48 protein-coding genes, 1 tRNA gene, 2 rRNA genes and 7 pseudogenes (2 of these 58 only partly in view) are annotated in these 56,843 nt (G+C 70.5%); 35 read left to right on the top strand and 23 right to left on the bottom strand.

Translation table 11 applies throughout. From position 1 onward, the window contains the following. The 4 genes from ACZZ0J_RS10125 to ACZZ0J_RS10110 all read right to left on the bottom strand — a co-directional run. Window positions 1-586, bottom strand: the 5' portion of a protein-coding gene (locus tag ACZZ0J_RS10125) for an SDR family NAD(P)-dependent oxidoreductase (RefSeq protein ID WP_463436641.1). 236 nt of this gene lie to the left of the window's left edge; 586 of the gene's 822 nt are visible here — the first part of the coding sequence; its start codon is at window positions 584-586; its stop codon lies beyond the left edge, outside the window. Beyond that, entirely contained in the window at window positions 586-1,455 is an 870-nt protein-coding gene (locus ACZZ0J_RS10120) for a fumarylacetoacetate hydrolase family protein (RefSeq protein ID WP_463436639.1), read from the bottom strand. Before ACZZ0J_RS10120 ends, ACZZ0J_RS10125 begins: the two co-directional genes overlap by 1 nt. Before the next feature lie 41 nt (window positions 1,456-1,496). Continuing rightward, window positions 1,497-2,336 carry an amidohydrolase family protein gene (locus tag ACZZ0J_RS10115; protein WP_463436637.1) on the bottom strand — a complete coding sequence of 280 codons (840 nt, stop codon included), beginning with the start codon at window positions 2,334-2,336 and terminating at the stop codon, window positions 1,497-1,499. Window positions 2,337-2,499: 163 nt separating this feature from the next. Further along, window positions 2,500-2,775 carry a glutaredoxin family protein gene (locus ACZZ0J_RS10110; protein ID WP_123340820.1) on the bottom strand — a complete coding sequence of 92 codons (276 nt, stop codon included), beginning with the start codon at window positions 2,773-2,775 and terminating at the stop codon, window positions 2,500-2,502. Window positions 2,776-2,824: 49 nt separating this feature from the next. Here ACZZ0J_RS10110 and ACZZ0J_RS10105 point away from each other — a divergent pair, with 49 nt between their 5' ends. From ACZZ0J_RS10105 to ACZZ0J_RS10090, 4 genes and pseudogenes are all read left to right on the top strand, one after another. Next, on the top strand, window positions 2,825-4,513 hold the full coding sequence (locus ACZZ0J_RS10105) for an adenosylhomocysteinase (RefSeq protein WP_463436635.1): 1,689 nt from the start codon (window positions 2,825-2,827) through the stop codon (window positions 4,511-4,513). Between the two features lie 127 nt (window positions 4,514-4,640). Beyond that, window positions 4,641-5,756 (top strand): amidohydrolase family protein, encoded by a 1,116-nt coding sequence (locus ACZZ0J_RS10100; RefSeq protein WP_463436633.1) that lies wholly within the window; start codon window positions 4,641-4,643, stop codon window positions 5,754-5,756. 26 nt (window positions 5,757-5,782) lie between these two features. Next, window positions 5,783-5,944, top strand: a complete 162-nt coding sequence (locus ACZZ0J_RS10095; RefSeq protein ID WP_463436631.1) for a hypothetical protein — start codon at window positions 5,783-5,785, stop codon at window positions 5,942-5,944. 22 nt (window positions 5,945-5,966) lie between these two features. Next, a pseudogene (locus tag ACZZ0J_RS10090) lies at window positions 5,967-6,436 on the top strand (cupin domain-containing protein). Between the two features lie 42 nt (window positions 6,437-6,478). On the opposite strand, the gene ACZZ0J_RS10085 reads toward ACZZ0J_RS10090, so the two are convergent. From ACZZ0J_RS10085 to ACZZ0J_RS10075, 3 genes are all read right to left on the bottom strand, one after another. Next, window positions 6,479-7,054, bottom strand: coding sequence for a hypothetical protein (locus tag ACZZ0J_RS10085; protein WP_463436629.1), 576 nt, complete (start codon window positions 7,052-7,054; stop codon window positions 6,479-6,481). Continuing rightward, window positions 7,051-7,674: a hypothetical protein gene (locus ACZZ0J_RS10080; protein WP_463436627.1), complete on the bottom strand. Its 624-nt coding sequence runs from the start codon at window positions 7,672-7,674 to the stop codon at window positions 7,051-7,053. Before ACZZ0J_RS10080 ends, ACZZ0J_RS10085 begins: the two co-directional genes overlap by 4 nt. 152 nt (window positions 7,675-7,826) lie before the next feature. Then, window positions 7,827-8,318 carry a hypothetical protein gene (locus tag ACZZ0J_RS10075; RefSeq protein WP_463436625.1) on the bottom strand — a complete coding sequence of 164 codons (492 nt, stop codon included), beginning with the start codon at window positions 8,316-8,318 and terminating at the stop codon, window positions 7,827-7,829. Between the two features lie 331 nt (window positions 8,319-8,649). On the opposite strand from ACZZ0J_RS10075, the gene ACZZ0J_RS10070 reads away from it, so the two are divergent. Genes ACZZ0J_RS10070 through ACZZ0J_RS10060 form a run of 3 tightly spaced genes read left to right on the top strand, consistent with a single transcriptional unit; the run spans window position 8,650 to window position 11,127 of the window. After that, window positions 8,650-9,471: an ABC transporter substrate-binding protein gene (locus ACZZ0J_RS10070; protein ID WP_463436623.1), complete on the top strand. Its 822-nt coding sequence runs from the start codon at window positions 8,650-8,652 to the stop codon at window positions 9,469-9,471. Between the two features lie 4 nt (window positions 9,472-9,475). Beyond that, window positions 9,476-10,354 (top strand): amino acid ABC transporter permease, encoded by an 879-nt coding sequence (locus ACZZ0J_RS10065; RefSeq protein WP_463436621.1) that lies wholly within the window; start codon window positions 9,476-9,478, stop codon window positions 10,352-10,354. Next, complete coding sequence (locus tag ACZZ0J_RS10060) at window positions 10,351-11,127, top strand: amino acid ABC transporter ATP-binding protein (protein WP_463436619.1); 777 nt, start codon at window positions 10,351-10,353, stop codon at window positions 11,125-11,127. The genes ACZZ0J_RS10065 and ACZZ0J_RS10060 overlap by 4 nt, the downstream gene beginning before the upstream one ends. Before the next feature lie 147 nt (window positions 11,128-11,274). Here the strand turns inward: ACZZ0J_RS10060 and ACZZ0J_RS10055 are convergent, their stop codons facing one another. Next, window positions 11,275-12,240 carry an NAD(P)H-quinone oxidoreductase gene (locus ACZZ0J_RS10055; protein WP_194647563.1) on the bottom strand — a complete coding sequence of 322 codons (966 nt, stop codon included), beginning with the start codon at window positions 12,238-12,240 and terminating at the stop codon, window positions 11,275-11,277. A gap of 56 nt (window positions 12,241-12,296) precedes the next feature. On the opposite strand from ACZZ0J_RS10055, the gene ACZZ0J_RS10050 reads away from it, so the two are divergent. Beyond that, window positions 12,297-12,764, top strand: a complete 468-nt coding sequence (locus ACZZ0J_RS10050) for a hypothetical protein (protein ID WP_463436617.1) — start codon at window positions 12,297-12,299, stop codon at window positions 12,762-12,764. Further along, entirely contained in the window at window positions 12,764-13,249 is a 486-nt protein-coding gene (locus ACZZ0J_RS10045; RefSeq protein WP_194647564.1) for a hypothetical protein, read from the top strand. The genes ACZZ0J_RS10050 and ACZZ0J_RS10045 overlap by 1 nt, the downstream gene beginning before the upstream one ends. 77 nt (window positions 13,250-13,326) lie before the next feature. On the opposite strand, the pseudogene ACZZ0J_RS10040 reads toward ACZZ0J_RS10045, so the two are convergent. The 5 genes and pseudogenes from ACZZ0J_RS10040 to ACZZ0J_RS10020 all read right to left on the bottom strand — a co-directional run bounded on the left by ACZZ0J_RS10040 (window position 13,327) and on the right by ACZZ0J_RS10020 (window position 17,208). Next, window positions 13,327-14,204 (bottom strand): annotated as a pseudogene (locus ACZZ0J_RS10040) (aldo/keto reductase). A 158-nt stretch (window positions 14,205-14,362) separates the two neighbouring features. Continuing rightward, window positions 14,363-14,962, bottom strand: a complete 600-nt coding sequence (locus tag ACZZ0J_RS10035) for an FAD-dependent monooxygenase (RefSeq protein ID WP_463436614.1) — start codon at window positions 14,960-14,962, stop codon at window positions 14,363-14,365. Continuing rightward, window positions 14,953-15,609: an FAD-dependent monooxygenase gene (locus tag ACZZ0J_RS10030; RefSeq protein WP_463436612.1), complete on the bottom strand. Its 657-nt coding sequence runs from the start codon at window positions 15,607-15,609 to the stop codon at window positions 14,953-14,955. The genes ACZZ0J_RS10035 and ACZZ0J_RS10030 overlap by 10 nt, the downstream gene beginning before the upstream one ends. A 248-nt stretch (window positions 15,610-15,857) precedes the next feature. Continuing rightward, on the bottom strand, window positions 15,858-16,325 hold the full coding sequence (locus tag ACZZ0J_RS10025; protein WP_111086304.1) for a DUF6264 family protein: 468 nt from the start codon (window positions 16,323-16,325) through the stop codon (window positions 15,858-15,860). 10 nt (window positions 16,326-16,335) lie between these two features. Next, complete coding sequence (locus tag ACZZ0J_RS10020; protein WP_111086303.1) at window positions 16,336-17,208, bottom strand: HpcH/HpaI aldolase/citrate lyase family protein; 873 nt, start codon at window positions 17,206-17,208, stop codon at window positions 16,336-16,338. A 267-nt stretch (window positions 17,209-17,475) separates the two neighbouring features. Here ACZZ0J_RS10020 and ACZZ0J_RS10015 point away from each other — a divergent pair, with 267 nt between their 5' ends. Together ACZZ0J_RS10015 and ACZZ0J_RS10010 are read left to right on the top strand one after the other, a co-directional pair. Further along, a complete protein-coding gene (locus tag ACZZ0J_RS10015) occupies window positions 17,476-21,213 on the top strand; it encodes an AAA family ATPase (protein ID WP_463438173.1) in 3,738 nt (1,245 codons plus the stop codon). A gap of 367 nt (window positions 21,214-21,580) precedes the next feature. Next, the gene (locus ACZZ0J_RS10010; protein ID WP_123671537.1) at window positions 21,581-22,165 is read left to right on the top strand and encodes a CDP-alcohol phosphatidyltransferase family protein; all 585 of its coding nucleotides are present in this window, start codon (window positions 21,581-21,583) and stop codon (window positions 22,163-22,165) included. Between the two features lie 140 nt (window positions 22,166-22,305). On the opposite strand, the gene mscL is transcribed toward ACZZ0J_RS10010, so the two are convergent. The 3 genes and pseudogenes from mscL to ACZZ0J_RS09995 form a co-directional block, all read right to left on the bottom strand. After that, window positions 22,306-22,806, bottom strand: coding sequence for a large conductance mechanosensitive channel protein MscL (gene mscL / locus ACZZ0J_RS10005; protein WP_123293361.1), 501 nt, complete (start codon window positions 22,804-22,806; stop codon window positions 22,306-22,308). Between the two features lie 71 nt (window positions 22,807-22,877). Continuing rightward, on the bottom strand, window positions 22,878-23,162 hold the full coding sequence (locus ACZZ0J_RS10000) for an FmdB family zinc ribbon protein (RefSeq protein WP_123293362.1): 285 nt from the start codon (window positions 23,160-23,162) through the stop codon (window positions 22,878-22,880). A 1-nt stretch (window position 23,163) separates the two neighbouring features. Then, window positions 23,164-23,747 (bottom strand): annotated as a pseudogene (locus ACZZ0J_RS09995) (5-formyltetrahydrofolate cyclo-ligase). 115 nt (window positions 23,748-23,862) lie between these two features. Here ACZZ0J_RS09995 and galU point away from each other — a divergent pair. From galU to ACZZ0J_RS09975, 4 genes and pseudogenes are all read left to right on the top strand, one after another. Then, a complete protein-coding gene (gene galU / locus ACZZ0J_RS09990; protein WP_463436607.1) occupies window positions 23,863-24,753 on the top strand; it encodes a UTP--glucose-1-phosphate uridylyltransferase GalU in 891 nt (296 codons plus the stop codon). A gap of 87 nt (window positions 24,754-24,840) precedes the next feature. Next, window positions 24,841-25,499, top strand: a pseudogene (locus ACZZ0J_RS09985) (GNAT family N-acetyltransferase). A gap of 73 nt (window positions 25,500-25,572) precedes the next feature. Beyond that, the gene (locus ACZZ0J_RS09980) at window positions 25,573-26,664 is read left to right on the top strand and encodes a hypothetical protein (protein WP_463436605.1); all 1,092 of its coding nucleotides are present in this window, start codon (window positions 25,573-25,575) and stop codon (window positions 26,662-26,664) included. Window positions 26,665-26,754: 90 nt separating this feature from the next. After that, window positions 26,755-26,830 (top strand) — tRNA-Ala (locus ACZZ0J_RS09975). Window positions 26,831-27,323: 493 nt separating this feature from the next. Here the strand turns inward: ACZZ0J_RS09975 and ACZZ0J_RS09970 are convergent. Both ACZZ0J_RS09970 and ACZZ0J_RS09965 read right to left on the bottom strand, forming a co-directional pair. Further along, window positions 27,324-27,593 (bottom strand): hypothetical protein, encoded by a 270-nt coding sequence (locus ACZZ0J_RS09970; protein ID WP_463436604.1) that lies wholly within the window; start codon window positions 27,591-27,593, stop codon window positions 27,324-27,326. 305 nt (window positions 27,594-27,898) lie between these two features. Continuing rightward, the gene (locus tag ACZZ0J_RS09965; protein WP_463436602.1) at window positions 27,899-28,282 is read right to left on the bottom strand and encodes a hypothetical protein; all 384 of its coding nucleotides are present in this window, start codon (window positions 28,280-28,282) and stop codon (window positions 27,899-27,901) included. Between the two features lie 122 nt (window positions 28,283-28,404). Here ACZZ0J_RS09965 and ACZZ0J_RS09960 point away from each other — a divergent pair, with 122 nt between their 5' ends. Continuing rightward, the gene (locus tag ACZZ0J_RS09960; RefSeq protein WP_463436600.1) at window positions 28,405-28,944 is read left to right on the top strand and encodes an IPT/TIG domain-containing protein; all 540 of its coding nucleotides are present in this window, start codon (window positions 28,405-28,407) and stop codon (window positions 28,942-28,944) included. Next, the gene (locus ACZZ0J_RS09955; RefSeq protein WP_463436598.1) at window positions 28,890-29,435 is read left to right on the top strand and encodes an amidase domain-containing protein; all 546 of its coding nucleotides are present in this window, start codon (window positions 28,890-28,892) and stop codon (window positions 29,433-29,435) included. The genes ACZZ0J_RS09960 and ACZZ0J_RS09955 overlap by 55 nt, the downstream gene beginning before the upstream one ends. An 81-nt stretch (window positions 29,436-29,516) precedes the next feature. Here the strand turns inward: ACZZ0J_RS09955 and ACZZ0J_RS09950 are convergent, their stop codons facing one another. The 4 genes from ACZZ0J_RS09950 to ACZZ0J_RS09935 form a co-directional block, all read right to left on the bottom strand. Then, window positions 29,517-30,422, bottom strand: coding sequence for a hypothetical protein (locus ACZZ0J_RS09950; RefSeq protein ID WP_463436596.1), 906 nt, complete (start codon window positions 30,420-30,422; stop codon window positions 29,517-29,519). Window positions 30,423-30,895: 473 nt separating this feature from the next. Beyond that, window positions 30,896-32,758 (bottom strand): glycoside hydrolase family 2 TIM barrel-domain containing protein, encoded by a 1,863-nt coding sequence (locus ACZZ0J_RS09945; protein ID WP_463436594.1) that lies wholly within the window; start codon window positions 32,756-32,758, stop codon window positions 30,896-30,898. An 87-nt stretch (window positions 32,759-32,845) separates the two neighbouring features. Continuing rightward, window positions 32,846-34,810 (bottom strand): CHAD domain-containing protein, encoded by a 1,965-nt coding sequence (locus ACZZ0J_RS09940; protein ID WP_463436592.1) that lies wholly within the window; start codon window positions 34,808-34,810, stop codon window positions 32,846-32,848. A 406-nt stretch (window positions 34,811-35,216) separates the two neighbouring features. Next, window positions 35,217-35,393: a hypothetical protein gene (locus tag ACZZ0J_RS09935; RefSeq protein WP_463436590.1), complete on the bottom strand. Its 177-nt coding sequence runs from the start codon at window positions 35,391-35,393 to the stop codon at window positions 35,217-35,219. A gap of 297 nt (window positions 35,394-35,690) precedes the next feature. Between ACZZ0J_RS09935 and ACZZ0J_RS09930 the strand changes: the two genes are divergently transcribed. Continuing rightward, the gene (locus ACZZ0J_RS09930) at window positions 35,691-36,311 is read left to right on the top strand and encodes a hypothetical protein (protein ID WP_463436588.1); all 621 of its coding nucleotides are present in this window, start codon (window positions 35,691-35,693) and stop codon (window positions 36,309-36,311) included. Between the two features lie 102 nt (window positions 36,312-36,413). Here ACZZ0J_RS09930 and ACZZ0J_RS09925 read toward each other — a convergent pair whose 3' ends face one another. Beyond that, complete coding sequence (locus ACZZ0J_RS09925) at window positions 36,414-36,770, bottom strand: DUF1844 domain-containing protein (RefSeq protein ID WP_463436586.1); 357 nt, start codon at window positions 36,768-36,770, stop codon at window positions 36,414-36,416. A 288-nt stretch (window positions 36,771-37,058) separates the two neighbouring features. Between ACZZ0J_RS09925 and infC the strand changes: the two genes are divergently transcribed. From infC to ACZZ0J_RS09840, 17 genes and pseudogenes are all read left to right on the top strand, one after another. Continuing rightward, on the top strand, window positions 37,059-37,754 hold the full coding sequence (gene infC, locus ACZZ0J_RS09920; RefSeq protein ID WP_123293372.1) for a translation initiation factor IF-3: 696 nt from the start codon (window positions 37,059-37,061) through the stop codon (window positions 37,752-37,754). 60 nt (window positions 37,755-37,814) lie between these two features. Next, complete coding sequence (gene rpmI, locus ACZZ0J_RS09915) at window positions 37,815-38,009, top strand: 50S ribosomal protein L35 (RefSeq protein WP_111086286.1); 195 nt, start codon at window positions 37,815-37,817, stop codon at window positions 38,007-38,009. A gap of 26 nt (window positions 38,010-38,035) precedes the next feature. After that, a complete protein-coding gene (gene rplT / locus ACZZ0J_RS09910; RefSeq protein WP_111086285.1) occupies window positions 38,036-38,419 on the top strand; it encodes a 50S ribosomal protein L20 in 384 nt (127 codons plus the stop codon). Window positions 38,420-38,519: 100 nt separating this feature from the next. Further along, window positions 38,520-39,347 (top strand): TrmH family RNA methyltransferase, encoded by an 828-nt coding sequence (locus tag ACZZ0J_RS09905; RefSeq protein WP_463436578.1) that lies wholly within the window; start codon window positions 38,520-38,522, stop codon window positions 39,345-39,347. 92 nt (window positions 39,348-39,439) lie between these two features. Next, a complete protein-coding gene (pheS, locus tag ACZZ0J_RS09900; RefSeq protein ID WP_463436576.1) occupies window positions 39,440-40,480 on the top strand; it encodes a phenylalanine--tRNA ligase subunit alpha in 1,041 nt (346 codons plus the stop codon). After that, window positions 40,480-42,972 (top strand): phenylalanine--tRNA ligase subunit beta, encoded by a 2,493-nt coding sequence (gene pheT, locus ACZZ0J_RS09895; protein ID WP_463436574.1) that lies wholly within the window; start codon window positions 40,480-40,482, stop codon window positions 42,970-42,972. Before pheS ends, pheT begins: the two co-directional genes overlap by 1 nt. A gap of 78 nt (window positions 42,973-43,050) precedes the next feature. Next, complete coding sequence (locus ACZZ0J_RS09890) at window positions 43,051-44,148, top strand: N-acetyl-gamma-glutamyl-phosphate reductase (protein WP_159570165.1); 1,098 nt, start codon at window positions 43,051-43,053, stop codon at window positions 44,146-44,148. Next, on the top strand, window positions 44,145-45,353 hold the full coding sequence (argJ, locus tag ACZZ0J_RS09885) for a bifunctional glutamate N-acetyltransferase/amino-acid acetyltransferase ArgJ (protein ID WP_463436571.1): 1,209 nt from the start codon (window positions 44,145-44,147) through the stop codon (window positions 45,351-45,353). Before ACZZ0J_RS09890 ends, argJ begins: the two co-directional genes overlap by 4 nt. Window positions 45,354-45,432: 79 nt before the next feature. Further along, the gene (gene argB, locus ACZZ0J_RS09880; RefSeq protein WP_463438172.1) at window positions 45,433-46,404 is read left to right on the top strand and encodes an acetylglutamate kinase; all 972 of its coding nucleotides are present in this window, start codon (window positions 45,433-45,435) and stop codon (window positions 46,402-46,404) included. Between the two features lie 50 nt (window positions 46,405-46,454). Continuing rightward, window positions 46,455-47,623: pseudogene (locus ACZZ0J_RS09875) on the top strand (acetylornithine transaminase). Further along, a pseudogene (argF, locus tag ACZZ0J_RS09870) lies at window positions 47,620-48,545 on the top strand (ornithine carbamoyltransferase). Before ACZZ0J_RS09875 ends, argF begins: the two co-directional pseudogenes overlap by 4 nt. Window positions 48,546-48,550: 5 nt before the next feature. Further along, window positions 48,551-49,747 (top strand): argininosuccinate synthase, encoded by a 1,197-nt coding sequence (locus ACZZ0J_RS09865; RefSeq protein WP_194647579.1) that lies wholly within the window; start codon window positions 48,551-48,553, stop codon window positions 49,745-49,747. Between the two features lie 88 nt (window positions 49,748-49,835). Then, the gene (gene argH, locus ACZZ0J_RS09860; protein ID WP_463436568.1) at window positions 49,836-51,272 is read left to right on the top strand and encodes an argininosuccinate lyase; all 1,437 of its coding nucleotides are present in this window, start codon (window positions 49,836-49,838) and stop codon (window positions 51,270-51,272) included. Continuing rightward, complete coding sequence (locus tag ACZZ0J_RS09855; RefSeq protein WP_463436566.1) at window positions 51,269-51,964, top strand: DNA-3-methyladenine glycosylase; 696 nt, start codon at window positions 51,269-51,271, stop codon at window positions 51,962-51,964. Before argH ends, ACZZ0J_RS09855 begins: the two co-directional genes overlap by 4 nt. 154 nt (window positions 51,965-52,118) lie before the next feature. Continuing rightward, window positions 52,119-53,404, top strand: a pseudogene (gene tyrS, locus ACZZ0J_RS09850) (tyrosine--tRNA ligase). A 539-nt stretch (window positions 53,405-53,943) separates the two neighbouring features. Continuing rightward, window positions 53,944-55,464 (top strand): 16S ribosomal RNA (locus tag ACZZ0J_RS09845). 429 nt (window positions 55,465-55,893) lie between these two features. Then, window positions 55,894-56,843: ribosomal RNA gene (locus ACZZ0J_RS09840) — 23S ribosomal RNA — on the top strand; it runs 2,179 nt beyond the window's last position. Together the 16S and 23S rRNA genes form the textbook arrangement of a ribosomal RNA operon.

Raw genomic sequence — 56,843 nt, 5'->3', positions numbered from 1 at the left:
CGTTGACGCGGATGCCCTCGCGGATGTGGTCGGCGGCCATCGCGCGGGTCAGGGCGGCGATCGCACCCTTGGTCGCCGAGTAGAGCGCCCGCTGGGGCAGCTCTGCGGTGGCGGCGATCGAGCAGGTGTTCACGATGCTCGCGTTGCCCGATGCCCGCAGGTGGGGGAGCGCAGCCCGCGACAGCCGGACGGCCCCGAGGACGTTGACCTCGTACACGCGGCGCCACTCGTCGTCGTCGTTGTCCTCGACCGTGCCCTGTGCGCCGATGCCGGCGTTGTTGACCAGGACGTCGAGGCCGCCGAGCTGCTCGACGGCGGTGGCGACGGCGGTGCGGACCGAGGCGTCGTCGCTGACGTCGCACGTGACCGACAGGAACCCCTCGACGGTCGACGGCTGGAGGTCGAGCACGGCGACCGTCGCACCGCGGTCCTGCAGGGCGGCGGCGATCGCTGCGCCGATGCCGGACGCGCCCCCGGTGACGATGGCCCGGACGCCGTCGTGGCTGCCGGTGCGGCCGGTGCGGCCGGAGCGGCCGGAGCCGGTGCCGCCGGTGCTGCCGGTGCCGCCGGTGCTGCCGTCCGCCATCAGGCTGCTCCGACCGTCTGGCGCTGCGAGCCGAGCCCGTCAGCGGTGAGCTCGACGACGTCGCCGGGCTGCAGGTAGGGCGCGTGTCCGGCCAGCGCGACGCCCGCCGGAGTCCCCGTGCTGATGACGTCGCCGGGGTACAGCACCATGAACTGCGACAGGTACCGGACGATCTCCACAGGACGGAAGATCATGTCGGCGGTGGTGCCGTCCTGCCGGACCTCGCCGTTGACGGTCAGCCGGAGCGCGAGTGCCGCGGGGTCGAGGCCGGCGGCGGCGAGCGACCCGGGCGTCACCAGCCACGGCCCGAGCGGGTTGAAGGTCTCGCAGGACTTCCCCTTGTCCCACTGCCCACCGCGTTCGAGCTGGAACGCCCGCTCGGACACGTCGTTCGCGATCGCGTAGCCCGCGATGGACGCTTCGGCCTCGGCATCGGTCTCGCAGTACCGAGCCGTGCGGCCGATGACGATCGCGAGCTCGATCTCCCAGTCGGTCTTCGTGCTGTTCCGGGGGATCAGGACCTCGTCGTCGGGGCCGATCACCGTCATCGGGTCCTTCATGAACACGATCGGTTCGGTGGGGATGTCGGCGCCGGTCTCGGCGGCGTGGTCGCGGTAGTTCAGGCCGATGCAGACGACCTTGCCCGGGCGTGCGATCGGCGCTCCGCGCCGCATGCCGTCGGCCCGGTCCCGGCCGATGATCGTCAGGTCGCCGGCGCTGCGCGCGTGGTCGACGCGGCCGACCGGGTCCGAGGCCAGGAAGGCCCCGCTGATGTCACTGGTGATCGAGCGGAGGTCGAAGACCTCGCCGTCGGTGTCGATGGCCACGGGGATCTCGCTCCCCGCCGGGCCGAGTCGTGCGAACTGCATCGTTCCTCGCTCTCGGCTGCGCCAGTGCAGCCATAAACATCCTATGTCTGAGTGGTCCTCGGGACAAGGTAGATGCGCGCCGCGGTGCCGCCGAAGACGGCGTCGTGCTCGGTCGTCGACAGGTCGGCGAGGGCGTCCGTCGTCCGCTGCACGACCTCGGCGTACCCGGTCGCCAGGGTCGACACCGGCCAGTCCGAGCCGAACAGCGACCGCTCGGGACCGAACTGCTCCACCACCTCTCGCACGTACCGGTCGACCGGGCGGTCGCGCCAGTCCGGGCCGGCTTCGGTGAACAGGCCGGAGACCTTGCACGTCACGTTCGGGCGTGCGGCGAGGTCGGTCATCCGTCCGCGCCAGGCCGGGTCCCCGCCGTCGATGGACGGCTTGCCGGCGTGGTCCAGCACGAACGATGCGTCGGGGACGGCGTCGACCAGGGCCAGCGCAGCGGCGTGCTCCCGCGCTCGGACGAGGACGTCGAACACCAGGCCGGCACCGGCGAGGGCTCGGACCCCGCGGGCGACGTCCGGGCGGCCGAGCCAGTCCGGGTCCGGTTCGTCCTGCGCCAGGTGCCGGATACCGACCAGGCGATCGCCGCCCGGGAGCGCACGGACGGCGGCGATCCGGTCCGCCACGTCCGGCGCGGTCAGGTCCACCCAGCCGATGACGCCCGCGACGGGGGCGGGCTGCTCGAGGAGCCAGGCGGTCTCACCCGGATCGTGCACGGCCTGCACCACGACGGTCCGTGTCACGCCGGTGTCCTGCGTCGCTGCGCGGAGGTCGTCCACGTCGAACCGGCGGCGGATCGGGGCGACGGAGTCGTCCATCCAGGGGTACGGCCGGTCGGCGGGGTCCCAGAGGTGGTGGTGAGCGTCGATGATCACGCCCCCATGATGCCCGATTCATCCGATGTCCGCCCGGCGCGCAGGTGCAGCGTTCCCCGAGACTCGGGGTGGGCGACAGAACTCGGGCTCGGAGCCCCGAGATGAGTCGCTCAGCCCGAGTCTCGGGGCGCCCCGCCCGAGTCTCGGCCGAGCCAGCCGCAGCTCAGACGGCGCCGGAGGCCTCGAGCTCGGCGCGCAGCTCGGCATCGGACGGCTCGACGAAGTGCTTGCCGTTCGGCAGCACCACGACGGGGATGTTCTTCCGGCCGCTGATCGCCTCGGCTCGGTCGGCCGCCGACAGGTCCTGCTCGACGTCGACGTACTCGTAGTCGACGCCGAGGGTGTCGAGCAGCGCCTTGGACCGGCGGCAGTCGCGGCACCAGTCCGCACCGAACATCGTCACCTTGTCGAACACTTCGGTCGTGGATGCATCGCTCATGCCCAGAGAGTACGTCGGCGGACCCCCGCGCATTCCCTACGATTGGGGCATGCCGCCAGGACCCGACCCCGAGACGCGATCCTGGGCGTCGGCAGCAGTCCGACGCTTCGCCGCGGTCACGAACCTGCTCGTCGCAGCCCGCCGGTTCCGCATCGTCGGTGGCGACCGCCGCGACGCCGCGGCACTGCACGGCCTGCTCACCGGCCTCGGTGCTCGCCCGGCCGCGGAACACGAGCCGATCGACCAGCTCTGGTGTCTCGGTTCCCCCGACGACTCCACCCTCGTCATCGAGCGCGAGGCGGACCGCCCCCGCGGCGCCACGCTCATCGTGATCGACGCCGGCCGGCACCTGCCCGCGGTGGACGAGGACGCCTTCGGTCCCGTCGTCACCGCCCGCCCCGGCGTGCTCGGCGTCCCGATGCTCTCCGACGACGTCTTCCTCGTCTCCACCGGTCGCGACCCCGAGGACGACCCGGCCGCCGACGCCCGGCTGCGCTGGGCACGACGCTCGATGCCCGTCTCGCGCGCGGTCGCCGCCGAACTCCGCGACGGCGGACTGCTCCGCGGCACCCGCATCGGCGTCGCGATGTTCCTCGAGCCGAAGACGGCGGTGCTGAGCCTGCTCCTCCGCGACGCTGGTGCCGAGGTCGTCGTCTACGCGCACGCCGACGAGACCGACGACGCCGTGGCCGCGTCGCTCCGGGCAGCGGGGCTCACGGTGCACGCGAGCAGCACGGCCTCGCTGCCGGAGCAGAAGGCGCTCGCCCTCGCGATGCTCGACACCCGGCCGCACATCCTGCTCGACGACGGTTCCCACGTCATCCGGCTCGCCCACCAGGAGCGTCCGGACCTGCTGCCGACGATGCTCGGCGCGGCCGAGGAGACCACGAGCGGCCTCCGGCCCCTGCGCGTGATGGCGTCGCGGGGCGAGCTCGGCATCCCGGTGGTCGCCGTCAACGACGCCCGCACCAAGACGTTCTTCGACAACCGGTACGGCACCGGGCAGTCGACGGTGTTCGCCGTGCTCGACCTGGTCGACGGCCTCCCGTCCGGTACACACCGAGTGATCTCGGGAGGCGCGGCGGTCGTCGCCGGGTTCGGGCACGTCGGCGAGGGGGTCGCGTTGGTGCTCGCCGCCCTCGGTTTCCGGGTCACGGTCGCCGAGACCGACCCGGTGCGCGCCCTGCAGGCGCTGTTCGCCGGCCACGCCGTCGCGCCGCTCGCCGAGGCCGTGCAGGCCGCCGACCTCGTGGTGAGCGCCACCGGGGTCGCCGACACCATCGACCTGCGCGTGCTGCGCTCGTGCGCGCACGGGGCCGTCGTCGCCGTCGCGGGTGGGGTCGACCACGAGGTCGCGCTCGACGACGCCCGCGCCGCCGGAGCCGGACTGCGGCCAGTGGGTCCGAAGGCCGAGCGCCTCGTGTTCCCCGACGCCGAGGGCGGACCGATCGTGCTCGATCGCGGCGGCTGCATCAACATCACGGCGGCCGAGGGCAACCCGATCGAGATCATGGACCTGTCCTTCGCCGCGCAGCTCGGGGCCGTCCGCATGCTGCTGGAGCGCGGCGACGAACTGGAGCGAGCCGTCGTGCCCATCGATCCCGCGGTCGACGACGCGACCGCCCGCGCGGCGCTCGCCGCGTTCGGAGCGCGCCCCGTTCCTCCCGTCCGCCTTGCCGAACACCCGGCGGACCGCGACCCGGACGTCCGGACGCGTCGTTTCGGAGACTCCGCATGAGCGAGTCGCGCCCGAGCACCGCGCGCCCGACCGCCGCGCACCCGCGTGCCGACCACTCCGTCGTCGTGCACTCGGCGCGCGTCGTCGTGCCGATGACCGCCCCCCGATCGCCGACGGCGCGGTCGCCGTGCAGGACGGCCGCATCCTGCACGTCGGCGACCGGTCCTGGGTCGTCGACCAGCTCGCCGGCTCGGGTGCGACGTTCACCGAACGGCAGTGGCGCGGAGCTCTCCTGCCGGGCCTCGTCAACGCGCACTCGCACCTGCAGTACACCGGCATGGCCAGTGTCGGCCGACGCCAGTACGACGATTTCGAGGACTGGGCGTCCGCGTTCAACCAGGACTACGCCGAACCGCACGACTGGCGGGCCGAAGCAGCCGCTGGTGCCGCCGCCTCGATCCGCGCGGGCGTCACGAGCATCGCGGACATCGTCACCGACATCGAGGCCTCCACCGCGCTCGAGGACGCCGGCCTCGGCGGCATCGCCTACTGGGAGGTCATGGACTGGGAGAACGACGCCTGGCAGTCGCACGGCCGCGACCAGGTGCTCGATGAACTCGCCCGGATCCCGACGAACCCCGGCGCCGGTCTGTCGCCGCATGCGCCGTACTCGCTCGAGGTCGCGCCCCTCCTCGAACTCCCCGACATCGTCCGGCAGCGTGGGCTCCGGCTGCACCTGCACCTCGGCGAGGCCGCCTTCGAGGGGGAGCGCATCGCCCTCGGACCGGTCCCCGGACTCGACGGCGTCGACGGCGTCGGCCACGGCAACGACTGGCACCTGGCGAACGTGCCCTCGTTCCGGGCGCTCCGGGCACTCGGGTTCGGGGCGAGCGCCACCGCGTTCGTCGACCGGCTCGGAGTGCTCGGCCCGGACTGCCACATCGCGCACGGCGTCTACATGACCGCTGCCGACCGGGCGCTCCTGCGCGCTCGCGGCACCGCAGTCGCACTGTGCCCGCGCTCGAACGCCGTCATCGGCCTCGATCCGCCACCGGTCGCCGACTACCTGCGCGAGGGCAGCCCGATCGCCATCGGCACCGACTCGCTGTCGTCGTCGCCGTCCCTCGACCTGATGGCCGACGTCACGGCGTTGCACCGGATCGCCCGTGCCCAGGGGTACGGCCACCGCGACCTGCACGAGCGGCTCCTGTCGGCGGCCACCCTCGGTGGTGCGCACGCCATGGGACTCGCCGTCGGCCCGGACCGCATCGGCCACCTCGCCGTGGGGCCCGCGCCGACCTAGCCGTCTTCGACGTCGACGCCCGGACCGTGCCCGACGCACTCGCCGAGCTCGTCGAGGACGGTGCCGGGCGTGCGTCCGCGACCGTCATCCGTGGGGTCGTCCGCGCCGTCGACGGAGCACTGACCGGCGTGCCCACGTCATCGCCCGACCGCCCTGCCCGCCCCGTCATCCCTGTGGAGGAATCATGACCGAGACCGCACCCGCCCCGGCATGGCCGCCCGTCGCACCGTCGACGGCGAACTGATCGAGTGGCTCGACGTGCCGAAGCGTGCCATCGCCCTCGGCATGGAGCCGCACCCCGAGGGCGGTTGGTACGTCCGCACCTGGACCTCGCCGGCCACGGTGACGACGCCCGCGGGGACCGCCCCGCCGCGACGCTGATCCACTTCCTGCTGCCCCCGGGCGAGGCCTCGGCCTGGCACCGGGTGACGAGCGACGAGATCTGGATGTGGCACGGTCCGGACACCGTCGAGCTCGAACTCGGCGGCTCCGGCGATGCTCCCGAGCCCGGCGCGCGGATCACCCTCGGGCCGGACGCCGGACGTGACCGGGTGAACGACGCGCAGGCCTTCGTGCGCGGTGGTGTGTGGCAGCGGACGATCCCGAACGACGGCGAGGTGCTGCTGAGCTGCCTCGTGTCGCCGGGGTTCTCGTTCGAGGACTTCACGATGGCCGACTGACCCACCACATCTGTGACCGCGGCGTCGAGTGGCGAGGGTTGGTCAGCGGATTGCTGCGTTGTCCCAGACGTTCCGCACGAATCCAGCAACACATGGAAGCAACGGGCCAGCCATGAGGGCCGTGGTTGCGAGCAGCGTTGCCGCCTGCAGGGCCAGGAACAACTCGAGCCACAGCGGCACGAACCCGCCCAGCGCCCACGACACCGCCAGGATCGCCGTGAGCGACGACCCCACGCGCAGCATCTTCATCGGAGATCTGCTCCATGTGACGAGCGCGGCGGCCGCGAACGCCAGCGGCACGAGCGCGTGCAACGCGGTCGACAGCGGGAGCCACAGATCGGTGCCGAGAGCCGGCGACTGTGTCACGACGAACCCCGCCACGGATGCGGCGGCGATGCCGGGTGCGAGATCACGTGCACGCACCGCGAACACCATGCACGCCGATCCAGCGAGCAACGCCAACGCGACGAAGAACGCCGCCGCGCCGAAGCCGAACAGGTGGGAGCCACCGAAGCCGAGCAGGTTGTCGACGGACAGGACGGTGCTGCTGAGTGATGCGATCGTTCCGGTGGCCGCGACCGCGGTGCGATCCGAAGCAGGCCTGGACGTGCTCGTCACGGGCTTCCCTCGACTGGACTCACGGTGGCGGCCACCTTCTCGTACGCGGTCGCGCACTTCGCCTTGAGGCGAGGACCGATCGGTGAGAGCGCTGCTACCCATCGCTCCGTGTCCGGGACCTTGCGGATGCGGTCCCTGCCGAGGCTGTCGACTGCTGCGTGCACTTCGGCAGTGACGGCCGGGAACAACCGGTCGTACTGGGCCGCTGTCTCGTTGCGCCCACCCGGATGGTTCACGTACCGCTCTCCCTCGCTCGCGACGAACTGCGTGCAGGTGGTGAGGTACTCCTGCTCCGCTGTCAGCTTCGTGGGGGACCCGGCATCCCCGGCGATCTTCGGCGCGTCTGGAGGAGCGTCCAACGCCGCGACGATGGCAGGTGGTCCGATCACGTACCAGTTCTCACCGCGAGCGACGGCACGTTCCCCGTTGAACGTGTCGGCCCAGTCCTCAAGCGTCTGCGGAACGGACGCGGTGTGAGCGTAGGCGCGGACGAACGTTGCATCACCACCGTTGAAGCAATCGAATCCCCGCATCGCGTCCCAGAAGGCAAGGTCATCGAGCAACGCGTCGGCGTCTTCGCACGGCACGGAATCGCGGAGCCGATCAGCGATCGACTGCATCGAAGCCACGTCGAGCGCAGGCTCGTCGGGCCGGGGCGCCGGGCCGGAAGGAGCCGCTCGAAGTTCGCCGGATGCGCAACCCGACAGAAGAGCTGCGGCGACGCAGCTCGAGGCGATGACCCCGAGCCCGCGTCGCCGCATGCTGTGCCGTGTCACTGCCACTGCACGCCGGCCCAGCCGACCGCGGTGAGCCCCTTCATCTTCTTGGTGCCGGCAACATTGCCCCACGCAACGGTCTTCGTCTGCCCCGAGCCACAGCCGATCGCCGTCCAGGTGGGTGCGTGCTTGGAGTTGAACCCCTTGCCCCAGATGCAGGGGTTGGTGGTACCCATGTGCTTGTACCACTTGTACGGGGCCCGCGCTGCGGCGTTCCAGCCGATCACGTTGCAGCCGTTGACGGACTGGCCCATGACCGGTAGCACCGTGAAGGCGCGGTCCTTGCAGTTACCGGACTGGGTCGTGGGGCCGTCGCCGACCATCACGACCTCACTGTCGGGATCAAAGCTCCCATCGACCACGACGTGTGGCGGGATCGAGGCCCGTAGGAGTTCATCGCTTGCATGTGCCGGGACGGCGGGAGCCAGCACTGAAGCCGCGACTGCGGTCGACACGAGTACAGCAGAAAATGTGTTCTTCTTGGTCATCTCTCACCCTTGAGCAGCCGGTGAAGTGTTACCGGATGCACACATACTGCACGGTGACAGCGATCTGGGCAACCCGTCTCTTGGCCGGACGAGAAGTCGTTGCCGTGACCTCCCGCGTCGTCGACGTTGGGTCGGCATCGGAGGCTGATGCGCGATCGGCTGGGACTGCAGATCTCGGCTGATCGCCTGGTGCGCTCGGCGCGACGCGGTCGTCGTTCGGCGGGACAGAGCGGAGGACGTTCGAGTCACGAGGAGCGCCCGGAGTCGCGTTGGTATCCCAGCGCGAAGTACACTTCGACCTGCCCCCACCCCCTCGCACGAAGGCCCGACCGTGACCCGATCCCTCCGCTTCACCCTCGCCGTCGCAACAGCTGCGGTCGCCGCCCTCGCCCTGACGTCGTGCGCTGCCGGCAGCGGCAGCAACGACGACGGCACCGTCACCGACGGCAAGCTGACGATCGCCACCGGCGAGCCGGCGTACTCGCCGTGGATCGAGGACAACAAGCCGGAGTCCGGCAAGGGCTTCGAGTCCGCCGTGGCCTACGCGGTCGCGAAGGAGCTGGGCTACGCCGAGTCCGACGTCGTGTGGAAGCGCAGCACCTTCGACAGCGCGATCGCACCGGGCCCGAAGGACTGGGACCTCAACGTCCAGCAGTTCTCGATCGACGCGAAGCGCAAGAAGGCCGTCGACATGTCGAGCGCGTACTACACGACCACGCAGGCCGTGGTGACGACCAGCACCTCGAAGGCCGTCGACGACACGAGCATCGCCACGCTCAAGAAGGATGCGATCGGCGTCGCCACCGGGTCCACGTCGATCGCCAGCGTGAAGAGCGTGCTGGGGATCACCCCGCAGGTCTTCAACTCGAACGACGACGCCGTGCTCGCGCTGAAGTCGGGCCAGATCGACGCGATCGTCACGGACCTGCCGACGGCGTTCTACATGGCGGCAGCGCAGCTCGACGACGGCACGGTGTCGGCGCAGTTCCCGTCCGACGGCACGGGTGACCAGTTCGGCTTCGTCCTGCCGAAGGGCTCGGAGCTCACGAGCAAGGTCGACAAGGCGCTCAAGACGCTCAAGGACGACGGCACGCTCGAGGACCTGCAGACCAAGTGGCTCTCCTCGGAGACCAACACCCCGGTCCTGAAGTAACCGCATGACCGTGCCAGCAGGCGCCGGTACCCCGGTCGTCGCAGCCGCGCCGAGCCAGGTCGAGGCCGAGCGGCGGCTCTACCGCCGGCAGCGTGGACGCCGGTCGATCGTGGTGTCGGTGGTGTCGACGCTCGTGGTGATCGCGATCGCCTACTTCGGCGTCGTGAACACTCCCGGCTGGGCAGCGGTCCAGCAGTCGTTCTTCGACCCGCAGACCGCGATCGACACGTTCCCGGACATCCTGCTGGGCCTCTGGCTGAACGTCAGGATCCTGTTCTTCAGCGCCATCGGCGTCGCCGTGTTCGGCACGCTGCTCGCAGTGGTGCGGGGTCTGCGGAACCCGGTCTTCTTCCCGCTGCGGATGCTCGCCACCGGGTACACGGACCTGTTCCGCGGCCTGCCGCTCATCATCGTGCTGTACCTGGTCGGCTACGGGATCCCGGGCCTCGGGGTGTTCCCGCGGTTGCCCGCCGAGGTCTGGGGCACCATCGCGATCGTCCTGACGTACTCGTCGTACATCGCCGAGGTCCTGCGTGCCGGCATGGAGGCGGTGCACCCCTCGCAGCGTCTGGCCGCGCGGTCGCTCGGGCTCTCGCACGCCAAGACGCTGCGGCTCGTGGTGCTGCCGCAGGCGATCCGCAAGGTCACGCCGGCACTGATGAACGACTTCGTCTCGATGCAGAAGGACGTCGGCCTGGTGTCGATCCTCGGCGCCGTCGACGCGGTCCGTTCGGCGCAGATCGCGCAGGCGGAGACCTACAACTTCACGCCGTACTTCGTCGCGGGGCTGCTGTTCGTGGTGATCAGCCTGCCGCTGATCCGCGTCACGGACGCGATCGCGCGCCGCCAGCAGCGGCGCGAGCAGATCGGAGGGACCGTATGAGCGAGGTCGGCCAGGAGGCCCGTGGTGGGTCGGGTGCGGACGCTGCGGTCCTCGAACTACGCGGGTTGCGCAAGGCCTTCGGCGAGCACGAGGTCCTGCGCGGCATCGACCTGACGCTGCACCGCCACGAGGTCATCTGCGTCATCGGGGCGTCCGGCTCGGGCAAGTCGACCCTGCTCAAGACGGTGAACCTGCTCGAGGGCATCGACGACGGCGAGATCCTGCTGCAGGGGACCGACATCGCCGATCCCCGCATCGCGGTCGACGGCGTCCGGGCGCGGATCGGCGTGGTCTTCCAGCAGTTCAACCTGTTCCCGCACATGCGCGTGCTCGACAACGTGACGCTCGCCTCACGGCAGGTGCACGGCGTCGGCCGGGCCGAGGCCGAGGCGACCGCGCGTCGGCTGCTCGAACGGATCGGGCTCGCGGAGTTCGCCGACGCCTACCCGGACCGGCTCTCCGGCGGCCAGCAGCAGCGTGTGGCCATCGTCCGGGCGATCGCGTCCGACCCCGAGCTCCTGCTGCTCGACGAGGTCACGAGCGCGCTCGACCCCCAGCTCGTCGGTGAGGTGCTCGACCTGGTCACCGAGCTGAAGCGGCAGGGGTCGACGATCCTGATGACCACGCACGAGATGCACTTCGCACGGAACGTGGCCGACCGGATCGTGTTCCTGCACCGTGGCGAGGTCGTCGAGCAGGGCGTCCCCGCCGAGGTCCTGGATTCCCCGCAGCACCCGGCGCTGGTCGAGTTCCTCTCCCGCGTCCACGCCTGACCGTTCCGGCGGAGCCGTGGCAGCCGAGCCCCGCGCCCCGCGCCCCGCGCCGGCCATCGCGCCCCGGTGTGCGGGGGCGCAGTGTCCGCAGCGGGGCGCGACGTCGACCGGCCAGCTGCGCGACCCGGGCGCAGCCCGCCCGCACGCCTAGAGCGTCAGCAGCACCTTCCCGACGACCTCGCCGTCGCGGACCTTCCGGTGCGCTTCCTCGACCTCGGCGAGCGGCAGGACGGTGTCGATCACCGGTCGGACGCTGCCGTCGGCGACGAAGGGCCAGACGTGCTCACGGACGGCGGCGACGATCGCGGCCTTCTCGGCGAGCGGCCGGGCGCGCAGGGTCGTCCCGCTGATCGACGCCCGCTTCCGCATCAGCGCGCCGAGGTCGAGCTCGGCGGTGCTGCCGCTGCCCGAGGCGATGACGGCGATGTGCCCGTTGGGGGCGAGGGCCTGCAGGTTCCGCGCCAAGTAGGACGGTCCGACGACGTCGAGCACCACGTCGACCCCGACGCCGTCCGTGAACGCGAGCACGCGCTCCACGAAGTCCTCGGTGCGGTGGTCGACCACCAGATCGGCACCCAGGTCGCGCGACGCCTGGACCTTTCGGTCACCGCCGCTCGTCGCGATCACCGTGGCACCGAGGGCCTTCGCCCACAGGACGGCGTGCGAGCCCATGCCGCCGGTGCCACCGTGCACGAGCAGGGTCTGACCGGGGCGGAGTCCGGCGAGCATGCCGATGTTCGAGTACACGGTGCAGGCGGCTTCGGGCAGGCCGGCAGCCTCGACCAGGTCGACCGAGTCGGGGACCGGCAGCACCTGCGTCGCGGGAGCCACGACGAGCGAGGCGTAGCCGCCGCCGGACAGCAGGGCGCACACGCGGTCGCCGACGGCCACCGAGGTCACCCCTTCGCCGAGGGCCCGGACGGTGCCGGAGACCTCGAGCCCGAGGATCTCCGAGGCCCCGGGCGGCGGCGGGTAGTTCCCCGCGCGCTGCTGCAGGTCGGCGTTGTTCACCCCGGCGGCGGCGACCTCGATGAGCACCTCACCCGCGGCGGGCACCGGGTCGGGCAGGTCGGTCACGGACATGGTGGTGTCGTCGAACGTGATGGCGCGCATGCCCTCGACGGTACGCCGGGCGGCCGGTCATCCTGTGAGTGCCCCATGTACGCTCGATGACGGATCTGCACCTCATCCGGGGGAGTGCGGACCGATCGAGGGGACTCTCCACCATGCCGAAGAACAAGCTCATCGCGCTCGCCACCGCCGGCCTCGCGCTCACCCTGCTCGCCGGTTGCTCGACCGGGCCGTCGAAGGCCGACCAGTGCACCCAGTTCGAGAAGACGGTCAAGTCCGCCGCCGAGGGCGTGCAGTCCGAGGCCGCGAACCTGCAGTCCGACCCGGACGCCGCCGTCACGAAGCTCAAGGAGCTCGACGAGAAGATCTCCGACGGCGTCGACGACCTGTCCGACGACGACCTGCAGGACAAGGGCGAGGCGTTCGAGGACGCCTACGGCGACCTCGTCGACCAGATCGAGGACATCGCGAAGGACCCGCAGTCGGCCGACGTCTCGGCGCTCACGAAGTCCAGCACCAAGGTGCAGGATGCCGGCAACGCCTTCCAGAAGGAGTGCAACTCCTGATGCGTCGCACCCTCACCGCGGTGACCACGGCGCTCGTCGCCGTGGCGCTGCTTGCGGGCTGCTCCGGCGGCTCGTCCGGCGACGGCGGCTCGACCGACGACGGCGCCTCGGCGGAGACGTCGAAGACGTCCGCACCGTCGAAGACCTCGGCCGCTGCGCCCGCGCAGACGAAGACCGAGGCGTGTGCCCTGGTCGAGAACGAGCTCAAGTCGTTCATCGCCGAGCAGACGTCGTCCTCAGCACCGGCGGACCCCGCAGCACGGGCGAAGCTCGTCGGCGAGTTCACCGACCGTCTCGACGCGGCACTGCCGAAGGTCACCAACGACGACGTCCACGACGCCTTCGAGGACTTCACCGAGGACGCGAAGGAGTACGCCTCGGCGCTCACCTCCAGCGGCTCGAGCGACTCCACCGAGGCGAAGGACGCCCAGACCGACGTGCAGTCCTCGCTGAACGAGGTCTCGGCGGTCTGCCCGAGCAACTAGCCGGACACCAGGTCCCGACACCACGACGCCCCGCAGCTCCGACCGGAACTGCGGGGCGTCGTCGTGCCGGGGACGCCTCAGACGGCCGCCGGCTGCGACGCGTCCAGGCGGGCGACGTCCTCCGGCCGCAGCTTCACGGTCGGTGCGGTCAGCGAGTTGAGGATCGACTGCGGCCGCGAGGCCCCGGGGATCGGGACGACCACGTCGCTCTTCTGCAGCTCCCACGCGAGCGCGATCACCTGCGGGGTCACGCCGCGGTCGCGTGCGATGTAGGCAAAGTCCTCGTAGGCGGTGCCGAGGTCGGCGGCGTTCGCGATGCCACCGAGGGGCTCCACGGCAGGAACGCGATCCCGAGCTCGTCGCAGAGCTCGAGTTCCGGCTCGCTCGACCGGAACTTCGGCGAGAACTGGTTCTGCACCGAGGCGAGTCGGCCGTCGAGGACCTCGTTCGCCGTCCGGATCTGGTCGGGGTCCGCGTTCGAGATGCCGGCCATCCGGATGACGCCCTCGTCGAGCAGCTCGCCGAGCGCGCCGACCGACTCGGCGTACGGAACGGCGGGGTCCGGACGGTGGAACTGGTACAGGCCGATCGCCTCGACGCCGAGGCGCTTCGCCGATGCCCTCGCCGCCTGCTTCAGGTACTCGGGGTGGCCGTTCTGCGCCCAGGCGCCGGCCTCCGGTCGCAGGTGGCCGCCCTTCGTGGCGATGAGGATCGACTCGGTGTCGCCGTGGAACTCGCGGACCGCCCGGGCGATGAGCTCCTCGTTGTGCCCCACCTCGTCGTGGGCGGCCAAGTGGTACGCGTCCGCGGTGTCGATGAGCGTGACACCGTTCTCGAGCGCGGCGTGGATGGTCGCGATGGACTGTCGTTCGTCGGGGCGCCCCTCGATCGACATGGGCATCCCGCCCAGACCGATGGCGCTGACCGACACGTCTCCGATGACTCGTTGCTTCATGGCCCCAGCATGCGCCGGGGTGCGCGGTCGCGCACAGGGTGCGTCGCGCAGTGGTCGTGACCGACCGCCGACCGGGAGGCCCGTGGCGGCCCCGCCCCGCGCCTCCCGTCCGCCGTCCGGTCCCGTCCACCGCACCCACGCCGTTCTGCGTCGGTCGCTCAGCGCCGCGCCCAGCTGGGCGCGTGCTCCGGCAGCGGCCCGAACGCGATGCCCCGGGCGTAGAGGCCCCGCGACGGCGGCACGTACCGGGCGAGCAGCACGGGCAGCAGCGGTGGCCCGTCCTGCAGCCGTCCGGCGAAGGCCCGCTCGAACACGACGCGGTGCAGCACGGCCTGCGCCGACTGGATGACCACTGCCGGCGGCCTCCGACGACGCTGCACCGCGGCCAGCGCACCGTCCAGCCCCGCACCACGGAGCCCACGCTGCAACGACGGAACCAGGATCGCGGCCGTCGCCACGGCGTCCTGCACCGCGAGGTTGATCCCCACCCCACCCGCGGGCGACATCGCGTGGGCCGCGTCGCCGATGCACAGCAGCCCCGGCCGCCACCACCGCCGCAACCGGTCCATCCGGACGTCGAGCACGTGCACGTCGTCCATCGACCCGATCGTGTCTACCCGGTCGGCGAAGTCCGGACGGAGCCGGGCCACCCGCTCCCGGAAGGCAATGACGCCCCGGGCCCGCAGCGTCGCGTCCGAGCCCTTCGGGGCGAAGTACGCGACCTGGTGGTAGTCGGGCCGCGGGAAGCTCAGCAGCACGTCCTTCCCCGAGAACGCGGGGTCAGGGTGCTCGCCGCGTCGCCCGACCGCCGAGGGAGCCGGAACCACCAGGTGTCGAACGGCACCGGGAACGCCCGCGGCACGAGCCCCGCTGCCCGGCGCAGGACCGAGTTCCGTCCGTCGCACGCGATCACGACGTCGGCGCGGAGCTCCTCGGGTTCGCCGCTGCCGTCGCGCGTGCGGAGATGGACCCCGGTGACGGTGCCGTTCTCCTCGATGAGCCCGGTCGCCGCGCGGCCCATCGCGATGTCGAACGACGGTTCCTGCCGGGCAGCGGTCACGAGCAGGTCGAGCAGGTCCCACTGCGGCACCATCGCCACGTGGTCGTACGGGGGATCGAGCCGTGAGAAGTCGCCGAGCAGCAGTCGTGACCCGTCGGGCATCGGCAGGGAGAAGTCGTCGAGCCGTGACTGCGGCAGGGCCCGGAAGCGCTCGCCGAGGCCGAGCTCGTCGAGCAGCCGGATCGTCGAGGCGTGCACGGTGTCGCCCCGGAAGTCCCGGTTGAAGTCGTCGTGCTGCTCGACGACGCGCACGGCGATGCCGGCCCGGGCGAGCAGCAGCCCGAGGACGACCCCGGCGGGGCCGCCACCGACCACCGCGACCGTCGTCCGCGACACCGTCACCATGCCGTGGACGCTACGCCGTGTCGGACGGGAGGCCCGTGGCCGTGTCCGCCACGGGCCTCCCGTCCGTCGCCGCGTCGCCTCTGCCCACGCGACGCGGTGCGACACCGTCGACGTCGTACGACGTCGACGGTGTCGCTGCTGCGCGCGCAACTGGTTGCGGTCGCAACGAACGACGAACTCGTTGTCGTACGACGTCGGTCGTGTCGTTCGGAATCGGGCCGGCGGGACCAGCGTGGTGCGCGACGGGGCTAGGCGCTCGCGGACACCGAGGACGACGCGGTCTCGTCGTCGGCGGCGTTCGCGAAGACGACCCCGCCCCACGTGATCACGGCGATCGCGAGCACGAAGCCGACCGCGGCGATCCACCACGACGACTTCCGACGGATCCACGCGCCGATCGCCAGCACGATCGTGGCGACGCCGATCACGAACGCGCCGCCGACGGCGATGGCCGTGCCGCCGATGTACCCGCCGGGCGAGCACCCGGCCGACGCATCGCAGGTCGCGGTCGCCGAGATGACCGCGATGATGCCGACGACGGCGGTGACGATCGTCATCACGGCACCGAAGGCCAGCAGCAGCACGGTGGAGATCCGGTCGGCGAGCTTCGCCGGCGGGAACAACGTGGTGCCGCTGCGCTCCCAGGCCGCGCGCTGCGGGTCCTGGGGGCCGGGCGAGGACTGCGGCGGACCGCCGGGGACGTTGGACCAGGTCATGGGAGCAGTCCTACCGCGCTTCCACGCCGAACGCCTGTGCGAGCCGCTGGATCTTCTGCGCCCGACCCAGGCGGGGCAGGTCGGAACCGTCGCGGATGACCTTGCCGCGGGCCTCGAAGTCGTCGAGGAAGTCCTGCGCCCAGGCGACGTCGGTCGGGGTGGGGGAGATGACCTCGTTGATGACGGGCAGCTGCTCGGTGTCCAGGCAGAGCTTGCCGGTCAGGCCGAGCGACACCGCGACCTGGGACTGCTCGCGCAGGATCGGGTGCGACGACCCCACCGTCGGGCCGTCGATCGGGCCGGGCAGGTCGCCGACGCGCGAGGCGACGACGAGCTTCGACCGCGGGTACGCCATCGCCAGGGTGTCGGCGCTCGTGCCGGTGTCGCGGCGGTAGTCGCCGGAGCCGAACGCCAGTCGGAACGCGCCCTGGGCCCGCGCGATCGAGACGGACTCCTCGATGCCGAGCGCCGACTCCACCAGCGCGATCACCGGGGTCTGGCCGCCGAGCCGGTGCCACGTGTCGGTGACCTGGGCCGGGGACTCGGTCTTCGCCAGCATCACGCCCTGCAGCCCGGGCAGGCCGCGGAGCTCCTCGACGTCGTCGGCCCAGAAGTCGGTCGTGACGTCGTTGATGCGGACCCAGGCCTCGCCACCACCGGCCAGCCACGCGGCGACGCCCTGCCGTGCCGAGGGCTTGGCTGCGGGGTCGACGGCGTCCTCGATGTCCAGGATGATCTGGTCGGCGCGGGACCGCTGGGACTTCTCGAACCGGTCGGTCGCGGTGCCGGAGACGAGCAGCCACGAGCGGGAGATCTCGGCTGGGACCGATCGACGCCGGTTCGGCGTGGGGGCGGACGGGGTGGTGCGGTCGTCGATGGCCATGTCCCGTTGGTACCACATCGGACGCGTCGGGCGCGGGCCCTGAGCGCTTCACCGTGCACCGGAAACCCCGAAACCTCGGTTCATTGCCAGAGAGGGCGCTCGTTCCCGCCTACAGTGTCGGATGTGTGGCGAGCGGACAGGGTGACCGACGGTGAGGACGACGTGAACGACGACGTCCCCGTCGAGGGTGCCCACGAGCGCCCCGACGACGAGCGAGACGACCGCGGTCAGCGAGACCACCGCGACGACCGAGACGAGCAGCAGGACGTGGACGAGGACCGGACCGACGACGAACCGGACCGCACGCTCCGCCCGGAACTGCAGCTGACCAGCCCGCAGGCGATCAGCCTCGGCGATCCCCGGCTGCAGGCGGGCAACGCGGCCGAACCGACGTGGGACGGCTGGCGCGGCCAGCTCACCGGCGTCGGCGGCACGAGCCCGCTCACCCACTTCAGCGACCACCCCCGCGCGCGCATCGAACTGTCGACGACGCACCCGGGCGGCCTCGCGCAGTTCATCACCGGCAAGACCACCCTGCTGTCCAGCCTGATCCGCGACGAGGTGGCGCTCCGAGCCGCCCGCGTCGCTGCCGGCCAGGTCGAGGCGAAGGGCACCGAGCTCGCCACCGTGCGCGGGATCGACGCCGTGAAGCTCGGCATCGGCATGGCCGACTGGAAGCACGGCGACGAGCAGTTCCGCGGCCCGGTGCTCCTGCGCCCGCTGGCGATCCGCCGCCACGGCCGTGACTTCGAGGTCCGGCTCCTCGGCGAACCGGTGCTCAACCCGGGTCTCGCCGATGCCCTGCACGAGCAGTTCGGCGTCATCCTCGACGCGCAGTCCTTCGTGGCGCTCGCGCAGCAGGACGGCTCGTTCACCCCGAACCCCGTCATCGACCGCCTGCGTGGCCTGACCGCGCACATCCCCGGCTTCTCCGTGCACGCCCGGCTCGTGGTCTCCACGTTCGCCGAGGTCGCGACCGGTCTGGTCGAGGACACCGGCGACCTGTCCCACCCCGTGCTCGACGCCCTGGCCGGCAACCCGAGCGCCAAGTGGCAGGTCGAGCAGTCGTACCACCCGGTCGAGCAGACCCCGTCGGACGAGCGCAGCCCGGAGACCGACACCCTGCTGCTCGACGCCGACGACGAGCAGGAGAACGTGATCGCGCAGATCGCGGCCGGCAACTCCATCGTCGTCAAGACCCTTCCCGGCACCGGCGGCACCCAGACGATCGTGAACGCCCTGGGCGGCCTGGTCGCCGCGAACAAGCGCGTCCTCGTGGTGAGCCCGCGCCGTGCGACCCTGCGGGGCATCGCCGCGCGCTTCGGCGAGGTCCAGCTGCCCGGCGTCGCGGTCACACCGTCGACCCTGCGCCGTGACGTCGTCCGTGCCATCGCCCGGAACGAGAAGGCGGCCCGTCCGAACCTGCGCGAGGTCGACGACGCCCTCGTCCGGCTCCGCAAGGTCCTGAAGGACTACCGCGGTTCGCTCACCCGCAAGGACGCCGACTTCGGCGTCTCGGTGCTCGACTGCCTGGTCGAGCTCTCGCGGCTGTCGCTCCTGCCGGTCCCGCCGTCGACGACCGCGCGGCTGTCGAAGCGGTCCGTGGCGTCCATGGTCGAGGGGCGCTCGCGCGTCGCCGAGACGATGGTCAGCGCGGCCAACCTCGGTGAGTTCCGCTACGGCCCCGACGACTCGCCCTGGTACGGCGCGAAGTTCTCCACCAGCGACGGCGCCCAGCGTGCCCACCGCATCGCGAAGGACCTCGACTCCGACGGGCTGCCGACGCTGCTCCGCCGCGCGCACGACCTCGTGAGCTCGACGCACATGCGCCAGTTCACGACGATCAACGAGCTCGGCATCTACCTGCGCCTGCTCACCGAGATCCGTGACACCCTCGACCGCTTCCTGCCGGTGGTCTTCGACCGCTCGGTGTCGGAGCTCGTCGCCGCCACCGCCCCACGTGGCGAGGGCGCTCCGATGTCGTCGACGAACCGCCGTCGCCTGAAGAAGCTCGCTCGTGAGTACGTCCGCCCCGGCGTGCACGTCTCCGACCTGCACGAGGCCCTGACCCGGGTGCAGCAGCAGCGCGTGCTGTGGCAGCGCTACGTCGCGGCCGGCGTGAACCCCGAGGTGCCCACGGGCATCGCGGACGTGCAGGTGCTGTTCTCGAACGTCGCCGAGGACCTCGCGCGGCTCGACGAGCCGCTCGGCCGGACCGACCGCGACCGTCAGCTCGCGAACACCCCGGTCGACCAGCTCCTCCCCACCATCGCCGAGCTCGCGGCCGAGTCCGACGTCCTGCACAACCTGCAGGAGCGCACCGAGCTCATGCAGACCCTGCGCGACCTGCAGCTCGAGCCGCTCATCACCGACCTGGCGAACCGCCACGTGCCGGACCTGCAGGTGCCGGCCGAGCTCGAGCTCGCCTGGTGGCAGTCCGCCCTCGAGACGATGCTCGAGTCCGACCGGGCCCTGCTCGGCGCGAACACCGACATGCTCGACCGGGTCGAGGCCGACTTCCGCCTCGTCGACGACGCCCACGCGGCCGGGGTCTCCCAGGGTCTGGCGTGGCAGCTCGCTGAGAACTGGAAGGTCGGACTCGTCGACTGGCCGGAAGAGGCCACCGCGCTGAAGACCCAGCTGCGCGAGGGTGCCATCACCTCGCGCCTGCTGCAGGACTCCGCACCGCACCTGTCCCGGTCGATCGCGCCCGTGTGGCTCGCGAGCCCGTACGAGGTCTCGCAGATCGCCGACACGATGCCGTTCGACACCGTGATCCTGGTCGACGCCGGCGCCGTGACCATCGCCGAGACCGTCGGAGCCGTCCGTCGTGCGCGCCAGACCGTCGTCTTCGGTGACCCGGTCACGCAGACGCCGTCGCCGTTCCGCATCGCGGTCGACCCCGAGCACCGTGCGCTGCAGGTCGACGAGGGCACCCTCGACGCCTTCCACGCCGACTCCGCCCTGGCGAAGCTCTCCACGCTGCTGCCGACCCTGTCGCTCTCGCGGTCGTACCGCGCCGGCGGCGAGGACCTGGCCGAGCTCGTGAACCGTCGCTTCTACGGCGGCAAGATCGAGTCGCTGCCGTGGGCCGGCTCGTTCCTCGGGCACGGCTCGATCGCGCTCGACTACGTCAGCGACGGCAAGGCCGTGCCGGACCCCGAGTCCGGCGCCGTCGAGAGCGTCGACGCCGAGGTGGACCGCGTGGTGCGCCTCGTCATCGACCACGCCCGCACCCGCCCGTCCGAGTCGCTCATGGTCATCACCGCTTCGGCGAAGCACGCCGTGCGCGTCGAGCAGGCCGTGCTGACCGCGGCGCAGGGCCACAAGGACCTGACCGAGTTCGTCATCGGCGACCGCGCCGAGCCGTTCATCGTGGCAACGCTCGAGCAGTCGGTGGCGCAGAGCCGCGACCGCGTCGTGTTCTCCATCGGCTACGGCCGCACCCCGCACGGCCGTGTCCTGCGCGACTTCGGTCCGCTCGGCAAGCCCGGCGGCGAGCGGCTGCTGGCGGTCGCGATGACCCGTGCGCGCCGCTCGATGGTGATCGTGACGTGCTTCCAGCCGTCCGACATCGAGGCCGAGCGCATGGGCCACGGCACCGTCGCCCTCGCCGAGATCCTGGCCGAGGTGCGTGCCCGCACCACCGCCGAGTACGTGCCGGACGACTCCGACCCGCTGCTCGTCGACCTGGCCCGACGACTCGAGATGCGCGGCATCCCGGTCGCGCTCGGCCACCGCGGCAAGCTCGGCCTGGTGGCCGCGCACGGCGGGGTCTGCGTCACGATCGAGACCGACGCGTCGCTGGTCAAGGGGTCGCTGCGCGAGTCGCTCCGCCTCCGCCCGGAGGTCCTGCGCCGACTCGGATGGCACTACGTCCGCGTGCACGCGTTCCAGCTGTTCTCCGACCCGGACCGCGTCGCGAACACCGTCGCCGCCGTGCTCGGTGTCGACCGTGGCGCCACGCAGGAGATCTCGATCCCGCCGATCCCCGCACGCCGATGAACACGCAGGATCTCGATCCCCGCGTGCCCGCCATCGGCCCCGCACGCCGATGACCGACCGGCCGAGTCGGCGGGCCTCCCGGCCCGCCGGTCCGGTGACGCCGGCGACGGACCAGCTGGTGGGCACGTGGACGCGAGCCGACGACGCGTCGTCAGCCGCGCCTCCCGTCCGGTCAGCGTCTCCGGAACACGACACGGACGACCTGTCGGGAGGCCCGGTGCGGCGCCGCAGACGCGTCACCACCCAGCCGGTGCCGGGTTCGGACCCCACCCCCGCACCGGAGCCGGCGCGGCACGGAACCGGCGAGAACGATGTCCGTCTCCGGGCGGACGTCCCGCCCCACTGGTAGCAGGTAGCCTGGCCTGCGATGACTGACACCGTGCGGGAGCGCCCCGACTGGCAGACCTGGCCGAACCTGATCTCGCTGTTCCGGCTGCTGCTGATCCCGGTCTTCGTGTGGCTCGTCGTCGCCGGACACCCGGGCTGGGCGTTGGTCGCACTCGTCGTCATCGGCGTGAGCGACTGGGCGGACGGCTTCATCGCACGCAAGTTCGACCAGGGCTCGAAGCTCGGCAAGGCGATCGACCCCGTCGCCGACCGACTCGCCATCATCGCGATCGTGCTGTCGCTCGTGCTGACCGGCCTGCTGCCGTGGTGGGTCGTCGCCGTCGTCGTGCTCGTCGACCTGGTGCTCGTGGTGCTCTCCAGCGTGCTGTTCCACGGCAACCCGGACCTCGACGTCACGTGGACCGGCAAGATCCGCTCCGCGCTGCTCTTCGTGGGCCTGCCGGTGCTGCTGTTCTCGGCCGTGCACGCCGTCGACGAGAACGCGCCGTGGGTGCGGGTCGTCGCACTGGTCTTCGTCTACCTCGGCACCGTGGGCCACGTCCTCGCCGGCATCCAGTACGCCGTCGCGATGTTCGCCAAGCGGCGAGCGGTCACGGCCGCCTGACGCGCCCCCTGCCGCAGCGTGACGCCGGCTGCAGCCGGTAGCGCACGATCGCGCCCTCCACGGGCATCGCGCCCCGAAGAGTCGGGGCGCGATGGCCGTGGAGGGGCGCGATCGCGGCGCTTTCGGCGGGGACGACCCTGCTAGAGCTTCGTCGAGCCGCCGATGCCGGGGCCCTCGGGAGCGGTGTTCGGGGCGATGTGCGCGCCGGTCCCCGTGCTCGTGGAGACACCGTTCTGGGATCGGAGCAGGTCGCGGATCTCGAGCAGCACCTCGACGTCCGTCGGGGGCACGTCCTGCGGGGTCTGCTCCTCGTCGTTCTTGACGCGCTCGAACGCCACCTTCTTCAGGTGGTTCACGGGCACGACGAGGGCGAAGTACACGACCGCGGCGACGATCACGAAGTTGATGACCGCGCCGATGATCGCGCCGAACAGGATCTTCGCGCTTCCGCCGGACACCGTCGGGATGGACCAGACGAGCGCCTTGTCGAGGCTCGACGCGTTGAAGACCGCGCCGATCAGGGGGTTGATGAGGCTGGTGACGATCGCGGTGACGATCGCGGTGAACGCAGCACCGATGACGACTGCGACGGCCAGGTCGATGACGTTGCCGCGGAGCAGGAACTCCTTGAAGCCCTTCACGGGACTCCTTCCGGTCGAGGACAGTCGCCGGACGGCGACCCCAACAACCTATCGGCGAGGAGTGCTCGTGGTCAGGAGGCGCTGGGCTTCGGCGTGCTCGGCTTCGACTCGGTCTTGGCCGGGGTGGACTTCGTCTCCGACTTGGCCGGCGTGCTCGACGAGCCCTCGGACTTCGGCGCCGGGCGGGAGTCGGTGCGGTAGAAGCCGCCGCCGTTGAACGTCACGCCGACGGGGGAGAACACCTTGCGCAGGACACCACCGCACACCGGGCACTCGGTCAGGGTGGCGTCGGAGAACGACTGCTTGATGTCGAACGCGTTGTCGCACTCGGTGCAACGGTACGAGTAGGTGGGCACGTCAGCTCCGGAACGTGATGATGCGCGACGGCGTGATGATGCCGTCAACGGGTTCGTCGTGGGGTTCGCGCGGGACCTCGTCGAGGTACTCCGCGTCGAAGATCACAGCATAGACGGGCGGGCGCTTCGCCATGGACCCGAGGGTCTTGTCGTAGTAGCCGCGACCCCAACCCATCCGGACGCCGTCGTGCCCGACCGCAGCCGCGGGGGCGAGGATCGCGTCGACGTCGTTGATGGCGATCGGTGACAGGACCTCGCCGACGACCTCCGGCATGCCGAAGATGCCCTCGGTCTCGCTCTCACCGTCGCCGACGGCCCAGTCGAGCAAGCCGTCCTCGCGCGTGACCGGCAGGAGCACCCGGATGTCGTGCGCGAACGCCCAGTTCAGGAACGGCCGGACGTTCGGCTCGTCCGACGCCGACAGGTACAGCGCGAGCGAGGTGACCTGGCGCTCCTCGGCGAAGCGCTGCAGGGTCGCGGTGAGCGCCGCGCTGTCCGCGTCGCGTTCCGTCGTGGTCCGGCGCGCCGCCGCTGCCGGAGTTCGGCTCGCAGGGCGCGCTTCTCGTTCCCGAGATCAGCGATCATGCGCAGGAGTCTACCGAGCGCATCCGTTGCGGCTTCCCGCCGGGTAACGCGCTGATGCCGTGTCCCCAGGAGCGACGACATGCCCCGGAAACCCGGATCGGATACGGTCTGGGGTATGGGCTTCCAGATTTCCAAGGCGGTGATCCCAGCAGCAGGGCTGGGCACTCGCTTCCTCCCCGCGACCAAGGCGATGCCGAAGGAGATGCTCCCCGTCGTCGACAAGCCAGCGATCCAGTACGTGGTGGAAGAAGCTGTCGGCGCAGGACTCACCGACGTCCTGATGATCACGGGCCGCAACAAGAACGCACTCGAGAACCACTTCGACCACGTGTCGGAGCTCGAGGAGACCCTCAAGAAGAAGGGTGACCACGAGAAGCTGCAGAAGGTCAACCAGTCGACGGACCTCGCCGACATGCACTACGTGCGCCAGGGTGACCCGCTCGGCCTCGGCCACGCGGTGCTCCGCGCGAAGATGCACGTCGGCCGCGAGCCGTTCGCCGTGCTCCTCGGTGACGACATCATCGACGCCCGCGACCCGCTGCTCAAGCGCATGATCGAGGTCCAGGGCGAGAAGAACGCCACGATCGTCGCGCTGCTCGAGGTCCCCGAGTCGCAGACCCACCTGTACGGCATCGCCACGGTCGAGCCGACCGACACCGACGACGTCGTGAAGATCACCGGGCTCGTCGAGAAGCCCTCGCAGGGCGAGGCGCCCTCGAACCTGGCGATCATCGGCCGCTACGTCATCCGCCCCGAGGTCTTCGACGTCCTCGAGAAGCAGGAGCCCGGCAAGGGCGGCGAGATCCAGCTCACCGACGCGCTCATGAAGATGGCGAGCGCCGAGGAGTGGACCGGCGGCGTGTACGGCGTCGTGTTCCGTGGACGCCGGTACGACACCGGTGACAAACTCGACTACATCAAGGCGATCGTGCAGCTCGCCTCGGACCGCGAAGACCTCGGCCCCGACCTCAAGTCGTGGCTGAAGGAGTTCAACGCGGGCGAATGAGTCGGCCATCCCGCCCGGGACCGTGCACACGGACCCGGGCGGGACACCCCGTCCCGCACAGCGGCGGGATCCCGGAGGAACCAAGCGATGACGACGATCCCGACCCTGTCCCACGGGCGGGTCACCATCCGGCCCCTCCGGCTCCGTGACACGCGCGACCTCGACCTCGCGCTCGCGTCGAACCGTTCGTGGCTCCGCACCTGGGAGGCCACGAACCCTCAGGACACGTCTCCACCGACGTCCGCGGCAGCATCCGCGCGCTCCAGGCCAACGCCCGCGCGGGACTCGGACTGCCGTTCGCGATGGAGCTCGACGGCCGGTTCGTCGGGCAGCTCAACGTCTCCGGCATCACCTACGGGTCACTGGCCAGCGCCTCGATCGGCTACTGGGTCGTCGAGGACGCCGCCGGACACAACGTGACCCCGATCTCGGTCGCCCTCGCCGTCGACCACTGCTTCCGCGCGGTCGGCGTGCACCGCATCGAGATCTGCATCCGGCCCGAGAACGCCCCGTCCCTGCGCGTCGTCGAGAAGCTCGGGTTCCGGTACGAAGGGCTGCGTCGCCGGTACATCCACATCAACGGGGACTGGCGCGACCACTTCTGCTTCGCGCTCGTCGCCGAGGAGGTCCGCGAAGGCGTCCTCGAGCGCTGGGTCCGCGGGCAGGTGCCACCCGGCCTCGGCGCCGTACCGCTCGCCGCCCGCGACGAAGCGGCGTTGCCGATCACCACGACGCCCCGGCTGTAGATTCCGCCGCGACACGCGCAACACGCGTTCCGCAATCACGCGACGGGGATACCCCCGCCCCTACCGTGTCCCCATGGCAGGAATCGGCTCGTGGGGTGGCGGCATCGTCCTGCTCGTCGCGGCCGTCCTCTGGCTCGTCTACCTGATGCCCTCGTGGGCCGCCCGACGCCAGTACCTCGCCACCGAACGCAACGCGATCCGGTTGCAGCAGACCCTGCGGATCCTCGCGCAGACCGCTGAACTGCCCGACGAGGTCCGTGTCGAGATGAACGCGAAGTCCCTGGCCGAGGCGCAGCGCGTCGCCCGGTCCGAAGAGGCCAAGCGCACCGCGATCGTCCGGGCTCACGAGGCCGCGCGCCAGCGGGAGATCACCCGCCGGCTCGCCGAGCAGGCCCCCGTCCTCGAGCGTGCGTCGTCGGTGCCCGCGCTGACCGCGATGCGCATGCGCCGCTCCCGTCTCGGAGCCACCCTGTTCGGCACGCTCGGCGTCGTCGTCGCGCTGGTCGTCTTCGTCGCGTCGCCCGCCCTGTGGCTCGTCGGTGTCGCCGGGCTCCTCGCCGCGGGTGGGTCCGCAGCCGTCCTGGCCCAGCTGCACCAGGTGGCGACGGCACGGAAGACCCGTGTCGCGGCGGCCGAGGCGGGCGCGACCCGTGCCTCCCGGCCCGCGAGCACGTGGACGGACCCGGCGCCGCCGCTGTCGACCGAGCAGTCCGCAGAACCCGCGGAGGACCGCAGCTGGACCCCGAACCGGGTGCCGAAACCGCTGTACGTGGAGCGTCCGACAGCGCCCGCTGCCTCGCCGGAGTCCTCGGCCGAGCTCGCCGCGCGGCTCAAGGAGCGCGTCGCCGAGGCCAAGGCCGAGGCCGAGGCGGAAGCTGCTGCCATCCGCGCAGGCGAGGCCGACCCGTCACTCGCCACCGTGTCCCGGATGCGTCCGGAGCTCGAGGACGCTGCCGCATCGCTGACCGCCCACGACCAGGGGCGTCTCGCCGAGCGGCTGGGGCTGCGTGCTCCCGCCGTCCCGGAGCTCGTCGCCGAGACGCCGGACGAGCCGACCACGCCGCCGGGCCCGCCGAGCAAGTGGGCCGGCATGGGCGTCCTGGACGACGACGCGTACCAGCAGGCCGATCTCGACGCGATCATGCGTCGGCGCCGCGCGGTCTGACCCGCGGCACCAGCGGCACCAGCGGCACGCCGAACGGCTGTCCACGATTTCGGATCGGCCGAACGGTGGTGCTAGTGTGATCGAGCACTTGGGGCTATGGCGCAGTTGGTAGCGCGTCTCGTTCGCAATGAGAAGGTCAGGGGTTCGAATCCCCTTAGCTCCACCAGGTAGCAGCACGAACGGCCCGGACCCACAGGTTCCGGGCCGTTCTGCTGTCGTCGCTGTGGACGAACAGGGGTGGTGTGTTGTCCGACGCACCGCCCTAGACTCCCCGTGCGCCGGTGGGCGCTTCCGGCCCGCAGGGCCCGACCAGGGGAGAGCATGTTCCGTATCAGTCGTCTCATCGCGACCGTCGCGACCACGGTGGTCGTCGTCGCCGGCATCGTCGCCGTCGGTCCGTCCTCCACCGCGTCCGCAGCGGTCACCCCGCTGGGAGTCGACATCTCCTGGCCGCAGTGCGGCCGCCAGGTCCCGACCGACCAGGCGTTCGGCATCGTCGGCGTCAACGGCTCCCTCGGCAACACCACGAACCCGTGCCTCGCCGAACAACTCGCGTGGGCTGGGCGGTCGGTCGGGGGTTCGACCCAGCCGAAGACGCAGCTGTACGTGCTGTTCGCCAATCCGGGCCTCGCGGCGTCGGTCTGGCCCACGTCGAACAGCTACCAGGGCACGGTGCCCACCAACCCGTTCGGCAAGTGCGTGACCAAGGGTGGCAAGAAGCAGGTCACCCTGGCGTGCTCCTTCATGTACGGGTACGCCCGCGGGTACGACGACGTGAAGAGCCGTGGCGTCGCGAGCCCGTCCGCGTACCGCTGGTGGCTCGACGTCGAGACGGGGCTGTCGTACCAGCGGGACACCGCCCAGAACCGCGCGGCGATGCAGGGCATGATCGTCGGGCTCAAGGCCGGTGGCGTGCGCACGATCGGCATCTACTCGAACGGTTCGCAGTGGAAGACCATCGCGGGCACGGTCAAGTCGAGCAGCCGCTGCGCGGCCGGTCGAACTGGATCGCGATCGGCAAGGGCACGATCACCAAGGCACGGAAGACCTGCGCCGGGACACCCTGTCCGGCGGCAAGATCGCGATGGTCCAGGTCGAGGTCCCCTACGGGTCCAGGACCATCGACCGCGACGTCTCCTGCACCTGACCGCCTCGAGGCCGACAGGCCCGGCGCCAGCTGGCACCGGGCCCGTCGTCCGTCATCGTGCCGAGCGGACCCGTCACGGCCTGAGCGTCAGCTCGCGAAGCTGTCCGTCAGGACACCCGCCTGCGCGAAGGACGTGTGGATCGCGTTCGCGGCCTGCTCGAAGGCGCGGTTGCCACGCGAGATCCCGATCGCCCCGCCCTTGATCGCGGACTTGCCGGAGCCGCGCAGCAGTCGAGCGACGGTGCGGCCGTCCGCGGTGACCATGATCTGCACGTCGAGCCGGGTGTGGAAGGTGCGGTCGTTCGCGAGCCCGCCGATGAGCAGCGTGAGGCCCATGCTGCCGCGCGTGGCCCGGAGTGCGCCCTGCTCGGCGTCGTCGACGGTGTAGCCCTCGCGGGCGAGGGCCTCGCGCACCCGTGCGCGAGCGGTCTCGGGGTCGGTGGCGAGAAAGAAGTCGTGGCTCTCGGGCATGGTCTGCTGATCCTCTCGAACGCGTCCGTGCGGACACGGAGGACGCTCGCCCCCCGGAGACGATCATGCCGTGTCGGAACGTCAGGTGCGTCGCTTACGCTGGCTGTGTCATGACTGCCTCGATGAACCGCCGCGCACTCCTGTCCCTCGCCGGTGTCGCCGGGATCGGGCTCGCGGTCGCCGCGTGCTCGTCCGGCAGCGACGATGCCGGCAAGAAGGACGGCAGCAAGGGTCCGGTCGGCGGCGAGACGACGTCGTCCCCGTCCGCGAAGCCGGTGGCGAAGTCCCTCACCCCGGCGCAGGTCCCGCTCGTCGGCGGCGTCACGGTCACCGTCGCTGGCACCGGCCTCGCCGCGGTCAAGGGCGTCACGGTCGGCGGGGTGGCCGCGCGCGACGTCACGGCCACGGGCACGAAGGTCACCTTCACGGCCCCGCACCAGGCGATGTACACCGCTGGTGACGCCGCCGTCGCGCTCTTCACCGAGTCGATCGAGCCGAGCCCGTCCGCCAACCAGTCGTCCGACGGCAACGGCAGCGCCGCGAACGACGGGCAGACCGGCGCGACGCAGGACTCGGCCACGGCGACACCGACCCCACGGCTGCGCCGGTGCCCGATGCGTCCACCGCGGTGGCGACGTCGTCGATGGCCTACGCCGCGCTGACCGACGTCGACCGGCAGCTCCAGTACGCGATGGCGCACTGGAAGGACTACAACCTGTCCGAGTACGGCACCATGAACCCGATCGGTGGCGACTGCGCGAACTACGTCTCCCAGACGCTCATCGCCCGCGGTTGGGAGCAGCGCTCCGACTGGTACAACCGGGCTGCCGGTGCCGAGCACAGTGCCACGTGGACGTACTGCCCGACGATGGACCCGTGGCTCGAGACGAACGCCGCGGAGTTCGGTCTGACGCGTCGGAGCTCGGACGAGCGCGACGAGGTCAAGGTCGGCGACATCGTGTTCTACGACTGGAACGCGAACGGATCTCCGGACCACACCACCATCGTGTCCGAGGTCTTCACCGAGCCCGACGGCACCATCCGCATCAAGTCGGCGAGCCACAACCAGGACGGCCCGTACCGCGACCTCGACGAGATGATCACGGTGCAGCACCCGGGCGGGACGGCCTGGTTCCACACCTTCGACGCCTAGCCCGACGGGCCCGCGCAGCGCTCAAGCGCATCGCGAGCCGCTCAGGAGGGCCGCGAGCCGCTCAGGAACACCCCGAGCCGCTCAGGGGTACCCGAGGAACCAGAGCAGCACGATGGCGACCGGCTGCAGGCACACCCCGACCACGAGCCACGTCACCGCTCGCCGCCGCGTCCGGACGAACACGTCCGACCCGAGCACCGGCGCCATCGGCATGAGCAGCCGCGGCAACGACTGCTGCGGCAGGAACACCGCGACCAGGTACAGCCCGTACGACGCCGTGAACGCGAGGACGTCCGGTCCGAGGGCCCGGGTGCTCCTGCGCGAGAAGAACCACACGGCGCCGGCGAGCACCGCGACGACGAGCACGATGCCGAGCGGTCCGAGCCACGTCGAGGCCATCGTGAACCACGGCGTCAGCGGGGCGAAGTGCTGTCGCCCGACGAACCCCACCCACCACGACAGTTCGGTGTCCAGGTAGGCGTTCGGCCGCCCGGTCACCGCCGAGGCGATCACCGGCCACGCCAGACCCGCCGCCGCGACGAGGAGGCCGGACGCCACGATCGTGATGCGGTCACGCCACGGGAACACCTCGGCAGGTCGAGCAGACGGGCGGGACCCCACCCACCGGACGACCAGGTGCACGGCCAGCGCCACCGCCAACGCGAGGACCCCGGGTTTCGTGAACGCCGCGACCACGCCGAGCGGCGCGATCAGCCAGTACCGACGCCGCACCAGCGCCAGCAGCGCGCCGAACAGCAGCACGAGCAGCAGGCTCTCGGCGTAGGCGACCTGCAGCAGGAACCCGGTCGGCGCGAACGCGAACAGTGCCGTGGCCCAGCGGGCCCGGTGCGAGCAGCCCACCGCGAGCACGAGCCGGTACAGCAGCACGCAGGCCCCGGCGCCCGCGATCGTCGCGACGAGCACGCCCGCGACCCAGAACGACGCCCCCGTCAGGGCCATGACGGCGCGCACGATGGCCGGGAACACCGGCAGGAACGCCCAGGCGTTCGGCGCGACGTGGCCCGCGGCGTCGAGGGGGAGTGGCCGGGTACCCGTGCTCCGCGATCGTCCGGTAGAACGAGGCGTCCCACGATCCGGAGAACGTGAAGAACGACGGGTCCTGCCGGTACGACGCGAACGTCCAGTCGTTCGCGGTCGCCAGCACGTACATGGTGGCGAGCAGCAACGTGCTCACCAGGCGCGAGGCGGCCCAGATGAGCAGGGGCGCGGTCCACGCGCTGCGGGGTCCGGTCAGCAGGCTGCGCACCCCCGACCGGGAGGCCCGGCTCGTCTCCGCCACGCTCGTCACCCGCCCGATCCTCGCAGACCAGGGCCCGTACCCGCGCCAGCGGGCGGCCATGCGTCGGGCCGCGCGCCGACCTGCGTGCATCGTGAGCAGCGGTGGTCGGGTCCGTCTGCCGGACCCGACCATTGCTGCTCACGAAGTGTGGGCCTCCCGGCTAGCGACCGGTGACCGCGCGACGGATCTGCTCGATCGGGACCTTCGGGGAGCGGTCGGCGTTGAGCAGGCCGTTGGTCTCCTGCATGGTGTCGGTCAGCTGCGTGTAGCAGGAGCCCGCCAGGAACGAACTCGCCCGGATCGCGTCGTACAGCGCCGTGATGCGGGTGACCCAGTCGTCGCCGTCGCTGGCCGAGGTGTAGCCCCAGCCGTCCTCCCGCTGTGCACCCGGCTGGTAGTTCACGCCACCGAACTCGGTGAGCATCACCGGCTGGCCGAGGTCCTGCGCGCCACCCACGAGCACCCAGCGGTCCGCCGGGCCGAAGTGGGCGAACAGTGCCGTGCGGGCGGCATCGTCCGCGTAGGTCTCCGCGAGGGCGTCGCCGGCACCCTCGTAGTCGTGGACCGTGACGATGTCGGAGTTGGTGTGCTCCCACCCGTCGTTCGAGATCACCGGACGCGTCGGGTCGATCGCCCGTGTGATGTCGGCCAAGGACCGGGCGTAGGCCTGCTGCGCCGGGTCGGTGGCGATGTGCTGCACGCCCCAGCTCTCGTTCGCCGGCACCCACGTGACGATCGACGGGTGCGAGGCATCACGCTCGACGGCGTCCATCCACTCACGCATCAGGCGCTGGACGGCTCGCGGTGAGAAGGCGTAGGCGCCGGGGGCCTCGCCCCAGACCAGGATGCCGAGCCGGTCCGCCCAGTACAGGAACCGGGGGTCCTCGATCTTCTGGTGGTTGCGGGCCGCGTTGAAGCCGAGCTCCTTGATGAGCTCGACCTCGCGGCGCAGCGCCTCGCGCGACGGTGCGGCGATGTGCGAGTCCGGCCAGTAGCCCTGGTTCAGGACGCTGCGGACGTCGTAGCTGCGGCCGTTCAGCAGGAAGGTGCCGCCGTCGACGCCGACGGTGCGGAGTCCGAAGTAGGACGCGACGGAGTCGATCGGCGTCGCGCCGGTACGGGGAGCAGCGAGACCGTGGCGTCGACCAGGCGCGGGGCGTCCGGGGTCCAGTGCAGTTCGTCCTCGGCCTGCCCGTTCGTCCTGGCGCGAGATCGGCACGACCACGTCGAACTCGTCGGAGGTGTCGCCGAGCGTGGCCTCGACGGTGGCGAGGTGCTCGTCGCGCTCGTCCCACCGGGCGACGACGCGCAGGCGCTCGCCGCCGGTGCGGCCGCCCGCGATCCGGACCGTCAGGCGGACGGTGGCGTGGTCGACGTTCGTCCAGCGCAGGTACTCGATCGAGGCGGTCGGCACGGCTTCGAGCCACACGGTCTGCCAGATGCCCGTGGTGCGGCGGTACCAGATGGCGTGCGGGTCCTCGTGCCAGTCCTGCTTGCCGCGGGGCTGGGTCAGGTCGTGCGGGTCGTCCTCGGCGCGGACGACCAGGGTGTGGACGGCGTCGGGGTCGGTGGCGAGGGCGTCGGTCACGTCGAAGGAGAACGGCGTGTGGCCGCCCTCGTGCTCGCCGACGAACTGGCCGTCGATCCAGACGCGGGCGCGGTAGTCGACGGCGCCGAAGTGCAGGACGAGTCGGGGTGCGGCGGTGCCGTGTCCGGCTGCCCCGAGGTCGGCGCGGGTGATCGCGCGGGAGTACCAGACCACGGGGTGGAAGCCGGGCTCGTCGATGCCCGAGGCGACGGACTCGGGCGGGAACGGCACGACGATGTCGCGGGCGTCGGGGAACCCGGTGCGCCAGGCGGTGTCGTCGCCGTCGTTCCGGAAGGACCACGTGCCGTCGAGGTCGGCCCAGGCGGTGCGGAGCATCTGTGGCCGGGGGTACGTGCCGTCCTGTCGCGAGGCGAGGGGGAGTGCGGGAGCGGATGCGGTGTCAGGTGCGGCCACGGTGCCGTCGAGCGTGCTCATGGGTCCATGCTCCCGCGCCGGTACATCGTTGTAAAGAGCGTCGCAACGATTGCCATCCGGAGAACCCGGCGGGTGCTCGGGGCGACGTCAGGCGATCGCGGCGTCGCGCGTCAGGACCATCACGTCCATGCGTCCCTGCTGCACGACGTCGCCGCGCTGGTTCCGCAGCGAGACCGTCCGCTCGACGATGCCGGTCGTGCCGGAGCTCGTCAGGCGCGTCGACAGGATCTCGACCTCGCAGGTCACGGTGTCCCCGATGAACACCGGCGCGGTGAACCGCCACTGGTCGATCCCGAGCAGTGCCACGGCCGACCCCTCGAACACCCCGGTCCGTGCGATCAGCCCCAGGCAGAGCGAGGTGCCGAGCAAGCCGTGCACGATCCGCTGGCCGTACCGGGTCTTGCCGGCGAACTCGACGTCGGTGTGCACCTGGTTGTTGTCGTTCGTCCACGAGGCGAAGGACACGACGTCCGCCTCGGTGATCGTGCGACCCGGGGTCGTGAAGGTCTGTCCGGCGGCGAGGTCCTCGAGGTAGTGGGGCACGCCTGCGATTCTCGCAGAGCAGCCCGACGAGCAGCAGGCCGGGCAGCGCTCACAGCCGGGCGAGCACCTTCTGCGATCGTCGCAGCCCCGCTCGAGCACCGCGTGCTCGGCCGTCGCCAGCGCCCCGTACCCGAAGGTGTCGGCGCCGTCCCGAGCCGCGGGCCCGGACAGCTGCCGGTAGGCCTCCGCCGCGTGGGCCGCGTCGAGGGCGTCACCGAGTGTCTCCTGCACCCGCCGCAGTCGGCCTAGCCGTCGCTTCCCGAGGTCGGCAACGTCACCGGCTGCCTGCAGCGCGTACCGCAGGCGCCGTGCCGCCTTCCGGATCTCGTGCAGGACGTCGAGACCCGCCTCCCTACCGTCGACCAGTTCTCGGACCCGAGCGCGCTCGCGGTCGATGCGCTTCGCGACGAAGGCGGCGGCGTCGTCGTCGGCGTGCGGTCCGGCCGGCGCACGGAGCAGCAGCTGGTCGACCGCGTCGAGGGTGCGGAACCAGTCGTCCGAGCGCAGCGCCTGGCGGAGTTCCGCTGCGGCCGCACTGCGGAGTGCCGCCGCCTGCGCGCCGATCCGGTCCAGCGTCGGCGCGTCGACGAAGCCGTCGGGGGCCCGCGCCGCCGACCGGAACAGCCCGCCGTGCAGGACCTCGGCATCGCGGGCGACACCGGCGACGCGTCCGGCCTCGGCGAGGGCGGCCCGCAGTGCCTCGGTCGCCTCACGGTCGAGTGCTCCGCGGTACGCCGCGAGCACGCTCCGCAGTCGACGGACCACCTTCCGGAAGTCGTGCACCGACTCGTGGTCGTCGGCGCGGACCCGGGGGTCGACCGCGACGAGGTCGGCGCGCAACGACTCGAGGACCCGCAGCACGAACGCCGCAGCGGTGCCCGAACGGGGTCGCTTCGCCCGGATGCCGCGCCGCTCCGGTGCGAGCACGGGTGCGGGCGGGACCGCGACCGCCGAGGTCGACGGCGGCTCGGTGGCCGCGTCGTCCAGGGCCCGCTCGGCCGCTCGTGCCGTGGTGCCGTCCCGCCCGTCGTCCGACAGCGCCCACCACCGTGCGGACCGCAGCACGGAGGTGTCCGGGTCGCCTTCGTCCACGCGGACGTCGGCGATCTCGGCCCGCACCCGACCGTCCTTGCCGCGCAGGGTCACGAGCGTCGTCGTGGTGTCCCGGACGCGGACCGTCGCCACCGCCCGCCCGCGCAGGAACACCTCGACCCCGTCACGCGGGGGCTGCTCGCGGTCCGGTCGATCGAGGTCCGCGCCCACCGGTCCCGGGCCGTCGCCGTGGTCGAGGCTCCAGGAACCGTCCTGGGCGCGGGTGAGCGTCACCCCTTCGGCCGCGAGCACGCGCTCGTCGGAGTCCCACACGGTCTCGCGGAGCGTCACGGGCTCGTGCCGTTCGACGGCGGATGCGAGGGGCTCGAGTGCCGGCAGTCGGCGGTCGTCGGGGATCCGCCAGCTCCGGCGGGGATCGGTGCGGGCGGTGTCGGGGGCGGGGTGCTGGCTCGGCATGTCCGCAAGTGTCGTCCGCCGGCGCCCGTGCGGTCCGAGCGCGGGCGCGTTCTGTGGACGGGCGGCCCAGAACCGCGAGCTGTGCAGGGATGAGTGGCGGACTCGGCACCTCGCCAGCACTCGGCGCGTACGGTCCGCTGCATGAGCGACGGAGCCCGCCACCCCAGCGACACCGCACCCGACACCAGCGACACCGCACCCGACACCCGCGACACCGCACCCGACACCCGCGACACCGCACCCCCAGCGCCACCGCCCCCAGCGACCACGACCTCGAGTCCTGGATCGCCGACCGCCGGTGGTACGCCTCGAAGGGGTCCGTGCCGCGCCTCCGCACCCTCTCCACCGCCGACGGCACCCGGCTCGTCCTCGACGAAGCCCCCGCAGCACCAGCGGCTCCGGTCCTCTACCAGTCACCCGTGACCAGTGGCCCCGACGGCACGATCGCCGACGCCACCACCGACCACACGTGGATCACGGCGCTCGCCGCACGCATCGACGCGGACCCGCAGAGCCTCCGCCCCATCGGCACCGTCACCGCTGCCCGCGTCCTGACGGGCGAGCAGTCCAACACCTCGGTCATCTGTGACACCGAGTCCGGCGCCCGGGTCATCATCAAGGTGTTCCGCGTCCTGCACCACGGCGACAACCCCGACGTCACGACGCAGCTCGCGTTGTCCGCAGCCGGCAGCGCGCGAGTCCCGCAGGTCTACGGCGCACTGCGGGGCAGCTGGCCCGACGTCGGGCAGGGCAGCGGCACCGCGACCGGTCACCTCGCGTTCGCGCAGGAGTTCCTGCCGGGTCTCGAGGACGCCTGGCGCGTGGCCCTCGAGGAAGCGCACGCCGGCACCCCTTCGGCGACCGGGCCGAGCAGCTCGGGGTGGCGCTCGCCGACGTCCACCGCACTCTCGCCGAGGCACTGCCGTCCGAGCCCGGCGACGAGGCCCGACGCGCCACGGCCGTCGCGACGATGCACGAGCGGCTCGACACCGCCGCGCGCGAGGCCCCGGCCGTCGCCGAGCACGCAGACGCGATCCGTGCGGTGTACGCGGCGGCGACGGCGACGCCCTGGCCGGACCTGCAGCGCATCCACGGCGACCTGCACCTCGGGCAGGTGCTCGCCGCCCCCGAGCCGCGCGGTTGGGTCTTCCTCGACTTCGAGGGGGAGCCGCTCCGCCCCCTGGCCGAGCGCTCGTTGCCGGACGTCACACTCCGCGACGTGGCCGGCATGCTCCGGTCGTTCGACTACGTCGCCGGAGCCCTGGCGCACGACGCGGAACCGGTCGACGCAGCGGGATGGGCGGACGAAGCACGCGTGCGGTTCCTCGACGGGTACCAGCGGGGCACCGGCGCGGACCTCCGCGCGCACCGGGAGCTCCTCGATGCGTTCGAGCTCGACAAGGCCGTCTACGAGGTCGTCTACGAGACCCGGAACCGACCCGACTGGGTCGGCATCCCGCTCGCGGCCGTCACCCGCCTGGTCGGCCGCCACGCGTCCTGACCGCACACCCCGAGGGAGACGGGAGGCCCGTGGCGATCCCGCCACGGGCCTCCCGTCCGACGCCGTGACGGACAGTGCCCGTCACGGGTCGGCTGCCAGCCGTCAGTTGACGGGGCCGGTGTACTTCTCGCCCGGCCCGGCGCCCGGCGCGTCCGGGATCGCCGACGCCTCGCGGAACGCGAGCTGCACCGAGCGCAGCCCGTCGCGCAGCGGACGGGCGTGGTGGTCGCCGATCTCCGTCGCCGCAGCGGTGACCAGGCCGGCCAGTGCGGTGATGAGCTTGCGCGCTTCGTCCAGGTCGGTCTGCTCCAGGGGGTCGTCGGCCAGGCCGACCTTCACGGCGGCGGCACTGAGCAGGTGCACGGCCACGGTGTTGATGAGTTCGACGGCCGGCACCTCCGAGATGTCCCTGGCGGCGTCGATGCCGCTGCCGTCGTCGTCGATCGGGGTGTCGGTCACGGTGCTCCTCTGCTAGACTCGCTCGCGGCAGATGCTGTCCGTGTGCCATCAGGTTCTCCTGAAGCGCTCGGACGGTGTCACGAAAGAGGAGTCTCTCCCACCCGCGGCCGCGTTCCACCAGGCTACCGGGTCACCACCGCTCCACGAGTGCACAGCAACTGGGTGCACACGTCGGTCGGGTCCACGGATCCGACGCAGGGCGGCTGCCGAACGGGTTCCGATCCGTGCGTCAGATCTCCTCTCTCGTGCTGTCGTCCAGGGCAAACGTCCCGGACGACCACCACCTGATTGAAGGAGCTCCGCATCACCGATCCCCGTACCAACGACCGAATCCGCGTTCCCGAAGTCCGACTCGTCGGCCCGCAGGGTGAGCAGGTCGGCGTTGTCCCGATCGCCATGGCACTGCGCCTCGCGCAGGAAGCCGAACTGGATCTGGTCGAGGTCGCGCCGAACTCGAAGCCGCCCGTGGCCAAGATCATGGACTACGGCAAGTTCAAGTACGAAGCCGCTCAGAAGGCCAAGGAAGCCCGTCGCAACCAGGTGAACACGGACCTGAAAGAGGTCCGTTTCCGCCTGAAGATCGACGTGCACGACTACGAGACGAAGCGCAAGCGCGCCGAGGGGTTCCTCCTCGGTGGCGACAAGGTGAAGGCGATGATCCTCTTCCGTGGCCGCGAGCAGTCGCGTCCGGAGCAGGGTGTCCGTCTCCTCCACAAGTTCGCGGAGGAGATCGCCGAGTTCGGCGTCGTCGAGTCCCGTCCCACCCAGGACGGCCGCAACATGACGATGATCATCGCCCCCCTGAAGAACAAGTCCGACGTCAAGGGCGAGCAGAACGCGAAGCGCGCTGCACAGAAGGCCGAGCGTCGTGCCACCGAGCACGCTGCGAAGGACCACTCTGACGCCGAGACGGAGACCGAGGCCCCGGCCGAGGCTCCCGCGCAGGACACGGCACCGGCCAAGAGCGACGCTCCCGCCGAGTAGGTCACCCAGACCGACCCCGCAACGACGCGGCTCCCATCCATCCCACGGAAAGGCACCACCATGCCCAAGCAGAAGACCCACTCCGGGTCGAAGAAGCGCTTCAAGATCACCGGTACCGGCAAGGTCATGAAGCAGCAGGCCGGTATGCGTCACAACCTCGAGGTCAAGAGCTCCAAGCGCAAGGCCCGCCTGAACGAGGACCAGGTCCTCTCCAAGGCAGACGCGAAGAACGTCAAGAAGCTCCTCGGCCACTGAGCCCCGGATCGTAAAGGAATAGTGCAATGGCACGAGTAAAGAGAGCGGTCAACGCCGCCAAGAAGCGCCGCGTCATCCTCGAGCGCGCCGAGGGTTACCGCGGCCAGCGTTCGCGTCTGTACCGCAAGGCCAAGGAGCAGGTCACCCACTCCCTGGTCTACGCGTACCGCGACCGTCACGCGAAGAAGGGCGAGTTCCGTCGCCTGTGGATCCAGCGCATCAACGCTGCGTCCCGTGCGAACGGCCTGACCTACAACCGTCTGATCCAGGGTCTGGGTCTCGCCGGTGTCGAGGTCGATCGTCGCATCCTCGCCGACCTCGCGGTGAACAACCCCGAGACCTTCACCGCGCTCGTCGAGACCGCGAAGAAGGCCCTCCCGGCCGACACCTCGGCCCCGAAGGCTGCGTAGTCAGTTCTTCTGCTCGCGAAACCCCCGCCGCACGGCGGGGGTTTCGTCGTTCCTAGACTTGGGTCGTGAGCGAACTCCTCGAGAACCCCGTGCCGGACGCGTGAAGGCCGTCGCGGCCCTGTCGAAGAAGGACGTCCGTGCCGAAACGGGCCTCTTCCTGCTGGAGGGGCCGCAGGCGGTGCGTGAAGCACTCGAGTACGCCCCGGAGCTCCTGCGCGAGCTCTACGTGACGCCGACTGCCGCAGCCCGCTACGGGCTCGACGACGCGCCGGTCGACACCTGGTTCGTGACGGAGCAGGTCCTCGACGCGATGGCCGACACCGTGACGCCGCAGGGCGTGGTCGCCGTCTGCCAGCAGTTCCCGACGTCGGTCAAGGACGTCTTCCCGGACCGTCGCGTCGGTGCCGCTGCCGCTGCCGTCGACTTGGAGGCCCGTGGGGACACCGACGAGCCGGCCGCGTTGCCGGGGCTGGTCGCCATCCTCGAAGAGGTGCGGGACCCGGGGAACGCCGGCACGATCATCCGCGCCGCCGACTCCGCCGGCGCCGACGCGGTGGTCCTCACCGGGCGGTCCGTGGACCCGTACAACCCGAAGGTCGTCCGGTCGACCACGGGCTCGCTGTTCCACGTGCCGGTGTCGGTCGGCGTGACCCTGGCCGACACGATCGCGCGGGCGAAGGCACTCGGGTACACCGTGCTCGCGGCCGACGTCTCGGGCGACGACCTGCCGGTGGTCCGGGCCGAGGGCATGCTCGACGGTCCGACCGCGTGGGTGTTCGGCAACGAGGCCCGTGGGCTCACCACCGAGGACCTCGCGCTCGTCGACCGTGCGGTGAAGGTGCCGATCTACGGCCAGGCGGAGTCGATGAACCTGGCGACCGCGGCCTCGGTCTGCCTGTACGAGTCGGCGTTCGCACTCCGGAGCTGACGTTCCTCCACAGGCCTGCCGGTACTGACGGTCATCCACCGTCTGCTCGGTGCAGGCGGGTGGTATCCCGTCGGCCGGTAGGCTTGGGTCTCGTGTCAGAACCTCTCGAGATCAGCGAATCGGCCGTCGCCGACGCCGTGGACGCAGCACTCGCCGCCGTCCGCGCCACGACGACGGTCGCCGAACTGAAGCAGGCCAGGGCCGAGCACACCGGTGAGCAGTCGCCGCTGGCTCGGATGAACGCGTCGATGCGCAGCGTCCCGCCGGAGCAGAAGGCCGCTGCCGGCAAGCTCGTCGGTCAGGCCCGCGGGCGGCTGAACGCGGCGATCGCCGAGCAGGAGTCGGTCCTCGCCGTGGCCGAAGAGCACGCGCGGCTCGAGGCCGAGCGCGTCGACGTCACCGCGTTGCCGACCCACCGCCCGACCGGCTCGCGCCACCCGCTCTCGCTGCTCAACGAAGCCGTCGCGGACATCTTCGTCGGCATGGGGTGGGAAGTGGCAGAGGGCCCCGAGCTCGAGCACGAGTGGTTCAACTTCGACGCCCTGAACTTCGACCAGGACCACCCGGCCCGGGCCATGGCGGACACGATCTTCGTCGAGCCCGTCGACCGCCACCTGGTCATGCGCACCCACACGTCGCCCGTGCAGGTGCGGTCGCTGCTGTCCCGCGACCTCCCGCTCTACGTCATCGCCCCGGGCCGCGTGTACCGCGCCGACGAGCTCGACGCCACGCACCTGCCGGTCTTCACCCAGGTCGAGGGCATCGCGATCGACAAGGGCCTGACGATGGCGCACCTGCGCGGCACGCTCGAGCACTTCGCCCGCCAGGTCTTCGGCGCCGAGGCACAGATCCGTCTGCGCCCGAACTACTTCCCGTTCACCGAGCCCAGCGCCGAGATGGACGTCTGGCAGCCGAACGCCAAGGGTGGCGCCCGGTGGGTCGAGTGGGGCGGCTGCGGCATGGTCAACCCGAACGTCCTGCGTGCCGCCGGCATCGACCCGGACGAGTACCAGGGCTTCGCCTTCGGCATGGGCATCGAGCGGACGCTGCAGTTCCGCAACGGCCTGAACGACATGCGTGACTTCCTCGAGGGCGACATCCGCTTCTCGCAGCAGTTCGGAACGGTGGTCTGATGCGCGTCCCACTCCGCTGGCTCGGCGAGTCCGTCGACCTCCCCGAGGACGTCACCCTCGAGCACGTCCACGCGGCGCTCGTGTCGGTCGGCTTCGAGGAAGAGGACGTCCACACGTTCGACCTGACCGGCCCCGTCGTGGTCGGCCGGGTCCTCGAGCGCGTCCCCGAGCCGCAGAAGAACGGCAAGACGATCAACTGGTGCCAGGTGGACGTCGGTGAGCCCGAGCCCCGCGGCATCGTCTGCGGTGCGCACAACTTCGACGTGGGCGACCTCGTCGTCGTGACGTTGCCCGGTGCCGTGTTGCCCGGACCGTTCCCGATCGCGGCCCGCAAGACCTACGGCCACGTCTCCGACGGCATGATCGCCTCGGCACGCGAGCTCGGTCTCGGCGACGAGCACGAGGGCATCCTCCGCTTCGCAGACCTCGACATGGAGCCCGACGTCGGCCAGGACGCCATCGCGCTCCTCGGCCTCGACGACGCGGCGGTCGAGATCAACGTCACGCCGGACCGTGGGTACGTGCTGAGCATGCGCGGTGTCGCGCGTGAGTACGCCCACGCCACCGGCGCGAGCTTCCACGACCCCTCCGACCGGGTCGCACCCCGCACGGCCGAGGGCTTCTCGGTCACGATCGACGACCAGGCCCCGATCCGCGGTCGCGTCGGCGCGAGCACCTTCGTCACCCGCGTCGTCCGTGGCATCGATCCCACCGCGAAGACACCGGCCTGGATGGTGTCGCGTCTCGCGCTGGCAGGCGTCCGTTCGATCTCGCTGCCGGTCGACATCACGAACTACGTCATGTTCGAGCTCGGCCAGCCGCTGCACGGCTACGACCTGTCGACCGTCCGCGGCGGCCTGGGTGTCCGTCGTGCGGCTGTCGGCGAGACGCTCGAGACCCTCGACGGCGCCGTGCGGAAGCTCGACCCCGAGGACCTCGTCATCACCGACGGCGACGGCCCCGTCGGGCTCGCCGGCGTGATGGGCGGTGCCCGGACCGAGATCTCGGCGAGCACGACCGACGTCCTGATCGAGGCAGCCGGCTTCGACCAGGTCTCGATCGCGCGGACCGCTCGCCGCCACAAGCTGCCGAGCGAGGCCTCCCGTCGGTTCGAGCGCGGCGTCGACCCGCTCGTGGCCGAGGCTGCTGCGAACCGCGCCGTCGACCTCCTCGTCGAGCTGGCCGGCGGCACGGCCGACGCCCTCGGTTCCACGCTCGTCGACACCGAGCCCCGCGCGACGGTCGCCATGCGGACCTCGCGTCCGGCCGAGCTCATCGGCGTGGACTACACCGACGCCGAGGTCGTGGACACCCTCCGTGCGATCGGCGCGACGGTGCAGGCCGACGGCGAACAGCTCGTTGTCACCCCGCCCACGTGGCGTCCCGACCTGACCGACGACACCACGTTGGTCGAAGAGGTCGCGCGGATCGTCGGGTACGACCGCATCCCGAGCGTGCTCCCCGTCGCCCCGCCCGGACGCGGACTCACCCCGCACCAGCAGGCGCGCCGTCGGGTCTCCGCGGCCCTCGCCGCCGCGGGTCTGGTCGAAGCGGTGACGGCGCCGTTCGTCTCCGCCGCGACGCAGGACGCCTACCCGGGGATCGACCCGGAGGGCGGCCCGAGCGTCGTCCTCGCCAACGCCCTCGACAGCGAGCAGAACCTGCTCCGCCGCAGTGGTGTGCCGGCCCTCGTCGACGCCGCCCGTCGCAACGTCTCGCGCGGCCTGCTCGACGTCGCGCTCTACGAGACCTCGCGGGTGTTCCTGCCGGTGACGGGCGTGACGCTCGGTACCGACGAGGTGCCGGCCGGTGCCGCGCTGCCCGACCACGCGACGATCGAGGCGCTCGACGCGTCCCTGCCCGCCCAGCCGTTCCACGTGTCCGCCCTGCTCACCGGCAACCGCGTCGGCAAGCAGGCGGGTGTCACGGCGGAGCCGTACGGCATCGCCGATGCGATCGACGCGGCTCGCCAGGTCGCGTGGGCCGTCGGCGTGGAACTGCGCGTCGCGCAGACCACCCACCCGTCCCTGCACCCGGGCCGCGCGGCGTCGCTGCTCGTGGGCGACACCGTCGTGGGCGTCGCCGGCGAACTCCTGCCGGAACTGTCCGCCGCCGCGGTGCTGCCCCGCGTGGTGGCCGTGGTCGAGCTGGACCTCGACGCCATGGTGGCAGCGGCCCCGGACCTCGTCGCGGTCGCGCCGATCGTGTCGTACCCGGCAGCGACGCAGGACCTCTCCCTGGTCGTCGACGCCGGGGTGCCGGCCGGTGACGTGTTGGATGCGGTCCGCTCTGGTGCCGGAGACCTGTTGGAGTATGCTCGGCTCGTGGATGACTACCGGGGCTCCGGCGTGGACGAGGGACAGAAGTCCCTGACGTTCGCCCTGCGCTTCCGTGCCACGGACCGCACGCTGACCGCTGCCGAGGCCACCGAGGCCCGTGACGGCGCAGTCCGACGTGCCGGCGAGCGATTCGGGGCGACCCTGCGCGACTGACCCACGACGGGATCAGCACCGCCCGGGGTCGCCGCCTCCGACTCTCTCGACGACCAGTCCGACCAAAGGTGGAATCCCATGTCCGTATCCGTCGCCGTGGCGGGAGCCTCCGGCTACGCGGGTGGTGAGCTCCTGCGCGTGCTCTCCGCCCATCCCGAGTTCGACGTCAGGACGGTGACGGCGTTCTCGAACGCCGGACAGCCGTTGATCGCGACGCAGCCGCACCTCCGGTCGCTGTCGCACCTGACCCTCGAGAAGACGACGGCCGAGACGCTCCGAGGGCACGACGTCGTGTTCCTGGCGCTGCCGCACGGTCAGTCGGGGGCGATCACCGAGGAGCTCGGCGACGACGCCCTCGTGGTGGACTGCGGCGCGGACCACCGTCTGACGGACCCCGCGGCCTGGGCGCAGTTCTACGGTGGCGACTACCACGGCGCCTGGACCTACGGCCTGCCGGAGCTCCTGCTCGCCGCCCCGACCCCGGGTTCGGCCGATGAGTGGCGCGAGGTCGAGGACATCGCGTCGCAGGGCAAGCAGCGTTCGGCCCTGGTCGGCACCAAGCGGATCGCGGTCCCCGGCTGCAACGTCACCGCGGTGACGCTCGGCATCCAGCCGGGCATCCAGGCCGGGCTCGTCGAGTCGGACGACATCGTCGCGGTGTTGAGCGTCGGCCCGAGCGGTGCCGGCAAGAAGCTCGCCAACACCTACCTGGCGTCCGAGATCATGGGCTCCGCCAGCGCCTACGCGGTGGGCGGCACGCACCGGCACGTCCCGGAGATCCAGCAGAACCTGGTCGTCGCGGGCGCTGCCGACGTGACGATCTCGTTCACGCCCGTGCTCGTGCCGATGTCGCGGGGCATCCTCGCGACGACGACGGCCAAGATCACCCCGGGTGTCAGCGCCCGCGACGTGCGGCTCGCCTGGGAGCAGGCCTACGCCGACGAGCCGTTCGTGCACCTGTTGCCCGAGGGCGAGTTCCCCCGGGTCGCGGACACGATCGGCGCGAACACCGCGCTCGTCGGCATCGCGGTCGACGAGGCCGCAGGCCGCGTCGTCGCCGTGACGGCACTCGACAACCTCGCGAAGGGCACGGCGGGTGCCGCCGTCCAGTCGACCAACATCGCCCTGGGTCTGCCGGAGACCCTGGGCCTCAGCGTGGACGGAGTCGCACCGTGACCGACCTCACCGACGTGAGCAAGCCCACCCAGGGCGAACCGGGCCTCCAGGGCGTCACCGCGGCAGCGGGTTTCCGCGCTGCCGGGGTGACCGCCGGCCTGAAGACCAGCGGCAAGCCGGACGTGGCACTCGTCGTCAACGACGGGCCCGACGCGGCCGTGGCCGCGGTCTTCACCAGCAACCGCGCGCAGGCGCACCCGGTGATCTGGTCCCGCCAGGCCGTCGGTGACGGCGTCGCGCGGGCCGTCGTCCTGAACTCCGGCGGCGCCAACTGCTTCACGGGGCCCTTCGGGTTCCAGACCACGCACCTGACCGCCGAAGCCGTGGGCGACGCCCTCGGCATCGGCGCGGGCGACGTCGTCGTGTGCTCCACCGGCCTCATCGGGGTCGGCGACCAGACGTTCCGCGACAACGTGCTGCGCGGGGTCGACCTGGCGAGTACTGCACTGAGCGCCGACGGCGGCCCGGATGCGGCCACGGCCATCATGACGACCGACACCAGGGCGAAGCAGTCCGTGGTGACCGAGGACGGCTGGACCGTCGGCGGCATGGCGAAGGGTGCCGGCATGCTCGCACCCGGGCTCGCGACGATGCTCGTCGTGATCACCACCGACGCCGTGCAGACCCCGGACCAGCTCGACCAGGCGCTCCGTGCGGCCACCCGCATCACCTTCGACCGCGTCGACTCGGACGGCTGCATGTCGACGAACGACACCGTCGTGCTGCTGTCGTCGGGTGCGAGCGGGGTGACGCCCGAGGTCGGCGACTTCCAGGAAGCCCTGACCGCGGTCTGCGCCGACCTGGCCCGCCAGCTGCAGCAGGACGCCGAGGGCGCCAGCCACGACATCGCGATCGAGGTCGTGCACGCCGCGACCGAGGACGACGCCGTCACCGTCGGCCGGAGTGTCGCGCGCAACAACCTCTTCAAGGCCGCCGTCTTCGGCAACGACCCGAACTGGGGCCGGGTCCTCGCGGCCATCGGCACCACGGACGCCGACTTCGACCCGTACGCGGTCGACGTCAGCATGAACGGTGTCCGGGTCTGCCACGCCGGCGCCCCGGACCAGCCGAGCGACACCGTCGACCTGACGCCGCGGGACACCCACGTGCGCATCGACCTCGGCGTCGGGACGCACTCGGCGACGATCCTGACCAACGACCTCACGCACGACTACGTGCACGAGAACAGCGCGTACTCCAGCTGATGGCGAACGACACCGAAGGGGCCGGGACGCCCTCACGAAGGAAGAAGAGCACGAGTTCGCCGCCGTCAAGGCCGCGACCCTGATCGAGTCCCTGCCGTGGCTCAAGCGGTTCTCCGGCAAGGTCGTCGTCGTCAAGTTCGGCGGCAACGCCATGGTGAACGAGGACCTCAAGCGTGCGTTCGCCGAGGACATGGTCTACCTCCGCTACGCCGGGCTGCACCCCGTCGTCGTGCACGGCGGGGGTCCGCAGATCTCGGCCGCGCTCAAGGAACAGGGCATCGAGTCCGAGTTCCGTGGCGGCTACCGCGTCACCACGACCGAGGCGATCTCGGTCGTCCGCGACGTCCTGGCTGGCGAGGTCAACCGCGAGATCGTCGACCTGATGAACGAGCACGGCGAGGGCCTGGCCGTCGGCGTGTTCGGCGATGGCGGGTCGCTGTTCACCGGCGAGCAGAAGGGCGTGGTCGTCGACGGGCAGGAGTACGACCTCGGGCACGTCGGTGACATCACCCACGTCGACCCCTCCGGGGTGCTCGCCGCGATCGAGGCCGGCCGGATCCCGGTGGTCTCGAGCATCGCGATCGACGACGCCCACCCGGACCAGGCGCTCAACGTGAACGCCGATGCGGCCGCGGGTGCCCTGGCGATCGCGCTGCGGGCATCGAAGCTCATCATGCTCACCGACGTCCCCGGCCTGTACCGCAACTGGCCGGACCGCGACTCGCTCGTCGACCTCATCGCGGTCGAGGAGCTCCGCGCGCTCCTGCCGTCGCTCGAGTCGGGCATGATCCCGAAGATGACCGCGTGCCTCGACGCCGTGGTCGGCGGGGTCGGCGGCGCGACGATCATCGACGGCCGGATCCCGCACTCGATCCTGCTCGAGGTCTTCACCCTGCGCGGTGCGGGCACCGAGGTGATCCCGGACCCGAGCCGACGCACCGAGAACCAGATGACCCACGCCGAGATCGGCCGACGCGTCGCAGCACCGTCGACGAGCACCAGCACCGGCCAACACGTGGCCAGCACGACCGAGAAGGGGCAGCAGCCGTGAGCAGCGAGACGCAGACCGAGACCTGGAACGACCGGTTCGGGGCGTCGCTCATGCGATCCCTGACCCCGCCGAAGATCATGCTCGAGCGCGGACAGGGCTGCCGTGTCTGGGACGTCGAGGGCAACGAGTACCTCGACTTCCTGGCGGGCATCGCCGTGAACTCGCTCGGCCACGCGCACCCTGTCCTGGTCGAGGCGATCGCGGACCAGGCCGCGAAGCTCGTGCACGTGTCGAACTACTTCGCGACGCCGCCGCAGCTCGAGCTGGCGGAGCGTCTCAAGCGCATCACCGGTGCGGGCGACGCCGGGCGGGTGTACTTCGGCAACTCCGGTGCCGAGGCGAACGAGGCCGCGTTCAAGCTCGCGCGCCTGAACAAGGGCGCCGACGGGCAGAAGACCCGCATCCTCGCGCTGAAGCAGGGGTTCCACGGCCGGACGATGGGGCACTCGCGCTCACCGGCAAGCCCGCGCTGCAGCAGGACTTCCTGCCGATGATCCCCGGGGTCGAGCACATCGACTCCACCGTCGCTGCGCTCGAGGCGTCCATCGACGACACGGTCGCCGCGATCGTCATCGAGCCGATCAAGGGCGAGGCCGGCGTCGTCGACCTGCCCGAGGGGTTCCTGCTCGCCGCGCGCCGGCTGACCGAGGAGCACGGTGCGCTGCTGATCCTCGACGAGATCCAGACCGGCGTCGGCCGGACGGGCAACTGGTTCACCTACCAGGGCCACGGCTTCACCCCCGACGCCGTCACGGTGGCCAAGGGCATCGCCGGCGGCTTCCCGATCGGTGCGCTCGTGACCTTCGGGTGGGCGTCCGACCTGTTCTCGGCCGGTCAGCACGGTTCGACCTTCGGCGGCAACCCGCTCGGCACCCGCGTGGCGAACGCGGTCCTCGCCGAGATCGAGCGCGCCGACCTCGTCGCGGCCGCCGTGGTCAAGGGCGAGCGGATCCGGGCCGGCATCGCCGGCATCGGCTCACCGCTCGTCGAAGAGGTCCGCGGCACCGGCCTGCTCATCGGCGTCGGGCTCACCGGCCCGATCGCGGCCGCGGTGAACGCCGCCGCCCTCGAGCGTGGCCTCATCATCAACGCCCCGAACGAGTCGAGCCTGCGCCTCGCGCCGCCGCTCATCGTGTCCGACGCCGAGATCGACGAGTTCGTGTCGATCCTCGCCCAGAGCCTCGCGGCCGTCGCTGCCGCCCAGGAGACCTCCGCATGACCCGCCACTTCCTCCGGGACGACGACCTCAGCCAGGCCGAGCAGTCCGCGATCCTCGACCTCGCCGACCAGATGAAGGCCGACCGTTGGGGCGCGAAGCCCTCGCTGGCCCGCAGAGCGTCGCGGTCATCTTCGACAAGTCGTCGACCCGCACCCGGGTGTCGTTCCACGTCGGCATCTCCGACCTGGGCGGCAGCCCGCTCATCATCTCGACGGCGAACAGCCAGCTCGGCGGCAAGGAGACCCCGTCGGACACCGCCCGCGTGCTCGAGCGCATGGTGTCGGCGATCGTCTGGCGCACCTACGGGCAGGCCGGTCTCGAGGAGATGGCCGCCGGCACGACCGTCCCCGTGGTCAACGCGCTGTCCGACGACTTCCACCCGTGCCAGCTTCTCGCCGACCTGCTCACCATCCGCGAGCACCGCGGCACGCTGGCGGGCCAGACCGTGGCGTTCATCGGCGACGGCGCGAGCAACATGGCGCAGTCGTACCTGCTCGCCGGCGCGACCGCGGGCATGCACGTCCGCGTCGCGGCTCCCGCCGAGTTCTCGCCGTCCCCGCAGGTCGTCACCGACGCCGAGCACCGTTCGGCCGAGACCGGCGGCTCCGTCCTGGTCGTGACCGACCCGGTGGCAGCGGTCGCCGGTGCCGACGTCGTGGTCACCGACACCTGGGTGTCGATGGGCAAGGAGTCCGAGAAGCAGTCGCGCCTCGACACCTTCTCCGGGTACCGCGTGGACGACGCCCTGATGGCACACGCCGCCGACGACGCGGTGTTCATGCACTGCCTGCCCGCCGACCGTGGCTTCGAGGTGACCGCCGACGTCATCGACGGGCCGCGCAGCATCATCTGGGACGAGGCGGAGAACCGTCTGCACGCCCAGAAGGCGCTGCTGGCCTGGCTCCTCGCCGCGAACGCCTGAGCACCATGGCTGACCGCGTCGTCCTCGCCTACTCCGGCGGCCTCGACACCTCCGTCGGGATCGGCTGGCTGCGTGACGCCACCGGCAAAGAGGTGGTGGCACTCGCGGTCGACGTCGGCCAGGGCGGCGAGGACCTCGACGCGATCCGACAGCGCGCGCTCGACTGCGGGGCCGTCGAGTCGATCGTGGTCGACGCCAAGGACGAGTACGCCGACGAGTACATCGTGCCGGCCCTCAAGGCCAACGCGCTGTACCAGAAGCGCTACCCGCTGGTGTCGGCGCTGAGCCGCCCGCTCATCGCGAAGCACCTCGCGCTGACGGCGAAGCAGCTCGGCGCCGACAGCGTCGCGCACGGCTGCACCGGCAAGGGCAACGACCAGGTCCGGTTCGAAGCCGCCGTCGCGGCGATCGCCCCGGACCTGCGGAGCGTGGCGCCGGTGCGTGACCTCGCCCTGACCCGTGACAAGGCGATCGCGTACGCCGAGCAGCACGCCCTGCCGATCCAGCAGTCGCAGCGGTCGCCGTACTCGATCGACCAGAACGTGTGGGGCCGCGCGGTCGAGACGGGTTTCCTCGAGGACCCGTGGAACGCCCCGACCGAGGACCTCTACACCTACACGCAGGACCCCGCCGTCCCGCGCGACCCGGACGAGGTCACCATCACGTTCGAGCGCGGCGTCCCGGTGGCGCTCGACGGGCAGCGCTTCAGCGTGCTGCGGATCGTGCAGGAGCTGAACGCCGTGGCCGGCAAGCACGGCGTCGGTCGGATCGACGTCGTCGAGGACCGCCTCGTCGGCATCAAGTCGCGCGAGGTGTACGAGGCCCCGGCGGCGATCGCGCTCATCACGGCGCACGAGGAGCTCGAGCGCCTCACCCTCGAGCGCGACGTGAACCGCTACAAGCGCGGTGTCGAGTCGGAGTGGGCCGACCTGGTCTACGACGGCCTGTGGTTCGGCGGGCTGAAGCGCAGCCTCGACGCCTTCGTCGACCACACCCAGCAGCACGTCTCCGGCGACGTCCGCCTCCAGCTGCACGGTGGTCGGGCGACAGTGACCGGCCGTCGCTCGGAGCAGAGCCTGTACGACTTCGACCTCGCCACGTACGACACCGGCGACACGTTCGACCAGTCGCTCTCGAAGGGCTTCACCGAACTCTGGTCGCTCCCCAGCAAGATCTCCGCCCGCCGCGACGCGGCGAACTGACAGCACGCCCCCGGCGGACGACACACCGCCGCCACCCGGCGGACGACACACCGCCGCCCCCGGCCCGACGACAACGACGCAGGACGACATGACCGACGAGAAGACCGACGCCACCAACACCGGAGCCCTCTGGGGCGCCCGCTTCGCCGACGGCCCGAGTGCGGCCCTGGCCGCGCTGTCGAAGTCGACGCACTTCGACTGGCAGCTCGCCCCGTACGACATCGCCGGCTCCCGCGCGCACGCCCGGGCCCTGCACACGGCCGGGTACCTGACGGCGGACGAGCTCGAGCGCATGCTCGCAGGACTCGGCCGGCTCGAGGCCGCGCACGCCGACGGCACGCTGCAGCCCGATGCGTCCGACGAGGACGTCCACGGCGCCCTCGAGCGCCTCCTCATCGCCGACCTCGGTCCGGAACTCGGCGGCAAGCTCCGCGCCGGCCGCAGCCGCAACGACCAGATCGCCACGCTCGGCCGCATGCACATGCTCGACCACGGGCGGCGCATCGGCCGACTCGTGATCGACCTGGTCGACGCGATCACCCAGCAGGCCAACGAGCACCCGGCGGCGATCATGCCGGGTCGCACGCACCTCCAGCACGCGCAGCCCGTCCTCCTCGCGCACCACCTGCTGGCGCACGCGTGGCCGTTGGTCCGCGACCTCGAGCGCCTCCGCGACTGGGCGGGCCGCGCGAGCGTCAGCCCGTACGGCGCCGGTGCGCTCGCCGGCAGTTCGCTCGGCCTCGACCCCGCCGCGATCGCCGCGGAGCTCGGGTTCGACCGCCCGGCCGACAACTCGATCGACGCCACGGCAGCCCGCGACGTCGTCGCTGAGTTCGCGTTCGTCCTCGCGCAGATCGGCATCGACGTTTCGCGTCTGTCCGAAGAGGTCATCCTCTGGAACACGAAGGAGTTCGGCTTCGTCCGGCTCCACGACGCGTTCTCGACCGGCTCGAGCATCATGCCGCAGAAGAAGAACCCGGACATCGCCGAGCTCGCGCGCGGCAAGTCCGGTCGTCTGATCGGCAACCTGACGGGCCTGCTCGCGACCCTGAAGGGCCTGCCGCTCGCCTACAACCGCGATCTGCAGGAGGACAAGGAGCCCGTCTTCGACTCGGTCGCCACGCTCGAGGTCCTGCTACCCGCCTTCACCGGCATGATCGCGACGCTCACCTTCGACACCGACCGGATGGCCGAGCTCGCGCCGCAGGGCTTCTCGCTCGCGACCGACGTGGCCGAGTGGCTGGTCCGCCAGGGCGTCCCGTTCCGCGATGCGCACGAGGTGTCCGGCGCGCTGGTCCGGTACTGCGAACAGCGGGGCATCGAGCTCGACGACCCGACCGACGACGAGTACCGGTCGGTCTCCGAGCACCTGACCCCCGGGGTCCGTGCCGTGCTCACGATCGAGGGCAGTGTCGCGTCCCGCTCGGGTGTCGGCGGGACCGCTCCGGACCGTGTGGCCGAGCAGCTGGCGTCGGTCACGCGTCGTGTCCACGACCTGGCCGAGGGCGCACCCTTCACGCGATGACCGTGGGGCTGCTCGCGATGCTCGCCGAGCCGGCGCCGCGCATCGCACCGGCGTTGCTCGGCGCGACGATCGCGGGCCGTGGCGTGACGCTGCGCATCACCGAGGTCGAGGCCTACTCCGGGCCCACCGACCCCGGTTCGCACGGCCACCGCGGTCCGACCGAGCGCAACCGCCACCTGTTCGGGTCGCCGGGCACCCTGTACGCGTACCGCTCGTACGGCATCCACACCTGCGTCAACGTCGTGAGCGCACCTGCCGGCACCTCCTCCGGTTCCCTGCTCCGCGGTGCGCAGGTGATCGAGGGCGTCGACACCGCACGCGGACGACGTGGCCCGTCGGTCGCCGACGTCGCGTTGGCGCGTGGCCCCGGCAACCTCGGTGGCGCCCTCGGCGCGGTGCTCGGACAGGACGACGGCACTTCGCTGCTCGACGGGTCCGGTCCGTTCGTGCTCACGTTGGCACCCGGCCTGGAGGCGCGGCTCGCCTCCGCCCCGCCGGCCCGCGTCGTCGAGGAACTCCTGACCGAGACCACACCCGGCCCCGGCGGGACGGGTCCGGTCCCGCGCATCTCGCGCGGACCGCGCACCGGCGTCGGCGGCATCGCCGGCGGTGCGCAGTACCCGTGGCGCTTCTGGTTGACGGGCGACCCGACGGTCTCGACGTACCGACGGCACAAGGGTGCCCTCGACTGATCCCCACCGGCACGGCCGGCCCGCCGCTGGCGCGTCGCGCCGGAACCGGCGGCGTGGGCCCGGACGCACCACGGGCCTCCCGGTCGACGGCGCGCTGTCGGTGGTGCGCCGCCGCTACGATGGCGGGGTGTCCAGTGATACCGCTCAAGACGTCCTGACGCGCCAGCAGAACGACCCCACCTTCGCCTCGGTGTGGGACGAACTGCGCTGGCGCGGTCTGGTGCAGGTCTCGACCGACGAGACCGCACTTCAAGAGGCCCTCGACGGTGATCCGATCACGTACTACTGCGGCTTCGACCCCACGGCACCGTCGCTGCACTGCGGCAACCTGCTGCAGCTCCTGACCATGCGTCGGTTGCAGCTCGCCGGGCACAAGCCGCTGGCGCTCGTCGGGGGATCGACGGGGCTCATCGGCGATCCGCGTCCGACGGCGGAGCGCACGCTGAACACCCGCGAGACCGTCGCCGAGTGGGTGGCGCGTCTGCAGGGACAGGTGTCGCGGTTCCTCAGTCCGGACGGTGACAACGGCGTCCGGCTGGTGAACAACCTGGACTGGACGTCACCGATGTCCGCCATCGACTTCCTGCGCGACGTCGGCAAGTACTTCCGGGTGAACTCGATGCTCAAGAAGGACGCCGTCGCCGCGCGGCTGAACTCCGACGCGGGCATCAGCTACACCGAGTTCAGCTACCAGATCCTGCAGGGCCTCGACTACCGCGAGCTCTTCCGGCAGTACGGCTGCACGCTGCAGACAGGTGGCTCGGACCAGTGGGGCAACCTGACCTCGGGGACGGAGCTCATCCGTCGTGCCGAAGGTGCGACGGTGCACGCGCTCGGGACACCCTTGATCACGAACTCCGACGGCACGAAGTTCGGCAAGAGCGAGGGCAACGCCATCTGGCTCGACGCCGAGATGACGTCGCCGTACGCGCTCTACCAGTTCTGGCTCAACACGGCCGATGCCGACGTGATCGCCCGGTTGCGGGAGTTCACGTTCCTGTCCCGTGCCGAGATCGAGCGACTCGAGCAGGCGGTCGCCGACGAACCGTTCCGGCGCCAAGCGCAGCGGACCCTCGCGTTCGAGGTCACCTCGCTCGTGCACGGGGTCGACGCCACCCAGGCCGCGATCGACGCTGCGGCCGCGCTGTTCGGCAACGGTGACCTCGGTGCCCTGGATCCGGACACCCTGCGGTCGGCGATCGCGGAGCTGCCGGGGTCGGTCACGATCGAGCCCGGCGCCGACGTGGCTCGGGCGCTCGTCGAGACCGAGCTCGTGAAGTCCCTCGGTGAAGCGCGGCGGGCCATCGACCAGGGCGGGGTGTACGTGAACAACGTCCGAGCCGAGGACGCCACCGCACCGCTGTCGGACCTCGCCCTGCCCGGGGAGTCCTCGTGCTCCGCCGCGGCAAGAAGACCCTCGCCGGTGTGACGCTCGCCTGATCGCGCCGGCACCCGGGCGACGCGTGTTGCACAACGCGACACGCCCGGGATCGGGCCTGGCTTGGCACACTCGCCCCGGCCTGCGTAAAGTTCCTACTCGTCACCCCAAAGGTGCGGCGGAGCGGCTGGAGCGAAAGCCCAGAGCACGCCGGCCCTCAAGCGGGACCGTCCTCCACTGAAGATCAGATCTGGCCTTGTGCTCGATCGCTTCGACGCCTAGGATGACAAGCCCACCGGTTCTCTCCCCTCGGGGATGAGCCACAGGACCTCCGGGTCCGACGACACACCGGTGGCAAGCCAAGTACACAAGCCTCGTGGCTGGAGCTCGAACCTGAGCCGAAGAGCGAGTGCGTCTGGTCCTTGAGAACTCAACAGCGTGCACATTGTCAATGCCAATTTATTGATTGACCTCGTGCCTGGCCTTCCTTCGGGTTGGTTGGGTTTGAGACAATTCCTTTTGGATTGAAGATTGTCAGTAGACAGTCAACAGTCAGAATCAACTCGGTCTGATGCCCTTTGGGGTGTTGGGTCTGTATTTTTTTACGGAGAGTTTGATCCTGGCTCAGGACGAACGCTGGCGGCGTGCTTAACACATGCAAGTCGAACGATGATGCCCAGCTTGCTGGGTGGATTAGTGGCGAACGGGTGAGTAACACGTGAGTAACCTGCCCCTGACTCTGGGATAAGCGTTGGAAACGACGTCTAATACTGGATATGATCACTGGCCGCATGGTCTGGTGGTGGAAAGATTTTTTGGTTGGGGATGGACTCGCGGCCTATCAGCTTGTTGGTGAGGTAATGGCTCACCAAGGCGACGACGGGTAGCCGGCCTGAGAGGGTGACCGGCCACACTGGGACTGAGACACGGCCCAGACTCCTACGGGAGGCAGCAGTGGGGAATATTGCACAATGGGCGAAAGCCTGATGCAGCAACGCCGCGTGAGGGATGACGGCCTTCGGGTTGTAAACCTCTTTTAGTAGGGAAGAAGCGAAAGTGACGGTACCTGCAGAAAAAGCACCGGCTAACTACGTGCCAGCAGCCGCGGTAATACGTAGGGTGCAAGCGTTGTCCGGAATTATTGGGCGTAAAGAGCTCGTAGGCGGTTTGTCGCGTCTGCTGTGAAATCCCGAGGCTCAACCTCGGGCTTGCAGTGGGTACGGGCAGACTAGAGTGCGGTAGGGGAGATTGGAATTCCTGGTGTAGCGGTGGAATGCGCAGATATCAGGAGGAACACCGATGGCGAAGGCAGATCTCTGGGCCGTAACTGACGCTGAGGAGCGAAAGCATGGGGAGCGAACAGGATTAGATACCCTGGTAGTCCATGCCGTAAACGTTGGGCGCTAGATGTAGGGACCTTTCCACGGTTTCTGTGTCGTAGCTAACGCATTAAGCGCCCCGCCTGGGGAGTACGGCCGCAAGGCTAAAACTCAAAGGAATTGACGGGGGCCCGCACAAGCGGCGGAGCATGCGGATTAATTCGATGCAACGCGAAGAACCTTACCAAGGCTTGACATACACCGGAAACGGCCAGAGATGGTCGCCCCCTTGTGGTCGGTGTACAGGTGGTGCATGGTTGTCGTCAGCTCGTGTCGTGAGATGTTGGGTTAAGTCCCGCAACGAGCGCAACCCTCGTTCTATGTTGCCAGCGGGTTATGCCGGGGACTCATAGGAGACTGCCGGGGTCAACTCGGAGGAAGGTGGGGATGACGTCAAATCATCATGCCCCTTATGTCTTGGGCTTCACGCATGCTACAATGGCCGGTACAAAGGGCTGCGATACCGTAAGGTGGAGCGAATCCCAAAAGCCGGTCTCAGTTCGGATTGAGGTCTGCAACTCGACCTCATGAAGTCGGAGTCGCTAGTAATCGCAGATCAGCAACGCTGCGGTGAATACGTTCCCGGGCCTTGTACACACCGCCCGTCAAGTCATGAAAGTCGGTAACACCCGAAGCCGGTGGCCTAACCCTTGTGGAAGGAGCCGTCGAAGGTGGGATCGGTGATTAGGACTAAGTCGTAACAAGGTAGCCGTACCGGAAGGTGCGGCTGGATCACCTCCTTTCTAAGGAGCATCTGGCCTCGTGTGCCCTTCGGGGTGGGCGTGGTCCAGGCGCCGAGTAACCCGAACGTGGTTGCCGGTAGCTCATGGGTGGAACATTGACAGTGCAGTTGGGAGTGATGCTTCCGACCTCAGTACGCTCTGCTTGCAGGGTTGGGACGGGTCGGGGGTGGAGCGCTCAGCTGGTGCACGTTGTTGGGTCCTGAGGGACCAGGCTTCCTGATCTGCCGTGAGGTGGGTTGGGGGTTGGGCCTACGGGTCCTTCGCCGGGCCGCATGAAGCACTGTCACTGGACGGTGGGGAGTGTGGTGCCGATCGTATGTTGAGAACTACACAGTGGACGCGAGCATCTTTGATTCGCGTCATCCAATCGACCGGGCACTTTTGGTGTTCGTGTTGTGGGTGATGACGGATCGCAATTTTAATCTTTGTGGTCAAGTTTCTAAGAGCAAACGGTGGATGCCTTGGCATCTGGAGCCGAAGAAGGACGTAGAAATCTGCGATAAGCCTCGGGGAGCTGATAATCGAGCCCTGATCCGAGGATTTCCGAATGGGGAAACCCCGCTGGGCGCTTTTGTGACCTGGTGACTCCCGCCTGAATATATAGGGCGGGTAGAGGGAACGTGGGGAAGTGAAACATCTCAGTACCCACAGGAAGAGAAAACAACATGTGATTCCGTGAGTAGTGGCGAGCGAAAGCGGATGAGGCTAAACCGATCATGTGTGATAGCCGGCGGGCGTTGCATGGTCGGGGTTGTGGGACACGTCACTCAGTTCTGCCGGACTGGGGCGGTTACAGCGCATCATAGTCGAACCGGTTTGAAAGCCGGGCCGTAGTGGGTGCCAGCCCCGTAGACGAAATGGTGTTATGGCCGGATGTGTATCCCAAGTAGCACGGGGCCCGAGAAATCCCGTGTGAATCTGTCAGGACCACCTGATAAGCCTAAATACTCCCAGATGACCGATAGCGGACAAGTACCGTGAGGGAAAGGTGAAAAGTACCCCGGGAGGGGAGTGAAATAGTACCTGAAACCGTTTGCTTACAAACCGTCGGAGCCTCCTTAGTAGGGGTGACGGCGTGCCTTTTGAAGAATGAGCCTGCGAGTTAGTGATATGTGGCGAGGTTAACCCGTGTGGGGCAGCCGTAGCGAAAGCGAGTCTGAATAGGGCGTTTGAGTCGCATGTTCTAGACCCGAAGCGAAGTGATCTATCCATGGCCAGGTTGAAGCGACGGTAAGACGTCGTGGAGGACCGAACCCACTTCAGTTGAAAATGGAGGGGATGAGCTGTGGATAGGGGTGAAAGGCCAATCAAACTTCGTGATAGCTGGTTCTCTCCGAAATGCATTTAGGTGCAGCGTTGCGTGTTTCTCGCCGGAGGTA

It is taken from the genome of Curtobacterium sp. AC272 (assembly GCF_979258155.1).
This window is presented reverse-complemented; position numbering and strand designations above follow the sequence as displayed.

Bases quoted from the DNA above. Each gene is read 5' to 3' on its own strand.
- argH (WP_463436568.1), top strand. From the start codon at position 49,836: ATGACCGACGAGAAGACCGACGCCACCAACACCGGAGCCCTCTGGGGC.
- rpmI (WP_111086286.1), top strand. From the start codon at position 37,815: ATGCCCAAGCAGAAGACCCACTCCGGGTCGAAGAAGCGCTTCAAGATC.
- ACZZ0J_RS09935 (WP_463436590.1), bottom strand. From the start codon at position 35,393: ATGACCGAGGTGTTGGACTGCTCGCCCGTCAGGACGCGGGCAGCGGTG.
- ACZZ0J_RS10080 (WP_463436627.1), bottom strand. From the start codon at position 7,674: ATGCAGTCGATCGCTGATCGGCTCCGCGATTCCGTGCCGTGCGAAGAC.
- ACZZ0J_RS09890 (WP_159570165.1), top strand. From the start codon at position 43,051: ATGTCCGTATCCGTCGCCGTGGCGGGAGCCTCCGGCTACGCGGGTGGT.
- ACZZ0J_RS09940 (WP_463436592.1), bottom strand. From the start codon at position 34,810: ATGCCGAGCCAGCACCCCGCCCCCGACACCGCCCGCACCGATCCCCGC.
- rplT (WP_111086285.1), top strand. From the start codon at position 38,036: ATGGCACGAGTAAAGAGAGCGGTCAACGCCGCCAAGAAGCGCCGCGTC.
- ACZZ0J_RS10110 (WP_123340820.1), bottom strand. From the start codon at position 2,775: ATGAGCGATGCATCCACGACCGAAGTGTTCGACAAGGTGACGATGTTC.
- ACZZ0J_RS09965 (WP_463436602.1), bottom strand. From the start codon at position 28,282: ATGCCCGAGAGCCACGACTTCTTTCTCGCCACCGACCCCGAGACCGCT.
- ACZZ0J_RS10105 (WP_463436635.1), top strand. From the start codon at position 2,825: ATGCCGCCAGGACCCGACCCCGAGACGCGATCCTGGGCGTCGGCAGCA.
- ACZZ0J_RS10010 (WP_123671537.1), top strand. From the start codon at position 21,581: ATGACTGACACCGTGCGGGAGCGCCCCGACTGGCAGACCTGGCCGAAC.
- ACZZ0J_RS10030 (WP_463436612.1), bottom strand. From the start codon at position 15,609: ATGGTGACGGTGTCGCGGACGACGGTCGCGGTGGTCGGTGGCGGCCCC.
- ACZZ0J_RS09855 (WP_463436566.1), top strand. From the start codon at position 51,269: ATGACCGTGGGGCTGCTCGCGATGCTCGCCGAGCCGGCGCCGCGCATC.
- ACZZ0J_RS10050 (WP_463436617.1), top strand. From the start codon at position 12,297: ATGACGGATCTGCACCTCATCCGGGGGAGTGCGGACCGATCGAGGGGA.
- ACZZ0J_RS10065 (WP_463436621.1), top strand. From the start codon at position 9,476: ATGACCGTGCCAGCAGGCGCCGGTACCCCGGTCGTCGCAGCCGCGCCG.
- ACZZ0J_RS09980 (WP_463436605.1), top strand. From the start codon at position 25,573: ATGGCAGGAATCGGCTCGTGGGGTGGCGGCATCGTCCTGCTCGTCGCG.
- ACZZ0J_RS10055 (WP_194647563.1), bottom strand. From the start codon at position 12,240: ATGCGCGCCATCACGTTCGACGACACCACCATGTCCGTGACCGACCTG.
- ACZZ0J_RS10020 (WP_111086303.1), bottom strand. From the start codon at position 17,208: ATGGCCATCGACGACCGCACCACCCCGTCCGCCCCCACGCCGAACCGG.
- ACZZ0J_RS10120 (WP_463436639.1), bottom strand. From the start codon at position 1,455: ATGCAGTTCGCACGACTCGGCCCGGCGGGGAGCGAGATCCCCGTGGCC.
- ACZZ0J_RS10060 (WP_463436619.1), top strand. From the start codon at position 10,351: ATGAGCGAGGTCGGCCAGGAGGCCCGTGGTGGGTCGGGTGCGGACGCT.
- ACZZ0J_RS09970 (WP_463436604.1), bottom strand. From the start codon at position 27,593: ATGCCGATCGTGCGCACGCCACCGGCCTTGAGCCCGACGATCATGCCC.
- ACZZ0J_RS09865 (WP_194647579.1), top strand. From the start codon at position 48,551: ATGGCTGACCGCGTCGTCCTCGCCTACTCCGGCGGCCTCGACACCTCC.
- pheT (WP_463436574.1), top strand. From the start codon at position 40,480: ATGCGCGTCCCACTCCGCTGGCTCGGCGAGTCCGTCGACCTCCCCGAG.
- ACZZ0J_RS09960 (WP_463436600.1), top strand. From the start codon at position 28,405: ATGAACCGCCGCGCACTCCTGTCCCTCGCCGGTGTCGCCGGGATCGGG.
- galU (WP_463436607.1), top strand. From the start codon at position 23,863: ATGGGCTTCCAGATTTCCAAGGCGGTGATCCCAGCAGCAGGGCTGGGC.
- ACZZ0J_RS10045 (WP_194647564.1), top strand. From the start codon at position 12,764: ATGCGTCGCACCCTCACCGCGGTGACCACGGCGCTCGTCGCCGTGGCG.
- ACZZ0J_RS10025 (WP_111086304.1), bottom strand. From the start codon at position 16,325: ATGACCTGGTCCAACGTCCCCGGCGGTCCGCCGCAGTCCTCGCCCGGC.
- ACZZ0J_RS10075 (WP_463436625.1), bottom strand. From the start codon at position 8,318: ATGACCAAGAAGAACACATTTTCTGCTGTACTCGTGTCGACCGCAGTC.
- ACZZ0J_RS09945 (WP_463436594.1), bottom strand. From the start codon at position 32,758: ATGAGCACGCTCGACGGCACCGTGGCCGCACCTGACACCGCATCCGCT.